At 75.3% G+C, this 56834-nt stretch carries 51 protein-coding genes (2 of these 51 running past the window's edge); 20 read left to right on the top strand and 31 right to left on the bottom strand.

The genetic code is table 11. The annotated features are described in order from the left end of the window. The 8 genes from ACFU9A_RS19250 to ACFU9A_RS19215 form a co-directional block, all read right to left on the bottom strand. On the bottom strand, window positions 1–570 hold the 5' portion of the coding sequence (locus tag ACFU9A_RS19250; RefSeq protein ID WP_430576897.1) for an FG-GAP-like repeat-containing protein. Its footprint begins 2361 nt before the window's first position; only the first 570 of its 2931 coding nucleotides appear in the window; it begins with the start codon at window positions 568–570; its stop codon lies off the left edge, out of view. Further along, window positions 570–3125, bottom strand: a complete 2556-nt coding sequence (locus ACFU9A_RS19245) for a S8 family serine peptidase (protein ID WP_430576896.1) — start codon at window positions 3123–3125, stop codon at window positions 570–572. Before ACFU9A_RS19245 ends, ACFU9A_RS19250 begins: the two co-directional genes overlap by 1 nt. 107 nt (window positions 3126–3232) lie before the next feature. Next, on the bottom strand, window positions 3233–4615 hold the full coding sequence (locus ACFU9A_RS19240; RefSeq protein ID WP_430576895.1) for a hypothetical protein: 1383 nt from the start codon (window positions 4613–4615) through the stop codon (window positions 3233–3235). Continuing rightward, on the bottom strand, window positions 4612–5202 hold the full coding sequence (locus ACFU9A_RS19235; protein ID WP_430576894.1) for an RNA polymerase sigma factor: 591 nt from the start codon (window positions 5200–5202) through the stop codon (window positions 4612–4614). Before ACFU9A_RS19235 ends, ACFU9A_RS19240 begins: the two co-directional genes overlap by 4 nt. A 100-nt stretch (window positions 5203–5302) precedes the next feature. Continuing rightward, the gene (locus tag ACFU9A_RS19230) at window positions 5303–5734 is read right to left on the bottom strand and encodes a universal stress protein (protein WP_430576893.1); all 432 of its coding nucleotides are present in this window, start codon (window positions 5732–5734) and stop codon (window positions 5303–5305) included. Then, window positions 5731–7275 (bottom strand): tripartite tricarboxylate transporter permease, encoded by a 1545-nt coding sequence (locus tag ACFU9A_RS19225; RefSeq protein WP_430576892.1) that lies wholly within the window; start codon window positions 7273–7275, stop codon window positions 5731–5733. Before ACFU9A_RS19225 ends, ACFU9A_RS19230 begins: the two co-directional genes overlap by 4 nt. A gap of 12 nt (window positions 7276–7287) precedes the next feature. Further along, window positions 7288–7836: a tripartite tricarboxylate transporter TctB family protein gene (locus ACFU9A_RS19220; RefSeq protein WP_430576891.1), complete on the bottom strand. Its 549-nt coding sequence runs from the start codon at window positions 7834–7836 to the stop codon at window positions 7288–7290. Beyond that, the gene (locus ACFU9A_RS19215) at window positions 7833–8912 is read right to left on the bottom strand and encodes a Bug family tripartite tricarboxylate transporter substrate binding protein (protein WP_430576890.1); all 1080 of its coding nucleotides are present in this window, start codon (window positions 8910–8912) and stop codon (window positions 7833–7835) included. Before ACFU9A_RS19215 ends, ACFU9A_RS19220 begins: the two co-directional genes overlap by 4 nt. Before the next feature lie 109 nt (window positions 8913–9021). On the opposite strand from ACFU9A_RS19215, the gene ACFU9A_RS19210 reads away from it, so the two are divergent. Then, complete coding sequence (locus ACFU9A_RS19210) at window positions 9022–10731, top strand: ATP-binding protein (RefSeq protein WP_430576889.1); 1710 nt, start codon at window positions 9022–9024, stop codon at window positions 10729–10731. Then, on the top strand, window positions 10728–11417 hold the full coding sequence (locus ACFU9A_RS19205) for a response regulator (RefSeq protein WP_430576888.1): 690 nt from the start codon (window positions 10728–10730) through the stop codon (window positions 11415–11417). The genes ACFU9A_RS19210 and ACFU9A_RS19205 overlap by 4 nt, the downstream gene beginning before the upstream one ends. A gap of 7 nt (window positions 11418–11424) precedes the next feature. On the opposite strand, the gene ACFU9A_RS19200 is transcribed toward ACFU9A_RS19205, so the two are convergent. Next, window positions 11425–11985 (bottom strand): GrpB family protein, encoded by a 561-nt coding sequence (locus ACFU9A_RS19200; RefSeq protein ID WP_430576887.1) that lies wholly within the window; start codon window positions 11983–11985, stop codon window positions 11425–11427. A 36-nt stretch (window positions 11986–12021) separates the two neighbouring features. Here ACFU9A_RS19200 and ACFU9A_RS19195 point away from each other — a divergent pair, with 36 nt between their 5' ends. After that, window positions 12022–12681 (top strand): histidine phosphatase family protein, encoded by a 660-nt coding sequence (locus tag ACFU9A_RS19195; RefSeq protein ID WP_430576886.1) that lies wholly within the window; start codon window positions 12022–12024, stop codon window positions 12679–12681. On the opposite strand, the gene ACFU9A_RS19190 is transcribed toward ACFU9A_RS19195, so the two are convergent. Continuing rightward, window positions 12678–13058: a winged helix-turn-helix transcriptional regulator gene (locus ACFU9A_RS19190; RefSeq protein WP_430576885.1), complete on the bottom strand. Its 381-nt coding sequence runs from the start codon at window positions 13056–13058 to the stop codon at window positions 12678–12680. The two genes, ACFU9A_RS19195 and ACFU9A_RS19190, sit on opposite strands and share 4 nt — an antisense overlap. 124 nt (window positions 13059–13182) lie before the next feature. Between ACFU9A_RS19190 and ACFU9A_RS19185 the strand changes: the two genes are divergently transcribed. From ACFU9A_RS19185 to ACFU9A_RS19175, 3 genes are all read left to right on the top strand, one after another. Next, window positions 13183–14028, top strand: coding sequence for an SDR family oxidoreductase (locus ACFU9A_RS19185; RefSeq protein ID WP_430576884.1), 846 nt, complete (start codon window positions 13183–13185; stop codon window positions 14026–14028). Between the two features lie 215 nt (window positions 14029–14243). Then, the gene (locus ACFU9A_RS19180) at window positions 14244–15743 is read left to right on the top strand and encodes a DUF222 domain-containing protein (protein WP_430576883.1); all 1500 of its coding nucleotides are present in this window, start codon (window positions 14244–14246) and stop codon (window positions 15741–15743) included. Window positions 15744–15920: 177 nt separating this feature from the next. Next, entirely contained in the window at window positions 15921–16397 is a 477-nt protein-coding gene (locus ACFU9A_RS19175; RefSeq protein WP_430576882.1) for a GNAT family N-acetyltransferase, read from the top strand. Window positions 16398–16408: 11 nt separating this feature from the next. Here ACFU9A_RS19175 and ACFU9A_RS19170 read toward each other — a convergent pair whose 3' ends face one another. The 4 genes from ACFU9A_RS19170 to ACFU9A_RS19155 are packed head-to-tail and all read right to left on the bottom strand — an operon-like array spanning window position 16409 to window position 20532. Then, a complete protein-coding gene (locus ACFU9A_RS19170; protein ID WP_430576881.1) occupies window positions 16409–17083 on the bottom strand; it encodes a TetR/AcrR family transcriptional regulator in 675 nt (224 codons plus the stop codon). Next, on the bottom strand, window positions 17080–18882 hold the full coding sequence (locus tag ACFU9A_RS19165; protein ID WP_430576880.1) for a CotH kinase family protein: 1803 nt from the start codon (window positions 18880–18882) through the stop codon (window positions 17080–17082). The genes ACFU9A_RS19170 and ACFU9A_RS19165 overlap by 4 nt, the downstream gene beginning before the upstream one ends. Before the next feature lie 4 nt (window positions 18883–18886). Further along, window positions 18887–19558, bottom strand: coding sequence for a DUF4956 domain-containing protein (locus ACFU9A_RS19160; protein ID WP_430576879.1), 672 nt, complete (start codon window positions 19556–19558; stop codon window positions 18887–18889). Next, window positions 19555–20532 carry a polyphosphate polymerase domain-containing protein gene (locus tag ACFU9A_RS19155; RefSeq protein WP_430576878.1) on the bottom strand — a complete coding sequence of 326 codons (978 nt, stop codon included), beginning with the start codon at window positions 20530–20532 and terminating at the stop codon, window positions 19555–19557. The genes ACFU9A_RS19160 and ACFU9A_RS19155 overlap by 4 nt, the downstream gene beginning before the upstream one ends. A 251-nt stretch (window positions 20533–20783) precedes the next feature. On the opposite strand from ACFU9A_RS19155, the gene ACFU9A_RS19150 reads away from it, so the two are divergent. Next, on the top strand, window positions 20784–21569 hold the full coding sequence (locus ACFU9A_RS19150; RefSeq protein WP_430576877.1) for a response regulator transcription factor: 786 nt from the start codon (window positions 20784–20786) through the stop codon (window positions 21567–21569). After that, entirely contained in the window at window positions 21562–23103 is a 1542-nt protein-coding gene (locus tag ACFU9A_RS19145) for a sensor histidine kinase (RefSeq protein WP_430576876.1), read from the top strand. Before ACFU9A_RS19150 ends, ACFU9A_RS19145 begins: the two co-directional genes overlap by 8 nt. Window positions 23104–23136: 33 nt before the next feature. Here the strand turns inward: ACFU9A_RS19145 and ACFU9A_RS19140 are convergent, their stop codons facing one another. From ACFU9A_RS19140 to ACFU9A_RS19115, 6 genes are all read right to left on the bottom strand, one after another. Further along, window positions 23137–25362, bottom strand: a complete 2226-nt coding sequence (locus ACFU9A_RS19140) for an HlyD family efflux transporter periplasmic adaptor subunit (RefSeq protein ID WP_430576875.1) — start codon at window positions 25360–25362, stop codon at window positions 23137–23139. After that, window positions 25355–26359 carry a hypothetical protein gene (locus ACFU9A_RS19135; protein WP_430576874.1) on the bottom strand — a complete coding sequence of 335 codons (1005 nt, stop codon included), beginning with the start codon at window positions 26357–26359 and terminating at the stop codon, window positions 25355–25357. The genes ACFU9A_RS19140 and ACFU9A_RS19135 overlap by 8 nt, the downstream gene beginning before the upstream one ends. An 83-nt stretch (window positions 26360–26442) precedes the next feature. Continuing rightward, window positions 26443–27660, bottom strand: coding sequence for an ABC transporter permease (locus tag ACFU9A_RS19130; protein WP_430576873.1), 1218 nt, complete (start codon window positions 27658–27660; stop codon window positions 26443–26445). Continuing rightward, window positions 27657–28406: an ABC transporter ATP-binding protein gene (locus tag ACFU9A_RS19125; RefSeq protein ID WP_430576872.1), complete on the bottom strand. Its 750-nt coding sequence runs from the start codon at window positions 28404–28406 to the stop codon at window positions 27657–27659. Before ACFU9A_RS19125 ends, ACFU9A_RS19130 begins: the two co-directional genes overlap by 4 nt. Further along, window positions 28406–29773: an efflux RND transporter periplasmic adaptor subunit gene (locus ACFU9A_RS19120; protein WP_430576871.1), complete on the bottom strand. Its 1368-nt coding sequence runs from the start codon at window positions 29771–29773 to the stop codon at window positions 28406–28408. Before ACFU9A_RS19120 ends, ACFU9A_RS19125 begins: the two co-directional genes overlap by 1 nt. Before the next feature lie 130 nt (window positions 29774–29903). Beyond that, window positions 29904–30419 (bottom strand): DinB family protein, encoded by a 516-nt coding sequence (locus ACFU9A_RS19115; RefSeq protein ID WP_430576870.1) that lies wholly within the window; start codon window positions 30417–30419, stop codon window positions 29904–29906. A 150-nt stretch (window positions 30420–30569) separates the two neighbouring features. On the opposite strand from ACFU9A_RS19115, the gene ACFU9A_RS19110 reads away from it, so the two are divergent. The 6 genes from ACFU9A_RS19110 (at window position 30570) to ACFU9A_RS19085 (ending at window position 36321) form a co-directional block, all read left to right on the top strand. Beyond that, window positions 30570–31505: a cold-shock protein gene (locus ACFU9A_RS19110; protein WP_430576869.1), complete on the top strand. Its 936-nt coding sequence runs from the start codon at window positions 30570–30572 to the stop codon at window positions 31503–31505. 197 nt (window positions 31506–31702) lie between these two features. Further along, the gene (dnaK, locus tag ACFU9A_RS19105; RefSeq protein ID WP_430576868.1) at window positions 31703–33586 is read left to right on the top strand and encodes a molecular chaperone DnaK; all 1884 of its coding nucleotides are present in this window, start codon (window positions 31703–31705) and stop codon (window positions 33584–33586) included. After that, window positions 33583–34221 carry a nucleotide exchange factor GrpE gene (gene grpE / locus ACFU9A_RS19100; RefSeq protein WP_430576867.1) on the top strand — a complete coding sequence of 213 codons (639 nt, stop codon included), beginning with the start codon at window positions 33583–33585 and terminating at the stop codon, window positions 34219–34221. Before dnaK ends, grpE begins: the two co-directional genes overlap by 4 nt. A gap of 117 nt (window positions 34222–34338) precedes the next feature. Further along, entirely contained in the window at window positions 34339–35343 is a 1005-nt protein-coding gene (locus ACFU9A_RS19095; RefSeq protein WP_430576866.1) for a DnaJ C-terminal domain-containing protein, read from the top strand. Between the two features lie 83 nt (window positions 35344–35426). Next, window positions 35427–35855, top strand: coding sequence for a heat shock protein transcriptional repressor HspR (locus ACFU9A_RS19090; RefSeq protein WP_430576865.1), 429 nt, complete (start codon window positions 35427–35429; stop codon window positions 35853–35855). 157 nt (window positions 35856–36012) lie between these two features. Continuing rightward, complete coding sequence (locus tag ACFU9A_RS19085; RefSeq protein ID WP_430576864.1) at window positions 36013–36321, top strand: DUF1540 domain-containing protein; 309 nt, start codon at window positions 36013–36015, stop codon at window positions 36319–36321. Window positions 36322–36399: 78 nt separating this feature from the next. Here the strand turns inward: ACFU9A_RS19085 and ACFU9A_RS19080 are convergent, their stop codons facing one another. Beyond that, complete coding sequence (locus ACFU9A_RS19080) at window positions 36400–37176, bottom strand: hypothetical protein (RefSeq protein ID WP_430576863.1); 777 nt, start codon at window positions 37174–37176, stop codon at window positions 36400–36402. 224 nt (window positions 37177–37400) lie between these two features. Between ACFU9A_RS19080 and ACFU9A_RS19075 the strand changes: the two genes are divergently transcribed. Continuing rightward, window positions 37401–41480, top strand: a complete 4080-nt coding sequence (locus ACFU9A_RS19075) for a sigma-70 family RNA polymerase sigma factor (protein ID WP_430576862.1) — start codon at window positions 37401–37403, stop codon at window positions 41478–41480. Window positions 41481–41484: 4 nt separating this feature from the next. On the opposite strand, the gene upp is transcribed toward ACFU9A_RS19075, so the two are convergent. Next, the gene (gene upp / locus ACFU9A_RS19070) at window positions 41485–42120 is read right to left on the bottom strand and encodes a uracil phosphoribosyltransferase (protein WP_430576861.1); all 636 of its coding nucleotides are present in this window, start codon (window positions 42118–42120) and stop codon (window positions 41485–41487) included. 184 nt (window positions 42121–42304) lie between these two features. Between upp and ACFU9A_RS19065 the strand changes: the two genes are divergently transcribed. Continuing rightward, window positions 42305–42736, top strand: coding sequence for a nucleoside deaminase (locus ACFU9A_RS19065; RefSeq protein ID WP_430576979.1), 432 nt, complete (start codon window positions 42305–42307; stop codon window positions 42734–42736). A 38-nt stretch (window positions 42737–42774) separates the two neighbouring features. After that, the gene (locus ACFU9A_RS19060) at window positions 42775–43803 is read left to right on the top strand and encodes a hypothetical protein (protein WP_430576860.1); all 1029 of its coding nucleotides are present in this window, start codon (window positions 42775–42777) and stop codon (window positions 43801–43803) included. Between the two features lie 52 nt (window positions 43804–43855). Here the strand turns inward: ACFU9A_RS19060 and ACFU9A_RS19055 are convergent, their stop codons facing one another. The 9 genes from ACFU9A_RS19055 to ACFU9A_RS19015 all read right to left on the bottom strand — a co-directional run bounded on the left by ACFU9A_RS19055 (window position 43856) and on the right by ACFU9A_RS19015 (window position 54106). Further along, window positions 43856–45382, bottom strand: coding sequence for a phytoene desaturase family protein (locus ACFU9A_RS19055; protein ID WP_430576859.1), 1527 nt, complete (start codon window positions 45380–45382; stop codon window positions 43856–43858). A gap of 82 nt (window positions 45383–45464) precedes the next feature. Further along, entirely contained in the window at window positions 45465–45923 is a 459-nt protein-coding gene (locus ACFU9A_RS19050) for a thioesterase family protein (protein WP_430576858.1), read from the bottom strand. Then, a complete protein-coding gene (locus tag ACFU9A_RS19045) occupies window positions 45920–46864 on the bottom strand; it encodes a 3-hydroxyacyl-CoA dehydrogenase NAD-binding domain-containing protein (protein WP_430576857.1) in 945 nt (314 codons plus the stop codon). Before ACFU9A_RS19045 ends, ACFU9A_RS19050 begins: the two co-directional genes overlap by 4 nt. Further along, a complete protein-coding gene (locus ACFU9A_RS19040; protein ID WP_430576856.1) occupies window positions 46861–47748 on the bottom strand; it encodes a 3-keto-5-aminohexanoate cleavage protein in 888 nt (295 codons plus the stop codon). Before ACFU9A_RS19040 ends, ACFU9A_RS19045 begins: the two co-directional genes overlap by 4 nt. Before the next feature lie 51 nt (window positions 47749–47799). Beyond that, a complete protein-coding gene (locus ACFU9A_RS19035; protein ID WP_430576855.1) occupies window positions 47800–48933 on the bottom strand; it encodes a serine hydrolase domain-containing protein in 1134 nt (377 codons plus the stop codon). A 23-nt stretch (window positions 48934–48956) separates the two neighbouring features. Further along, the gene (locus ACFU9A_RS19030; protein WP_430576854.1) at window positions 48957–50774 is read right to left on the bottom strand and encodes a dipeptide ABC transporter ATP-binding protein; all 1818 of its coding nucleotides are present in this window, start codon (window positions 50772–50774) and stop codon (window positions 48957–48959) included. Further along, complete coding sequence (locus ACFU9A_RS19025) at window positions 50771–51679, bottom strand: ABC transporter permease (RefSeq protein ID WP_430576853.1); 909 nt, start codon at window positions 51677–51679, stop codon at window positions 50771–50773. The genes ACFU9A_RS19030 and ACFU9A_RS19025 overlap by 4 nt, the downstream gene beginning before the upstream one ends. After that, on the bottom strand, window positions 51676–52743 hold the full coding sequence (locus ACFU9A_RS19020; RefSeq protein WP_430576852.1) for an ABC transporter permease: 1068 nt from the start codon (window positions 52741–52743) through the stop codon (window positions 51676–51678). Before ACFU9A_RS19020 ends, ACFU9A_RS19025 begins: the two co-directional genes overlap by 4 nt. Before the next feature lies 1 nt (window position 52744). Continuing rightward, a complete protein-coding gene (locus ACFU9A_RS19015) occupies window positions 52745–54106 on the bottom strand; it encodes an ABC transporter substrate-binding protein (RefSeq protein ID WP_430576851.1) in 1362 nt (453 codons plus the stop codon). Window positions 54107–54449: 343 nt separating this feature from the next. Between ACFU9A_RS19015 and ACFU9A_RS19010 the strand changes: the two genes are divergently transcribed. The 3 genes from ACFU9A_RS19010 to ACFU9A_RS19000 form a co-directional block, all read left to right on the top strand. Further along, entirely contained in the window at window positions 54450–55268 is an 819-nt protein-coding gene (locus tag ACFU9A_RS19010) for an IclR family transcriptional regulator (RefSeq protein ID WP_430576850.1), read from the top strand. An 83-nt stretch (window positions 55269–55351) separates the two neighbouring features. Further along, window positions 55352–56704: a sensor histidine kinase gene (locus ACFU9A_RS19005; RefSeq protein ID WP_430576849.1), complete on the top strand. Its 1353-nt coding sequence runs from the start codon at window positions 55352–55354 to the stop codon at window positions 56702–56704. After that, window positions 56692–56834 carry the 5' portion of a LuxR C-terminal-related transcriptional regulator gene (locus ACFU9A_RS19000; RefSeq protein ID WP_430576848.1) on the top strand. Its footprint extends 520 nt past the window's final position, so the window shows 143 of its 663 coding nt (coding positions 1–143); the start codon lies at window positions 56692–56694; its stop codon lies beyond the right edge, outside the window. Before ACFU9A_RS19005 ends, ACFU9A_RS19000 begins: the two co-directional genes overlap by 13 nt.

Raw genomic sequence — 56834 nt, 5'->3', positions numbered from 1 at the left:
GTCGTCCGACGCCATGGTGAACGGGGAGACGGCGTTGAAGCCCATCACGACCGCCGCCGGGTACGGCTCCTTCTGTCCCCGCAGAGGCGTGATCTGCCAGTCGGCGTCCAGGGACGTCGAGTCGCGCGACCAGAGCGGCGTGCCGTCGGCGCCGATGCGCTGGATCGGGGTGAGGCCGTTGACGGTGAAATAGTCGCCGTCCGCGCCCCCCACCGGGAACGTGGCCGCCATGCCCTGCGCGCCCTCGATCCCGGACTTCTTGGTCAGCTTCCACCGGCTGGTGGCAGTGAGCGACGCACCCGAGCTGGCGGTGCCGGCGTCCGTCGGGGCGTCGGCGTCGGCAGTCGCGGCGTCCACGGCGTCCTGCGCGGTCTCGCGCGGGTCGCCGAAGGACCGGCCGTCGCCGTAGACGTCCGGGGTGATCCGGTCGGCCAGCGTCTCGGCCTGGCCGTCCGTCAGGGTGAGGATGCCGCTGTCGTCCGCCTGGGCGGCGGGGGCCACGCTCACCGCCAGGCCGGCGACGACCAGTGCGGAGGCCAGGCGAACGCCCGGCCGTCGGATGTTTCTCATCAGGCGCCCTTCGGGGTGAAGCGGATGGCGGTCGCGTCGCTCAGGACGGACTCGTTGAAGGAGTAGCCCAGGCCGTCGCTGCCGGCCTGGTTCTCGATGCCCGTGGTGGCCGAGCCGCCGCGGGCGAGCGCGCCGGTCCCGAGACCCTGGTACTGCAGGGTCACCGCCCCGGAGGCCTCGTCGAGCACGGCCTCGAAGGACACCCGCACCGACGGGTCGGCGGCGAGCGCGGCTTGGGTCCAGACGATCGCGAAGCGCCGGGCGCCGGACTTGCCGGTGACCGCGGTCTTCACGTTGGACTTCTTGTCCAGGACGAGGTCGTCCCAGTACGCGGCGACGACACCGTGGGGCTTCGCGGCGTCGGGCAGAGCCGTGTTCGTGAAGTCGCCCAGGCGCGGCTGAAGGAAGTTGACCAGGCCGTTGGTGGTGACCGACGCGCTGGTGTACGTCACGCCGTAGTAGGTCACCGGGAACGGCAGGCTGATCGTGGTGGCGTCCTCGTCACCCGTGAGGCCGGTGCTCGTCGAGCCCTTGATCCAGCTGGACGTCACCGGGGCGCAGGAGTACGTGCCGCCCGCGTCGGTGCGGTGCGGCACCTGCACGTCGGCGGTCTCGTCCCCGTCGACCGTGAGCGCGCCGACGGAGACGCCGTTGCACACGAGCGGCGCCGCGGGGGCGACGCGGAGGCTGTAGGAGCCCTCGGCGACCTGCGGCAGCGTGTACGTCCCGTCCGCGGCGGTGGTGACCGAGGCGACGGGGGTGCCGGTCACCTCGACCGTGGCCCCCGCGAGGGGGGCACCGGTGACGTCCAGGACGGTGCCCGTCACTGCGTGCGAGGGGACCCGGGCGAGCGTGACGGCCTGCCTGACCGGCGAGCCGGTGACCAGCTCGACGCCGGCCAGCGTGCGCGGCGCGAAGCCGTACGTGGCGAAGGCGAAGTCGTAGGAGCCGGGGGCCAGCGTCAGCCGGTAGGAACCGTCGGCACCCGTGGCGACCGAGCGGGCCGTGCTGCCGGCGGTCGCCTTCACGACCACGCCGGGGACCGGGGTGCCGGACGCCCCGTCGGTGACCGTGCCGGTGACCGTCACCGCGGTGTGCGGGGCCAGCTCGACGGATGCGAGGGCGTCGAGCTTGCCGTCGCCCCACACGTTGTTCGCGTCGGCGGTGCCGCCGCAGTGCGTGTCGTCGACGTCACGCGCGCCCTCGTTCAGCAGCGCGCGGGTGCCCTCGATGTCGCCGATGAGCGACGGGGCGGCCGACCACAGCAGGGCCACCGCGCCCGCGACGTGGGGCGTAGCCATCGACGTCCCGTCGAGGGAGAGGTACGCCGAGCCCGGCCAGGTGGAGCGCACGTTCACGCCCGGGGCGGAGATGTTCGGCTTCGCCGAGCCGTCCACCAGCGAGGGGCCGAAGCCGGAGAAGCGCGCGATCTTGCCGGCGGCGTCGTAGGCGCCCACGCCGTACGCCGGGGCCTGCGCCCCCGGGGCCTCGGTGGTCGAGCAGGTCACGCCGTTGCCCTTGTTGCCGGCGGCGAACGCCTCGAAGATCCCGGCGGCGTTCCAGGCCTCGATGATGTCCTGGTAGAAGGCGGTCTTCCCACCGCCCCAGGAGTTGTTCACGATGTTCGGCGCCAGGTCTGGGCGCGGGTTCTGCCCGTTGCGGTCGGTGGGGGCGAGGATCCACTGGCCGGCATTCAGGAGCGACGAGTCGGAGCACTCGTCCGTCTCGCAGCCCTTCGCGGCGATCCACGTGGCGTTCGGGGCGACGCCGATGCCGCCCTTGGCGACCATCGTGCCCATCGTGTGGGTGCCGTGGCCGTTGTTGTCGCACGGGATGCCGCTGGTGCCGCACTCACCGGTCGCGTCGTAGAAGTTGTAGTCGTGCGTGAACGTGCCGTCGCCGTTGTTGCCGCGATAGTTCGCCACGAGGTCGGGGTGGTCGTACTGCACGCCCGAGTCGACGTTCGCGATGACGATGCCCTCGCCGCGGTCGTCGTACTGCGACCACACGTCGTCGGCGTTGATGTCGGCGACGCCCCACTCGGGGGTGCCGTCCGCGGCGGCGGTCGTGACCACGCCGGCGGGCGTCGCCTCGGTCTCGTCGAGCCGGTACGTCTTCTCCTTGACGATCGTCGCGACGTCGGAGCGCTTCGCCAGCGCCGCGACGAGGTCGGCGTCGCCCGTGACCTGGACGGTGTTCGCGATCCAGTAGTCCTGGTGCCCGACCTTCTCCTTGTCGAGGTAGGCGGTCAGCGACCGCTGGCTGGTCTTCGCGTGGTCGCGCAGCTCGGTGTAGGCGGCCTTCGCCCGGGCGGCGTGCGACCGCTTCGCGCGCGGGGCGGACAGCGTGGCCTGGTCCTTCAGGACGACGAAGAAGGTGGCGTCCTTGCCGCCCTTGACGGCGCTCGTGAGCGCCGCGTCGATCTTGGGGCCCGCCGCGACCGACGGGTCGGTGTCGGCCGAGGCGGTCAGGGGGCCGGCCAGCAGTGCGGCCGCCGTGAGCGAGGCTGCGGCCCATACGGCGTGTCGGCGCCGGGACCGTCGGGGCAGTGGCATCGGAGCGCTCCTCCAGGGACAGGTGCAGGGTCCCTGAACGCTAGGAACGCGCCATTACTGAGGCGTTACCGGCCGGCCGGTGCGTGGGCACACCGGCCGGCCGGGGATCACGGGAAGGTGGGTGACTCGTGCCGTGAGCCGTCCTCGAGGTACCAGACGAGCCGGGCGTCGGTCCACTGGTCCTCGCTGAACCCGGTGCCCCAGACCAGCCAGTAGTCGCCCGCCAGCAGGGCGTCGAGCAGGGTGCCGTCGGGGATACGCAGCTGGACACGGGCGACGTCGTCGCCCGCCTGACCGACCAACGTGCGGGCGTCGTCCGAGCCGCCCCCGCCCAGGGCGGTCGCCTCGTCCCGCGCGGGAAGGTCGGAGATCGTGCCGCTCAGCGTGTGCCACGCCCTGTACGGGGGCTCGGCGTCCTGTCGGCACACGACGAACCGCTTCCCGTCGCGGGCGAGCACGGTGATGCCGTCGTCGCCGACTCGCTGCTCGAGCACCGGCCGCACCCCGGTGGCGTCGCGCCCGGGGGCGCAGGCGTCCCGGCGCGCCTCGGCGGGCGACGTCACGGTCGCGGGGTCCGCGGGCCACGCGCCCTCCAGCGGCGTGGACCGTTCGGACCCGTCCGTGGCGGTCCAGAGGAGGGTGAGCCGGGCGTCCGGCGGCACCTCGTCCCCGGGGAGCATGACCGCCCACTCGCCGTTCCCGATCGTCCGCACGTCGGTGGCGGGCCCGTCGTCCACGGACAGCCGGATCGAGCGGACGTCCTGCCCGGCTGCGCCCCAGGCGACGTACCAGTCGTCGTCGCGGACGCCGGCGGGCACCACCTCGTCGGGGCCGGGTTCGGCGGGGTGGTCGTCGGGCCACAGCGTGGTCGACGCGGAGGAGCTGCCCGCGTCACCGGCCTCCCCGCAGAACCCGGTGAGGCCGGCGTCGTCGGACCGCATCAGGACCAGCCGCGTCCCGTCGTCGCGGGACTCGGCGGCGAGCGAGCGCCACGCCTGCGGCTGCTCGACGTCGTCGGCCTGGTGCGCGGCGGTGGTGAGCCGCGACGCGCACGCGGACGGGGGCGGTCCGGCGGGCACCGGGGCCGGGGGCCGGCCCGTCAGCGCCAGCCCGACGGCGACCACGCCGACGACGCCCGCGGCCGCGGCGCCGAGCTGCACGCGCCGCCGGCGGCGCTCGCGGGCGGTGCGGCCCCGGCCCAGCGGGACGACGACGTCGTCGTCGTACGCGCCGACGGGGGTCACGACGGCCAGGCCGGTCGCGTCGGGGACGTCGTCCCCGCCGTCCTCGCGACGGTGGTCCCGGAGCTCCAGCACGTGGGCGTCGCCGACGCGGCGGCTGCGGGGGTCGCCGGGCCCGTCGAGCGTGGCGTCGAGCGCGGCGCGTGCCGCGGCGAGCCGCTCAGGGTCGGGGGACGTGGTGGGGGCGAGCCGGGCGAGGCGCTCGTCGACGCCTGCGGTGCTGCCCGAGGTGCTGCCTGCGGGGTTCATGCGGACCTCCTCGAGGGCGCGGGGGAGCGGGTGTCGTCGGTGCCCTGGCCGGCGGGGCCGTCCGCGGGGCCGTCGGCGAGCGAGGCCAGCCGGCGTCGGGCGCGGTGCAGGCGCACGTGGAAGGTCGCGGTGCTGCAGCCGGCGACGGCGGCGGCCTCGGGTGGCGCGAGCCCGTCCCACGCGACCAGGAGGATCGCCTCGCGCTCCCGCTCGGTGAGGTGGGCGAGAGCCCGGAGGAGGCCGTCGCGCTCGACGGCGAGCGCCTCGGGGGCGGCCTCCGGCAGCGGCGCGGACGCCGCGAGGGAGGCGAGCTCCTCGTCGAGGGTGCGCCGCCGGCGGGCCGCGCGGTGGGCGTTGCGCACGAGGTTGCGCGCCACGACCAGCAGCCACGGCAGCGCCGGGTCGGGGACGTCGTCGAGGCGGCGCCAGGCCACGAGGAACGTCTCGGAGAGCACGTCCTGGGCGGTGTCCGGGTCGGTGTGCCGCCACAGGTACGCCTGGACGCGGACGGCGTGCGCGCTCCACAGCGCGGACAGCCGTTCGCGCGGCTCGGCGGTGCCGTCGGGAGTGCCGTCGGGGATGCTCACACGACGTAGTGTCCCGGGCGGACCGGCCCTTACACGCGAGATCGGTCGTCCGTGGCGAGGCCGGTCCGGCAGGGGACCGACCTCGCCACGTCGCAGCGCGTCAGGCGGGCCGTTCCCCGGGCTTGACGGCCAGCACGGGGCACTCGGCGGTCAGCAGGATGCGCTGCGCGACGCTGCCCATGAGCAGCTTGCCCACCGGGCTGCGGTGCCGCAGGCCGACGACGACGAGCCGCGCGGACAGCTCGGACGCGACGTCGAGCACCTGCTCCGCGACGTCGCGGCCCATCTCCTGCCGCACCACGTGCGGCAGCCCGGTGCCGCGCAGCCGCTCGGCCAGGTCGGCGAGCCCGGCGGGCGCGGCGTAGCGCTCGTCGACGAGGGCGTCGCCACGGGTGCCGTTGACGACGGCGACGCCGCGCCCGCCCTCGCGGGCCCACGCGATCGCGTGCTCCAGCGCGGCGTCGCCGAACTCGTCGGGCGTCCACGCCACGACCACCCACCCGGCGGCCGGGGACGTCTCGTTCTCGATCACCGGAGTGCTCCTTCCGTCTCGGTGTCGTTCGCGGCCTCCGCCTCGGCCTCCAGCCGCGACTCCGTGCGCGACCGCCACCGCGACAGCAGCGGGCGGCCGGCGAGGGCGAGGGCCAGCACCACGTAGATGGCGATGGCCAGCGGCTCGCTCCACAGGATCGACGGGTCGCCGCCGGAGATGGTCAGCGCCTCGCGGAGCTTGGTCTCCATGAGCGGGCCGAGGATGACGCCCAGGATGAGCGGCAGCACCGGCAGCCCGAACCGCCGCATCGCCAGGCCCAGCAGGCCGAACACGAGCAGCAGGCCGATGTCGAACGGGTCGAGGTTCGTCGCGTACGCGCCGAGGCAGGCGAAGAACAGGATGCCCGCGTACAGCTGCGGCCGGGGGATGCGGAGCAGCCGCGCCCACAGGGGCGCCAGCGGCAGGTTGAGCACCAGCAGCAGCAGGTTGCCGATCAGCAGGCTGGCCAGCAGCGTCCACACCATGTCCGCGTGCTCGGTCATGAGCTGCGGGCCGGGCTGGATGCCGTACCCCTGCAGCGCCGACAGCATCACCGACGCCGTGGCGGTCACGGGCAGGCCGAGCGCCAGCATCGGCACCAGCATGCCCGCGGCGGACGCGTTGTTCGCCGCCTCGGGGCCGGCGACGCCCTCGATGGCGCCCTTGCCGAAGTCGCCGCGCTTGGACAGCCGGCGCTCGGTGACGTAGGAGAGGAACGTCGGCAGCTCGGCGCCGCCGGCCGGCAGCGCGCCGAACGGGAAGCCGAACGCCGTGCCGCGCAGCCACGGCTTCCAGGAGCGCTTCAGGTCCTCACGACCCATCCACGGCTGCCCGACGGGGACCACCTGGGCGGGCTTGCGACGCAGGTGGGCGGCCACCCACAGCGCCTCGCCGAGGGCGAAGATGCCGACCGCCACCACCACGATGTCGAGGCGGTCCACGAGCTGGGTGACGCCGAACGTCAGGCGCGGCTGGCCGGTGTTGAGGTCCAGCCCCACGAGGCCGATCGTCAGGCCCACGAACAGGGACATGAGACCGCGCAGCGGGCTCGACCCGAGCACCGTGGCCGTCAGGACCAGCGCCAGCACCATGAGGGCGAAGTACGACGGCGCGCCGATCTCGACCGCGACGTCGGCCAGCGACGGCGCGAAGAACGCGACCAGCAGGGTGCCGATCGTGCCGGCCACGAACGACCCGACGGCCGCCGTCGCCAGCGCCTGCGCGCCGCGGCCGGCGCGGGCCATCCGGCTGCCCTCCAGCGCCGTCATCACGGACGCCGACTCGCCGGGGGTGTTGAGCAGGATCGACGTCGTCGACCCGCCGTACATGCCGCCGTAGTAGAGCCCGGCGAACATGATGAACGCCTGCGTGGGCTCCAGCCCGAACGTCACGGGCAGCAGCAGCGCGATCGCCATCGCCGGCCCGATGCCGGGCAGCACGCCGACGAACGTGCCGAGCAGCACGCCCACCGCGGCGTACAGGAGGTTCATGGGGGTGAGGGCGGCGCCGAGGCCGTCCCACAGCAGTCCGAGGTTCTCCATCAGGTCACCGCCTCACAGGATTCCGTCGAGGACGCCGGGGGTGAGCGGGATGCCCAGCCCGACGACGAAGCCGTACCAGCTGCCCACCGCGAGCACGAGGCCCACGAGGACGTCGCGCAGGTGCGTGCGGCTGCCCAGCGCCCAGGCGGCGCCGGCGAAGAGGATGGCGCCCGCGAGCGCCCACCCGAGCCACGTCACCGTGGCGATCGTCAGCAGGATGACGCCCACCAGCTTGAGCACGGTGGGCCAGTCGGCCGCGGTCGTGACGTCGACGTCCTCGCCGGCCTCCGGCTCCGGGCGCGAGCCGCGCGCCGTCGCGACGGCGAGCAGCACGCTGGTCACGACCAGGCCGCCGCCGATGAGGATCGGGAAGATGCGCGGGCCCACGGGGTCGGCGAACCCGACCTCCAGGGTGCTCGCGTCGTACACGGTGTAGGCGCCGACGACCAGCAGCACGGCGGCGAGGCCGTACTGCGCGCGGTCGACGCGCGGCGTCCCGGGCGGGCCCTGCGGACCCGGGTCCGCGGCCCCCGGTGCGGGGGTCTCCACGTCGGTGCTCACAGCAGGTTCAGCTCCCTCAGGGTGGTCGACACCCGCTGGTCCTGCTCGCGCAGGAACTGCTCGAAGTCGTCGCCGGTGGTGAAGGCGTCCGTCCAGCCGTTGTCGGCCAGGGCCTGCTCCCACTCGGGCGAGTCGTGCATGCGGGTGAGGTAGTCGACGAGCCGGTCGCGGGCCTCGTCGCTGATGCCGGGCGGGGCGACGACGCCGCGCCAGTTGGTGAACACGAGGTCGATGCCGCTCTCGGTGAGCGTCGGGACGTCGGCGAGGACGTCCTCGGCCACGCGCTCCTCGCCGGACACGGCGAGCACGCGCAGCTCGCCTGCGGCGATCTGCCCCTCGAACTCGGCGAGGCCGGAGAACCCGACCTGGATCTTGTGCCCCAGCAGCGCGCTGGTCAGGGGCCCGCCGCCGTCGTAGGAGACGTAGCGCAGCTCCTTCGGGTCGACGCCCGTGGCCTGGGCGAGCTGCATGGGGAACAGGTGGTCGGGTCCGCCGGGGGACGAGCCGCCGCCCAGCACGACCGACGACGGGTCCTGCGACCACGCGTCGACGAGGTCGTCGATGGTGCGGAAGGGGGAGTCGGCGGGGACGAGGACGCCCTCCTGCTCCTCGATGAGCTGGGCGAGCGGGGTGGCGTCCTGCGGGCGGGCGTCCACGCCGAACGAGTACGTGGACCCCACGACGCCGAGGCCGAGCGTCATCATGAGCCGCTCGTTGCCGGCCTCGCCCATGAGCCGCGACATGGCGACCGAGCCGCCCGCGCCGAGGATGTTGGTGACCTGGATGTCGCCGCCGGTGATGCCGTCGCGGTCCAGGACGCCGACGGCCGCGCGGCCGGTCTGGTCGTAGCCGCCGCCGGGGCTGTTCGGGATCCACATGTCGAGGTCGGTCGAGTCGTCGCCCCGGGTCACGCCGCAGGCGGCGGACACGGCGACGAGGGTGGCGGCGAGCGCGGCCGCCAGGGCGACGCGGGTGCCGCGCCGTCGGCCGTGGCTGCGCGACGGCACGAGCCCGGCCGCGCGGGGCGGCGGGGGTGCGGGCACGGCGCTCGGGGGGCCGGATGTCGTCGTCGACATCGGTTCCTCCAGACTTGTCGGTGCTGCGGGGCGGCTGTGCCCCGGGTGCGATCGTCACAGGTGCCCGCCGGGCGCGTCATCATTGGACAACCAAAGGAGGTTGTGGAACTTGCGGTCACGCCCCTCACGCCGCTCCCGCGGCCACCTCACCCTCGCCGGCCAGGTGCTGCTGCTGCAGCTCGCCGTGCTCCTCGTGGTGGTCGCGGCGGCCGCCGTCGTGTTCCTCGGGCAGGCCGACGCCCAGTTCCGCGACGACCGCGCGGACCGGCTCGAGGTGGCCGCCGAGGGGCTGGCCGGCATCCCCGCCGTCCAGGAGACGCTCGCCACCGACACCCCCGACGCGGCGGCGCTCGGCTTCTACCTGCAGACGCGGGCCGACTTCGTCGACGCGACCCACGCCTACGTCGCCGACCTCGACGGCCGGGTGCTGGTCGCGACCGACCCGACGCGCGTCGGGGAGGGGCTGGCCCTGCCCGCCGGCGCCGCCGAGCGGGCGGGCAGCGGCGACGTGACCGACCTCGACGGGCGCTCCATCGCCGCCTGGGTGCCGGTGTACGGGGGCAGCGCGCCGCACCCCGTCGCCGTCGTCGTGCTCGCCGACCCGTACCCGCCGCTCGCCGAGCGCGTGTCCCGCGCCGGCGGGGACGTGCTCGTCGTGCTCGGCATCGGCACGGCGCTCGCGGCCGCCGGGTCGTGGCTGCTGGCCCGGCTGGTGAAGCGCCGCACCCGCGGGCTGGAGCCGGCGCAGATCGCGGCGCTCGCGGACCACCGCGAGGGCGTGCTGCGGTCCATCCGCGAGGGCGTGGTCGTGGTGGGCGACGACGGCCGGGTGAGCCTCGTGAGCGACAGCGCCCGCGCGCTGCTCGGCCTCGCGGACGACGCCCCCGACCTGACGGGGCGGCGTCTGGACGACCCGGGCCTGGCCGACGTGGGCCTGGAGCCCGCCGTCGCCGACCTGCTGCGCGGCACGGACGAGGTGCACGACGCGGTGCTGGTCTCGGGGGACACGGTGCTGGTGCTCAACCGCCGGCGCGTGCTGCACGACGGCCGCCCGGCCGGCACGGTGACCACGCTGCGCGACCGCACCGAGCTGCTCGCGCTGCAGAGCGAGCTGCACGCGCGCGAGAGCGTCACCGAGACGCTGCGCGCGCAGACCCACGAGTTCAGCAACCAGCTGCACACCGTCTCCGGCCTCATCGAGCTGGGGGAGTACGAGGAGGTGGGCCGGTTCGTCGACCGCCTCACCCGGCGGCGCGCGGCCCTCAGCGACGTGGTGACGTCCCGGGTCGCGGACCCGGCGGTGGCGGCCCTGCTCATCGCGAAGGCGAGCCTCGCGGACGAGCGGCACGTGGAGCTCGTCGTCGACCCGGGCAGCGCCCTGCCGCGCCTGGACCCCGACCTGTCCGCCGACGTCAACACCGTGCTCGGCAACCTGGTGGACAACGCGGTGGACGCCGCCGCGTGGGCCGCGGGCCCGAGCGCGCAGGGCGTCGCGAGCGCCGCCATGGTCCGGGTGCGCCTGGCCCTGGACGGGCCCGCGCACGACGTCCTCGTCGAGGTCGCGGACACCGGGCGCGGCGTGCCGCCCGAGCAGGCCGACGCGATCTTCCGCCGCGGCTGGAGCACGAAGCCGCAGGGCGCGACCGGGCGCGGCGTCGGCCTCGCGCTGGTGCACGTGCTGGCGCAGCGCCGCGGCGGCGTCGTGACGGTGCACAATGGCGACGCCCGCGACGGGGAGGGCGGCGCCGTGTTCATCGTGCGGCTGCCGCAGGCCGTCGCGGGGGCGGGACGAGCCGATCAGGGGGTGCAGCAGGCGTGAGCCTCGACGTGCTGGTGGTGGAGGACGACTTCATGGTCGCGTCCATCCACCGCCGCTTCGTGGAGCGGGTGGACGGCTTCCGCGTCGTCGGGGAGGCGCACACGGGTGCCGACGCGCTCGCGGCGGTCGAGGCCCTGCGCCCGGACCTCGTGCTGCTCGACGTGCACCTGCCCGACATCGGCGGCATCGAGGTGCTGCGCCGGCTGCGCGCGGCGGGCCACGACCTGGGGGTCGTCGTGATCACGGCGGCCCGCGAGGCGGACACGGTCCGCGCGGCCGCGGCCGGCGGGGCCGCGCACTACCTGGTCAAGCCGTTCGCGTCGGAGGACCTCACGGCCCGGCTGGAGGCGTTCCGCCGCGCCCACGAGGCGCTCGACGGCCTCGACCGCCCGGGCGGGCCGGGGCAGGCGGAGATCGACGCCCTCCTCGCGCCGCAGCCGTCGCGCGCCGGCGCCGCGGCGCGCCCCGCGCTGCCCAAGGGGCTGAGCCAGGAGACCGCGGACGCCGTGCTGGCGGCCCTGGCCGACGGCGCGGAGCTGAGCGCCGCCGAGTGCGCCGACGAGATCGGCGTCAGCCGCGTCAGCGCGCGCCGGTACCTGGAGCACTTCGCGGCGACGGGCCGCGCCGCCGTGCGCCTCAACTACGGCACCGCGGGCCGGCCCGAGCGGCGCTACCGGCTGCGCTGAGCCGCCGTCAGGCCGACGGGTCGTCGGCGCCGGGATCGTTGACGCCCAGGATCTCGCGGAGCTCGCCCGGCGTGAGGTCCGACTCGGCGAGGATCTTCTGCAGCACGGCCGACTTGCCGGCGAGGTACCGGTCGATGTCCATCGTGGGGTCGGCGGCGAGCGCGCTCTTCACCGCGCCGTACTCGTCCCGCAGGTCGTCGCGGCGCCGCAGCACGTCCCGCACGGCCAGGTGGTTGCGCACGTGCAGCGTCCCCGCCGCGCAGACGTAGACGTGGCGGGCGGGGGCGTCGTCGGGCGCGTCCATCGCCTCGCGGCCGGGCAGGCCCAGGTCGCCGGCGTGGGCGTACCCGACGGCCTCGAGCGCCCGCACCGCCGCGGCGACGTCCGCGGCGGGGACGATCACGTCGACGTCGAGGACCGGCTTCGCCGCCAGCCCGGGCACCGAGGTCGACCCGACGTGCTCGACGACGGCCGTCGGCACCCCGGCGAGCGCCGCCCGCAGCGTGCGCGCGACCCCCTCGAACGCGGCGGGCCAGTCGGGGGAGGACGGGACGACGGAGATCGGCATCCGGTCATCCTCGCAGCGATGGCGCAGGCTAGGACCATGCGTCTCCTTCTCCTCCGACACGGACAGACCCCCGCCAACGTGGCCGGACTGCTCGACACCGGTGCCCCCGGGCCGCGCCTCACCCCGCTCGGGGAGCAGCAGGCCGCCGCCGTCCCGCTCGCGCTGGAGGGGCGGCGCATCGACGCCCTCGCCGTCTCGACCCTCCTGCGGACCAGCCTCACGGCCCAGCCCCTCGCCGACGACCGCACCCTGCGCCCCACGGTCCTGGGCGGGCTGCGCGAGATCGAGGCGGGCTCCCTGGAGATGTCGGCGGACCTCGCCGACCACCACACCTACCTGGAGACGGTGTTCGCCTGGTCGCGCGGCGACCGCGCCCGCCGCATGCCCGGCGGCCCCGACGGCGACGCGTTCCTCGCCCGGTTCGACGACGCCGTCGCCGCGCTGGCCGCGCGGGACCACGGCGTCGTCCTCGCCGTCTCGCACGGCGCGGCGATCCGGTCGTGGTCCGGCGCGCGGGTCAAGGGGCTCGACGTCGACGAGCTGGCGCACACCCCGCTCGCGAACACCGGCCTCATCGAGGTCGAGGGCGACCCCGCGTCCGGCTGGCGCCTCGTCGCGTGGCACCGCGAGCCCGTCGGCGGCGAGCGCCTCGACGCCGTGGTGGCGAACGACCCCACCGGTGAGGCGGTCGACTAGCGGGGGAGCGGGCCGGCGTAGGCGTGGCGGGCGTCCTCGACGGCGGGCAGGTGCTCGTCGGTCCAGTCGGCGAGCGCCGCGAAGACGGGCGACAGGCTCCGGCCGAGGTCGGTGATCTCGTACTCGACCCGGGGCGGCACCTCGGCGTGGTAGTGCCGCAGCACGAGGCCGTCGCGCTCGAGCTGGCGGAGCCGCTGGGTGAGGACCTTCGGCGTGATGCCCGCCAGCCGCCGCTCCAGCTCGACGAAGCGCACCGGGCCCGACCGGTGGAGCGTCCACAGGATGGGCGTCGTCCAGCGGCTGAAGAGCAGGTCGACGGCGGGGCTGATCTTGCACGCCGCCAGGGGGTCGACGTCGGTCTGGTCGGTGAGGGACATGCCGCTCCAATACTTTCCCGGGGGAACGTGCTCGACGGGTGCTCCTAGTTTCCTCGGGTCGGCGTCGTTCGGACGCCACCCGGGGCCGCGGCGCCGGTACTTTTCGCATGCGAGGAGCACGTCCATGATCGTCGTCACCGGTGCCACAGGAAACGTCGGCCGCCCGCTCGTGGAGTCGTTGGCGGACGCCGGCCACGCCGTCACCGCCGTCTCCCGGGGGGTGACGTCGGGTCTGCCGTCCCGGCCCGGCGTCAGCCCCGTCGTCGCAGACCTCGCCGACCCGGCCGGCGTGGCCCCGGCGCTGGTGGGGGCGCAGGCCCTGTTCCTCCTGGTCCCGGGAGCGGGCGCCCACGTCGACGGCCCCGCCCTGCTCCGCGCGGCGGCCGACGCGGGGGTTCGCCGCGTCGTCCTGCTGTCGTCGCAGGCGGCCGGCACGCGGCCCACGTCGGTGTCGCACGCGCCGCTCGCCGCGCTGGAGACCGCGGTGCGGTCGTCCGGCCTCGACTGGACGATCCTGCGCCCGGGCGGGTTCACCACCAACGCCTTCGCCTGGGTGCCGTCGGTCCGCGCGGAACGCACCGTCCTCGCGCCCTACGCCGACGTGGCGCTGCCCGCGGTGGACCCCGGCGACATCGCGGACGTGGCCGCGGCGGCGCTCACCGGCGACGGCCACGCAGGACGGGTGTACGGCCTCACCGGACCGGAGGCGACCAGCCCCCGGCGACGCGCCGAGATCCTCGGTGCGGCGCTGGGCGAGGAGCTGCGGTTCGTCGAGCTGGGTCACGACCGGGCGAGGGAGCAGCTGCTCCGGGCGATGCCCGCCCCGGTGGCCGACGGCACGCTCGACATCCTCGGCAGGCCGACGCCCGAGGAACGTCGCATCAGCCCCGACGTGCCGGCCGTCCTCGGCAGGCCGGCGACGTCGTTCGAGGACTGGGTCGGCCGCAACCTCGACGCGTTCCGCGGATAGCCGCGGGGTGCGCCGCGGCGGCGTCCGGCCACGTCCTGCCACGTCCTGCCACGTCCCGACCGTCGAGGACGGTCGTCCACAGGCCTTGTCGGGCGGCGTCGCCAACCCCTAGGGTCGAACGTATGTTCGATGACGGCGAAGGCGCGGGAAGCGGCTCGGTCGAGCCCGTCGCCGCCGCCGTGCTCCGGAGCGTCGACCCAGGGCCGCGTCCGTCGGTGCACGACGTCTCGGCGGCGATCGACGACGCCGTCGCGATCCAGGCACGCATCGACGCGCTGGAGGGAGCCAAGCTGCTCGCGGTCGAGCGGGCACGGCGTGCGGCGGCGGGGTGCGAGCGGGTGCTGCTCGACGACCGGGACCCGGAGCTGCGCCGGGCGTCGTCGGTGCGGCGGCACGAGCTCGCGACGCGGGCGTTCACCGCGGACCTGGCGGTGGCCCTCCGCCTGTCCGGGCAGGAGGCGGGGCACCTCGTCGACACCGCCCGCGTGCTGACGGAGGCGGCCGTGGACGTCGGGGGCAGCGGGGGCTTCGGGGCGGTCACCGAGCCGGCACTCGTCGGGCTGTGCCGCGGCCGCTTCTCGGCGGCCCACGCCCGCGCCGTCGCCGACACGCTGGCCGACCTCCCCGACTCCGCCGCCCGCCACCAGGTCGAGGCGTGCGTGGTGCCCGCGGCGGGTCGGGACACGCTGCCGCAGCTCCGCCGGCGCCTGCGCCGTGCGCGCGACCGGGCGCACCCCGTGTCCCTGACCGTCCGGCACCGGGCGGCCGCCGAGAAGCGGGCGGTCCATCTCGACCCCGGCGCCGACGGCATGGCCTGGCTCACCGCCTACCTGCCCGCCGCGCCGGCGCACGCGATCCACGACCGGCTCACCCGCGCCGCACGCACCGCCCGGGACGGCGGCGACCCCCGCGGGGTCGGGCAGCTGTGCGCGGACGCGCTCGCCGCACTCCTCCTCGCCCCGCACCTCGGCGGGTCGAGGGACGCCCCGTCACCCGGCGGTGGCGCAGCCGCAGGCCCCCCGACGCACGTCGGGGGTGTCGAAGGCTTCGTGGGGACCGGCGGGGGTCGCGACGCGGTGCCGGACCTCGTGGAGCTGACACGTCGGATCGCCCCGTCGGTGCGGCTCACGGTGCCGGTGCTCACGCTGCTCGCCGGTGACGCCGGCGACGTCGCCGAGCTGGACGGTCAGGTGCCCGTCGACGCGGAGACCGCGGCCCGTCTGACGGCGAACGCGCCGTCGCTGCGCAGGTTCCTCGTCGACCCGGTCGACGCGACGGTCCTGACCGCCGACGCCGGCACCTACACCGTGCCCGCCGCCCTCCGGGCGCTGCTGCAGGCTCGCGACCTCACCTGCACGTTCCCCGGCTGCACCCGCGCCGCGACGGGCAGCGACGTCGACCACGTGCGGGCCTGGGCGGATCGGGGCGCCACCACCGCCGACAACCTCACCCATCTGTGCCGGCACCATCACGTGCTCAAGCACCAGACGGGCTGGCGCGTCGTCCGCGCGTCCGACGGCGTCCTCACGTGGACGTCGCCCACCGGGCGCACCCGCGGCGAGGCGCGCGGACCGTGCGCGGGTCGTCGGGGGCCGTCGGGTCCGTCGGAGCCTTCGAGGCCGCCGGCCGAGGCGGGTTCACGCGGGGACGACCGGCGCCCGCTCGCTCCACGTCGCCTGCTCCGCCAGAGCGACCCGGGGGCACCGCCGTTCTGACGGCCGGCCTGGCGGTGCGGCGGCCCTTGCGCGGACGGGTGCTCGGACGGGTGCTCGGGTGCTCGGGTGCGCGGACGGGTGCTCGGGCGGGTGCGCGGACGGGTGCTCGGACGGGTTGCGACCGCTCCGCGGGGCGCGTCCGCGACGCTGTGGCTCGCCGCGTGCCAACATGCCCGCATGACGACGGTGACGCTGCGCGAGATGACCCCGACGGAGTTCGACGAGTGGCAGGACGAGCTGGCCGAGGGCTACGCGGCCGAGCAGGTCGCCGCGGGCCGCTGGCCGTGGGAGGGGTCGGTGCGCCGCGCCCGCGAGGAGAGCGCCCAGCTGCTCCCGCAGGGGCTCGCCACCGAGCGGATGCTCGTCCGGCTCGCCGTGGACGCCGACGGGGAGCCGGTGGGTCGTGCCTGGGTGGCGCTGGACCCGCCGCACTGCCTGCCGGGCGTCGCGTTCCTCTACGACATCGAGGTGCTCGAGCAGCGGCGGGGGCAGGGCTTCGGGCGCGCGGTCCTGGCGGCGACGGAGGACGCGGCGCGGGAGGCGGGCGCGACCGCGCTGGAGCTGAACGTCCACGGGCGCAACGCGACCGCCGTCGCGCTGTACGACACCTCCGGGTACGCCGTCGTCACGCAGCAGATGCGCAAGCCGCTCTGAGCCCTTCTCGGCTACGGACGGCGTCGACCGCGGGCCCCGGGCGACGCCGTCGGCGGGCCCCGCCGGACGGCCGGGCGTCCCCCGGCGAGCAGCGAGCCCGCCAGCGCGAGGCTCCGGCGCAGCGCCTCGTCCCACGGCGCGCCCGGGGCCACCGGCAGCGACCAGAGGGTGTGCCGCAGGAGCCCCGAGGCGAGGACGACGGCCAGGTGCGCCCGCGCGTCGAGGTCGGGCGCGGGCAGCCGGCTGGTGCGCTCCAGCCGCCTCCGCGCCGCGGTCACGGCCCACGACCGCGGCCCCGCGAGGTGCCCGATCTCCCGTGACCTCAGCCGCGCGTCTCCCTCCAGGAGCTGGAACCGCCGCCGGAACAGGTCGAGGTCGCCGACCGCCTCCCGGGCCCCGGTGACGAGGAGGGCGACCAGGTCGTCGAGCAGCGGGCCGTCCGCGCCGACGAACGCCTCGACCGCGTCCTCGCTCGGGTGCGGCGGCCGGCCGAGGATCGCGGCGTCCTTGCTGCCGAAGTACTTGAAGAAGGTGCTCTGCGCGACCCCGGAGGCGGCACAGATCCGTGCCACGGTGACCGCGGCGTAGCCGTGCTCGAGACAGAGGTCGACGGCGGCCGCCTCGACCCGCGCCCGGGCCGCGGCGCGCTTGCGCTCCCGCAGCCCGGGCGGTCTGGCGTCGGTCATCCGTTCTCCGGGGAGCTTCCCGTGGACCCGCCCGTGGACCCGCCTGTGGACCCGCCTGTGGACCCGTTCGACGACCTGTCCGTGGGCCCCGTGGCGGACGCGTCGTCCGCCCCGCCCGCGGTGAGCTTCGACCGGACGGTCGTGGCGTCGGCGTCGATGGTGGCCTGGTCGACGCCGTCCGTGGCGGGTACCCGCGCGGCGACCTCGTCGACCAGCGCCGCGGCCTTCCCGCTATCGATCCACTCGGCGGTCAACGCGCTCACGGCGTCGTCGACCATCGCGGAGAAGTCGGCGTTCGCCTCGAACCGGGTGACCAGGGCGTTGTTGTTCATCATGCCGCCGCCCGTCCCGCCGCCCGGGCCGCCCTGCTCGCCCCCGGGCGGGCCGTCCGTCCCTCCGTCGTCGGGCATCCCACCGTCGGGCATCCCGCCGTCGGGCATCCCGCCGTCGGGCATCCCGCCGTCGGGCATCTGGCCGCCCATGCCGCCGGGCCCGGCCATCCCGCCGAGCGCGAGGTTGAGGTCCCAGCTGACGACGCTGAGGAGGCCGGTGTCGAGGTCGTAGTACAGGTACGCGTTCTTGCCGGGTCCGGAGATGGTGTCGAAGTTGTCGAGCACCTCCTGCGTGCCCAGGTAGGTGGCGAACGAGCCCACGTCGACCCACTGGTCCAGGTCGGCGGCGAACTCCTCGTCGGAGGCGCCGTCCAGCCACTTCAGGAACGACACGACCGGCTGCAGGTCCTGGCTGCCGTTGAGGTTGATCTGCTTGAAGTCGTCGGTGTACTCCGTCTGGTCGTCGCCCTGGTACGTGAACGAGCTCGTGGACAGCAGCTTGTAGAGCACCCCGTCGCCGTCGAGCTCGGTGGCGTACTGCGGGTCCGGGTTCTCCACGACGAGGCGGGTCGTGGTCGGCCGGTCGTTCACCGTGTAGGTCGTGAACGCGTAGTCCTGGGTGGGCTGGCCGGTCCGCTCCGTGAGCTCGAGCGAGACCGCCTCGTTGAGCGACGACGCGCTCGACGCGCTCGCCGGGCGGATCGACAGCTGGGTCCTGCCCTGGTAGGCGCGGCCCGGCTCGTTCTCGTCGAAGCTCACCAGCAGCGGCAGGTTCTCCGGCTCGGCGGTCGTCAGGGACACGCCGGTCCCCGCGAACCCGCCGCCGCCGGCACCGCCGCCGGCACCGCCGCCTCCGCCGCCGGGCACGCCGCCCTCGGGCAGCTGGCCGCCGTCGGGCGGCTCCATGCCCTCGGGGAGCTCCATGCCCTCGGGCAGCTGCGGCACGCCGCCGTCCTGCCCGCCGGGCCCACCCTTGCCGCCACCCATGCCACCACCCATGCCACCCATGCCGCCGATGCCGCCCGGGGCGCGCTCGCCCTGCGTGGACGACCCGTCCCGCTCGTCGACCAGCGACGACAGCGTGGAGTTGCCCTTGAGGCGGACGGCGACGTCCTCGATCGTCGTGCCGTCGATGGTGATGTCGGCGGACATCCACTCCTTCTCGCCGTCGGCGAAGTAGGCGTCGAGCATCTCGTCGTAGCGGCGCTGCGAGTAGGACAGCGAGATCTCGTGGCTCACGGAGTCGTCGAAGAGGTCGACCGTGCCCGCGACGTCCTGGGTGATGCGCTCCTCGTCGGTGACGGCGGCCGAGCTCGTGGAGTAGGGCCGGATCGTCACGTCCCCGAAGACGGTCAGGGCGACGACGACCCCGACGACGCCCGCCGTCATCGGCTTCCAGTGCTGCCGTAGCCGGATCGGGAGGCGCTTGCGGAGGCTTGCGATGCGCGTGTTCACGTGGTCGGTCACCCGCTCACATGTCGGACTGGTCGTACCCGGTCAGGACGGTGACCTTCTGCCCGGAGTTGATCGCGCCGAGCTCCTCGATGACCTCGGCGGTCGTCACGCCGCCCTTGAGGCGCACCGAGTAGAACAGCTCGGTCAGGGCGCCGCCCCGGACCGTCTCGACGCTCACCAGCTCGAACTCCTGGGTCATGCGGACCAGCACGTCGGCGACGTCCTGCTGGTACCGCGGCTCGGGCGGCACCTGGACCTTGACCACCTGCCGCTGGATGTCGAGCTTGAACCAGTCGAAGCGCTGCATGAGGAAGATGACGAGCAGGATGATCGCGGTCGCCGCGGCGGCCAGCAGGTAGAAGCGCGTGCCGACGGCCATGCCGATCGCCATCACGAGGAAGATGAACCCGACGTCGCGGGTCTCCTTGATGGCGTTGCGGAACCGGATCACGGACAGGGCGCCCACGAGGGCGAACGCGCGGGCGATGTTCGAGCCCACGACCAGCATGATCACCGCGACGACCATGCCGATGATGACGAGGGTCTGCACGTAGGACTGGCTGTAGGAGATGTTCCGGTGCGTCCGCTTGTAGACCCAGCCGATGGCCGAGGACAGGACGAAGGACAGCACGAGCGTCATCGCGACGTCGAAGACGGAGAAGGTTCCGCTCAGATCTTGCAGGTTCATCGGACCAGGACACTCTTTCGGTCGGGGGCGTCGGCGACGCCGTGCGGGGTGGTGCGGTCGGTGGGGCTGTCGGTGGGGCCGTCGTCGGGGCGGACGACGCCCAGGACGTCGTCCAGCTCGTCGGGGGCGTGCATCGTCGAGCGCGGCGCGAGGCCGAAGGCCTGCACGCTCTGGCAGTACTTCGAGATCCGCACGACGTCGAGGCTCATCCGGGCGGTGAGGTCCGTGACCCACGCCGGCACGCGCTCGTCGGCCTTGACCTCGAGCACGGACAGGCGGGCGGGCAGCACGAGCCGGTTCGGGCTCTCGGACGCGAGGTGGAAGTCGCGGTCCCGGCCGCGCAGGCGGTGGTCGAGCGTGACGCGCAGTCCGAGGTCGGCCTCCCGTCCCACCCATGCCTCGCGGTGGTACCCGGTCGTCACGGTGGGGCGCAGGTCGAGCTCGCCGACGAGCGTGGCCACCTCGGCGAGGAACGCGCGCTCGCGCGCGCCGACCTCGCCCTCGGGCTCGTAGCCCTCCGGTGAGCACAGCCGCAGCGCGTCGCGGTACGGCAGGAGGACGCGGCGCTTCTGCGTCACCCGGTTCACGCGCTGCTTGATCTCGACGAACACCGTCGAGTCGGGCGTCAGGTCGTCCGCTGTGCCGTAGTGCCGCACGCGCAGCTTGCGCCGGAACCGCAGGCCCTCGACCTTCTCCCAGTAGAACTTCAGCTGGGCGGTGTCGTAGTAGACGCTCGTGATCGGGTAGCCGCGCTCGCCGGAGTAGGCGTCGTCGTCCATGTGCCGACGGAGCTCCGCGCGGAGCTCCTCGGCCTGGTCCTGCGGCACGAGGTACTTGATCTCGAACCGGTTGAACGCGTGCAGGCGGCTCGCGGTGGCCGTGCGCGCCGAGGTCGAGGCGCCCGCGGGGTGGTCCGTGCCGGGGGTGCTCGATGTCGCCCGGGGCTCGGCGGTGCGTCGGGACGGACGTCGCACGGTGCGCTCCTCTCGCAGTCGCCGGGTCGGCCGCGGGGTGAACGGCGGCTGTCCGGCGGGTGAACTTTCGGGAGCCTGCAGGCTGGCGGGCGAACCTATGCGCCTCCTGGAACGGCGGAGGTCGGAGGGGTCCGACTCCACGGTGCGGCCGCGCCGGACCGCCGATCGGCACGCCTCCGCGCGACCGAACTCATGGCGAACGCACAGGTTCGGCTCAGGGACGGCACCGGTACGCGGGCCACCCTGGCGCCATGACCTCTGCCCCGTGGCCTGCCGGCCGCACCGGCCAGCGCCGCGCCGAACAGCCACGCCTCAGCCGCCCGGACGGGTCGCCCGTGAGCGTGCTCGTCGTCGACGACGAGCCCAACCTGGCCGAGCTGCTCACGTCGGCGCTGCGCCTCGAGGGGATGGAGGTCGCCGCCGCCCCCGACGGCAACGCGGCGATCCGGATGGTGCGGGAGTCCCGCCCCGACGTCGTCGTGCTCGACGTCATGCTCCCGGACATGGACGGCTTCACCGTGCTGCGGCGGCTGCGGGGGCAGGGCGCGCACATGCCGGTGCTGTTCCTCACCGCGCGCGACGCGGTCGAGGACCGCGTCGCGGGCCTCACCGTGGGCGGCGACGACTACGTCACCAAGCCGTTCAGCCTCGAGGAGGTCGTCGCCCGGCTGCGCGGCCTCCTGCGGCGCGGGGGTGCCGTCACCGAGTCCGAGGACGGGGTCCTCGTCGTCGGCGACCTGGAGCTGGACGAGGACGCGCACGAGGTGCGGCGCGGCGGCGACGAGGTCCGCCTCACCGTGACCGAGTTCGAGCTGCTGCGCTACCTCATGCGCAACCCGCGCCGGGTGCTGTCGAAGGCGCAGATCCTCGACCGCGTGTGGAACTACGACTTCGGCGGGCAGGCGAACATCGTCGAGCTCTACGTCTCCTACCTGCGCCGCAAGATCGACCGGGGGCGCGAGCCGATGATCCACACGCTGCGCGGCGTCGGGTACGTCCTCAAACCCGCGAGGGGCGACGGCGGGTCCCGTGCCTGAGACGGCGCCGGCGCGCCGCGCCCGCACCCGGCGCCCGACGGCGCTGCGGAGCCGGCTGGTGCTGGTCCTCGCGGCGGTCGTCGTCGTGGTGACCGTCGGCCTCGCGACGGTCTCGACGGCGGTGCTGCGGTCGCAGCTCGTCGCGCAGGCCGACCTCGAGCTCGAGCAGGCGAGCCAGCGGCTCTCCCAGGGGCCGGGCAGGCGGCCCCCGGGCTCGGGCACCCCGTCCCCGTCGCCGTCGGCGTTCCCCGCGGGCTTCGGCCCGGGCAGCGCCGTCGTGCGGACCGTGGACGGCGAGCTCGTGCTCGCCGACCACGTCACGTCGTCGCTCGAGCGCGAGGCGCTCGACGACGCGCAGGTCGCGGCCCTCCAGGCCGTGCCGGCCGACGGGCAGGCGCACGACGTCGAGCTGCCCGACCTCGGCGGGTTCCGCGCGGTGCACGTGACCACCGACGACGGGCAGACGTCGATCGTGGCGCGGACCACCGCGACCGTCACCGCGACGTTGCACCGCTTCGTGCTGGTCGAGGCGGCGCTCGGGGTCGCCGGGCTGGCCGCCGCGATGCTGGTCGGGGCGTGGCTCGTGCGCCGCTCGTTGCGGCCCCTCGACGACGTCGCGGCGGCGGCGGGCCGGGTGTCCGAGCTCGAGCTCGCGCAGGGCGCGGTCGCCGGCATCCCGCGGGTCCCGGACCAGCTCACCGACGAGCGCATCGAGGTGGGGCAGGTGGGCGCGGCGCTCAACCGGATGCTCGAGAACGTCGAGACGTCCCTGCAGGCCCGGCACGACTCCGAGATGCAGGTGCGCCACTTCGTCGCCGACGCGAGCCACGAGCTGCGCACGCCGCTGGCGTCCATCCGCGGCTACGCGGAGCTGGTGCGCCGGGCGCCCGACGACCTCCCGCCGACCACGGCCCGGTCGCTGGACCGGATCGAGTCCGAGGCGGTGCGCATGACGGCCCTCGTGGAGGACCTGCTGCTCCTCGCGCGGCTCGACGCCGGCCGCCCGCTCGACCGGGCCCCCGTCGACCTCGCGACGCTCGCCGTCGACGCGGTGATGGACGCGCACGCGGCCGGCCCGGAGCACGCCTGGGCGCTCGACCTCCCCGGCGACGAGGACGCGGCAGGCGCCGAGGCCGGTGACGGCGAGCTCGTCGTGACCGGGGACGAGGCGAGCCTCCGCCAGGTGCTCGCGAACCTGCTCGCCAACGCGCGCACGCACACCCCGTCGGGCACGCACGTGCAGGTGCGGCTCGCGCGCCGGGGCGACGCCGTCGTCCTCGACGTGTCCGACGACGGGCCCGGCATCCCCGCCGCCCTGCGACCCGCGCTCTTCCGCCGCTTCACGCGCGGCGACGCGGCGCGCAACCGCACCGGCGGGTCGACCGGCCTGGGGCTGGCGATCGCCGACGCGATCGTCGCCGCGCACGGCGGCACGATCGCCGTCCGCTCGGCCACGGCGGGGGAGCGGCCCCCAGGGCGCGGCCCGGCGGCCGGGACGACGTTCACCGTGCGGCTGCCCGTCGGCGCCGCGTGATCCGACCGGGGTCGGGTGAACGCCGTCCCGCCCTCAGCGGGACGCGCCCGACGGCGGCTGGAACCCCTCGGGGAACCCGCCGGCGGGGAAGCCGCCGCCCTGCCGGCCGGACCGCTCGTCGGACCCGCCGAGCCCGTCGAGCCCGCTCGACCCCTCGTCGTCGTCCTGCACGATCTGCTGGTCCAGGTCGGCGAGGACCACCTCGTCGCCGGCGGCGAGGCCGTCGGTGATCTCGGTGCGCTCCGGCCCCACGGCGCCGGTGGTGACGGTGACCGTCCGGACCGTGTCGCCGTCGAGCACGCGCACCGTGCGGGCGGCGCCGTCGGCGGTCACCGCGGACGTCGGGACGACGAGCACGTCGTCCACCGTCGCGACCTCGATGGTCGCCGAGGCGGACGCCCCCTCGGGCAGGTCCTCGGCGGCCGTGCTGTCGGCGGTGTCGGCGGTGCTGTCCGCGTCGCCGTCTGCAGAGGTGTCGGCCGTGCCGGGGGCGTCGAGCGCGACGGTCGCCGCGTACGACGGCGTCGACGTCTCGGACCCGTCGACGACGCCGACGCTGCTCACCGTGCCCGTGTACTCCTCGCCCGTCGCCGGCACCGTCGCGGTGACCGGCTGCCCGACGGCGACCGAGCGCACCTGCGCGAGGTCCAGCGTCGTGGTCAGCACGTAGCCGCCGTCGCCGAGGACGGTCACGGCCGCGTCCCCCGTCCCGACGCTCGCGCCCTTCGTCACGTCGACCTGGGCGACCGTCCCGGCGATCGGCGCCGTGAGGGTGCCCGCCGCGGCCGCGGCCTCCGCGATGTCGAGCCGGCTCTGCGCGACCGTCACCGCCGCACGGTCCGCGAGGACGCGCTCCGCCGTCACCGTGCCCGACCCGGAGCCCGCCAGTCCGGAGCCCGACCCGGAGCCCGCCAGCCCGGAGCCGGACGGGGCGCCGGAACCGTCCGAGGTCCCCGAGCCGCTCGGCGTGCCGGATCCCGACGGCACGCCGGAACCGGCGGGGGCGCCCGAGCCGCCGGCCGAGCCCGAGGGCGTCGACCCGTCGCCCTTCGTGCCGCCCTGTGCGCCGCCCTGGGTTCCGCCGCCCTGGGTTCCGCCGCCCTGCGTGCCGCTCCCGCCGGACGTGCCGGCGCCCTGGAGGGCCCGGGCGGCGTCGTCCAGCGCGTCGGCCTTCGTGCCGAGCGTCGTCACCGCGTCGTCCAGGTCGGCCACGAGGTCGCCGAGGGCCCCCTCGGCCCGCCCGGTCGCCTGCTGGGCGGTGTCGGTGGCCACCAGCGCGTCCTGCGCCGCCACGATCGCGTCGACGCAGGCGGCCAGGTCCGCGTCGGACGTCGCGGCGGCCGCGTCCGTGCCCGCACCGCCGCTCGCCGGTCCGTCCGTGTTGTCCGCGCCGTCGTCCGCGCCGTCGTCCGCGGCGAGGACGGCCGCGCAGGCGCTGTCGTCGCTGGTCGCCGCCGTCACCGCGTCGGCCGAGGCGCCGAGCGAGGTCGTCCCGGCCAGCAGCGCGTCCTCGACGGACTCGTACCCGTCGAGCAGCGCGTCCTGCGCCGCCTCGACGTCCTTCTGGGCGGCGGCGAGCGCCGCCCGCGCGGCCGTGACCGCCTGGTCGGCGTCGCCGGCCGCGCTCCCGCCGCCGGCCGCTGCCGTCGGAGCGGTCGCGGCGGTCGCGGCGGTCGTGGCGACCGCGGTCGACGACGCGCTGACCAGCTGCACCGTCGACGCGCCCGACGACGCGCCCGACGACGCGCTCGACGACGCGCCCGACGACGCGCCCGACGACGCGCCCGACGACGCGCCCGACGACGTGGCCGAGCTCGCCTGCACGCCGCCCGTCCCGGAGGAGCCGGAGGTGCTGGTCGACGCGGTCCCGGAGGCCTGGGCGTCGAGGTCGTCGGAGAGCGTCTGCTTCGCCTCCGCGAGGGCCTGGGTGGCGTCGTCGACGGTGTCCTGCAGCTCGTCGGCGTCGAGCGTGGCGAGGGTGCCCCCGGCCGCGACGCGGTCGCCGGCGGCGACGTCGACCGACGCCACCGTCCCGGACGTGCCGAACGTCGTGTCCGCGCGGCGGGCGGAGGCGACCGTCGCGCTCACCGACACGTGCTGCGCGACGTCGCCCGTGGCCGCGGCCACGGTGCGGTACCGCGCCTCGCCCGGACGGAGGGCGAACGCCGTGCCCCCGGCCCCGAGGACGACCACGGCCACCCCCGCCGCGACGAGCCGGTGCCGGGTGGCGCGGCGCCGTCGTGCGGCCGTGTCACGCATCGCCGTCACCGCCCTGGCCGCCGTCGCCGGCGCCCGGGAACCCGCCCCGGCCGCCCGGGAAGCCGTTGGAGCAGCCGTCGTCGCCGGGCGTGGAGAGGCGGAGGCTGGTCGCGCCGAGCGTGCCGCTGTCGTCCTCCTCGCCCTGCGCGGTGACGCAGGTGCCGACGGTGACGTCCGAGGCGGCGCCGTCCTGCTGCACGGTGTACGCGGTCGCGTCGTCCACCGTGACGGTCTGCTCGGACGCGTCGCCGTCGGACGTCGTGGCGCTCACGGTGATGGTCGACCCGTCGACCGCGGTGACCGTCCCGGCGGTCATGCCGCCGAAGCCGCCACGCCCCGCGCCGCCCGGGCCGCCGGACGGCATGTCGGTCGGCATGCCCGACGGCGCGTCGGTGGGCATGTCGGTGGGCATGCCGGACGGCGCGCCCTCCGGTCGGTCGCCGCCACCGGGGAACCCGCCGCCGCCGAACCCGCCGGTGCACTCGCCGTCCACCGGCTCGCTCACGGAGACGGACGACGCCGGGGAGCCCTCCGTGCCGGTGGCGTCCGAGCCGGCGGCGTCGTCGCCGGGCGTCCCACCCGTGGTCGCGACGACGCACGCGCCCACGGCCACGTCGTCGAGCGAGCCGTCGACGGCGAGCGTGATGGTGGTGTCCGTGGTCCAGGTGACCGCGGTCTGCGAGTCGTCGCCCTGCACCTGGGCGGTCGTGCCGTCGACGGCGGCGACCTCGCCGGAGACACCCGGCGTGCGGCCCTGGGGGCCGCCGCCGCGGGCGTCCTGCCCGCCCGGCCCGTCCGAGGAGCCGGCCGAGGAGCCGGCCGAGGAGCCGGTCGAGGACCCGCCGGAGGAGCTGGCGGTGGAGCCGTCCGTGGTGGCCGCGTCGGAGGCGGAGCACGCGGCGAGGGCCAGCGCGAGGCCGACGACGCCGGCGGCGGCGAGCGCGGCGCGGGGGCGGCGTGGGGAGGTGCGGGGGGTCGTAGGTGTCAGGGGAGTCATGGGGTCTCCTGGGTGTGCGGGGAGGTCAGGTGGTCGGTCGTGCGCCGGGTCGTTCGCCGCGCCGTGTCATTCGCTGCGCCGGGTCATTCGCTGCGGAGCGCGTCGATGGGCGCGAGGCGGGCCGCGCGCACGGCGGGGTAGACGCCGAACACCAGGCCGATGGCGAGCGCGACCGCGAGCGACCCGGCCACCGCCACGGGCGACACGACGATCGACGAGTCGAGCACCGCGGGCAGCGTGAGCGCGGCGACGACGCCGAGGCCGGCGCCGACGAGCCCGCCGGTGATGCCGAGGATCGACGCCTCCGTGAGGAACTGCCGCCGGATCGCGCCGGGCGGGGCACCGAGCGCCTTGCGGAGCCCGATCTCGCGGGTCCGCTCCGTGACGGACACGAGCATGATGTTCATGACGCCGATCCCGCCGACCAGCAGGGACAGCCCCGCCACCCCGGCGAGCAGCACGGTGAGGGTGCGGTAGACCGACGTCGCGGTGGACACGAGCGAGTCCTGGGAGTCGATCGTGAAGTCGGCGGCGTCGGCGCTCGTCGCGCCGTGCAGCGCGAGCAGCAGCGACTGCGCCTCCTGGTACGCGGCGGAGATCGCGTCGGTGTCGGTGGCCTTGAGGTAGATCGTGCTGACGGAGGTGTCCGTGCCGCCGGTGATCCCCGACGTCATCGCCGTCATCGACACGACGGCCGTGTCGTCGAGGTTGGTCGACGCGCTCGACCCGGCCGCCTGGAGCACGCCGACGACGTCGTACGTCGTCCCGGCGATGCTCACGGTGCGGCCGACGACGTTCGTCGAGCCGAACAGCTCGGTGGCCGTCTCGGGGCCGAGCACGACCTCGTCGGTGGAGTCGGCGCCGACGAACTCGCCCGACGCGAGCTCGCGGGAGCGCACGCCCAGCCAGTCCCCGGTGACGCCGGTGACGGTCGTGGTCCAGTTGGCGTCGCCCGCCTCGAGGGACTGCGACGACTCCTTCTCGGCGGTGACCGCGGCGACGTCCGGGACGGCGACGTCGGAGCCGAGGGCCTCCGCGTCCGCCGCGGTGAGCGTCGACGCGGAGCCGAAGCCGCCGCGGATCCCGGAGGAGTCGGTGGACGACCCGGGCGTGACGATGAGCAGGTTCGACCCGAGCGAGCTGATGTCCTCGGACACGTCCTTCTGCGTGCCCAGGCCCAGCCCGACCGTGAGGATGACCGCGGCGATGCCGATGAGGATGCCGAGCACCGTGAGGAGCGAGCGCATCGTGTGCGCGCGGATCGCGTGCCACGCGGTGCCGAGGGTCTCCGCCCAGCTCATGGCGCCACCGCCCGGCTGCTCGGCTCGTCGGACGTGATCCGGCCGTCGAGCACCCGCACGACGCGGCGGGACCGCTGCGCGACCTCGTGCTCGTGCGTGATGAGCAGGATGGTGCGGCCCTGCGCGTGCAGTGCGTCGAAGAGGTCGAGCACGTCCGCGGTGGAGCGGGAGTCCAGGTTGCCGGTCGGCTCGTCCGCCAGGACCAGCGCGGGCTCGCCGACGAGCGCCCGCGCGACGGCGACGCGCTGCTGCTGGCCGCCCGAGAGCTGGCCGGGCCGGTTCGCCGTGCGGTCGCCGAGGCCCACCCGCGTGAGCGCCTCCGTGGCCCGCTCGCGGCGCTCGGCCGGAGCCACGCCCCGGTACACCAGCGGCAGCTCGACGTTGCGCAGCGCGGACAGCGACGGCAGCAGGTTGAACTGCTGGAACACGAACCCGATCTGCTCGTTGCGCACGCTCGCGAGGTCGGTCTCGTCCATGTCGGCCACGTCGTCGCCGGCGATGCGGTAGCTGCCCGCCGTGAGCGTGTCGAGGCAGCCCAGCACGTTCATGAGCGTGGACTTGCCGGAGCCGGACGGCCCGACGATCGCGACGTACTCGCCGCGCTCGATCCGCAGGTCGACGCCGCGCAGGGCCTCGAACTCCAGGTCGCCGGTGCGGTAGGTCTTCCGGGCGTCGCACAGGTCGATGACGGGCGCCGGGGTGGGGGCCTGGACCGCGAGGTCGACGGCGCTCGTGGGCGCGGTCATCAGTTCCCTCCCTGGCCGGGGCGCGCCCCGCCGGCGGGCAGCTGGGACGGGTCGAAGCCCTCCGGGAAGCCGCCCTGACCGCCGCGCACCTGCGACGGGTCGAAGCCGTCGGGCAGGTCGCCCTGCCCGCCGCCCTGCCCGCGCCCGGCGCCCGGCGTGAACAGCGTGTACTGCACGGTGTCGCCCTCGGAGAGGCCGGACGTGATCTCGACCGACTGGCCGGAGGTGTCGCCCGTCTCGACGGCCTGCTCGGACGTCGAGCCGTCGGCCTCGACGAGCGTGACCGTCGACGTGCCGTCGTCGGCCGTGGTGACGGCGGCGGCCGGCACGGAGAGCACGTCGGTGCGGCGCTCCGTGACGATGGAGACGTCCACGCTCACCCCGTCGTGCAGGCCGTCGGGGTGCCCGGTGACGCCGACGGTCACCGGGTAGGCCACGGCGCCCTGCGACGTCGAGGGCAGCCGCCCGATCTCGCTCACCGTGCCGAACACGGTGTCGGTCAGGTCGTCGGAGGTCATCTCGACCTGGTCACCCTTCGCGATCGACGCCACGTCGGCCTCGCCCACGCTCACGTCCACCGTCCAGGCGTCGGTGCCGACGATCGTGACCGCGGCGCCGTCCGACGACGAGCCGGACGTGGTGGACGTGGAGCCGGAGGCGCTCGGCGCCGTGCCGCCGCCCGTGGAGCCGGACCCGGACCCGGAACCGGTCGACCCGGTGCCCGACGACGAGCCGACCGCGTCGCCGACCGCGACCCCGACCGACGTCACGAGGCCCGCGGCCGGAGCCTTGAGCGTCGCGTCGGACATCGCCGCCTCCGCGTCGTCGTACGACTGCTGGGCGACCGCGACGGAGCTCTCGCGCGCCTCGACGGCGGCGTCGGCGGCGTCCGAGCCGTCGTCCGCCTCCTGCGCGTCGGCGAGGTCCGCCTTCGCCTGCGCGAGGTCGGAGTTGGCCTCCGCGAGCGCGGCGTCGAGCTGGAGGGTGTCGATCGTCGCGAGGGTCTGGCCCTTCTTCACGGTGTCGCCCTCGGCGACCTCGACCGTCTGCACCGTGCCGGCGGCCGCGAACGACGCGTCCTCCTGGACCTTCGGCGCGAGGGTGCCGGTGGTCGTGACGGTCTGCTCGAAGGTCGAGGTGGCGGCCTGGGCCGTGGTGGTCCGCGACGCGGCCGCGGCCGGGTCGGAGGTGCGCGGCCGCAGCACGGTGAACCACACGACCAGGGCGGCGACGACCACGACCGCCACGGCCCCGACGAGGATCGCGCGCCGGCGCCTGCGGGGCCGGCGGGGGCGGTCGGGCGGGTCGGCGGGGCTCGGCCCCGGCGGCGGTGCGGGCACGGACGACCGCGAGCGTTGCAGCAACACCCTCGACTCCCTGGATCGTTGCCGCCCGGCAGGCGGCGAGTGATCGGGACGCTAGGGAGCGTGGCTGGGACGGGATTATCGCGAGGCTATGGGGTTCCTGTGAGTGCGGCCGTTCCGTCGACGCGGACGTCTAGACCCCGGTCTTCCCGTCGACGAGCTCCCGCACGACGTCGAGGTGGCCGTTGTGGCGGGACGTCTCCTCGATGAGGTGGAGCAGCACCCAGCGGAGGTCGGCGTGGCGGCCGTCGCCGAGGGGGCGCGCGGCCGGAGCGTCGAGGTCGGTCTCGGCGACCAGCCGGCGGTAGCGGGCGCTCTGCTCCTCGTACTCGGCGAGCAGCTCGGGCAGCGGGACGTCGACGGCGAGCCGCATCTCGGGGTCGGGGTCGTCGTCCGTGGCCAGGGTGAGCGGACCCTCGGGCTCGTCGCCCAGGAACATCACCTGGAACCAGTGGTGCTCCACCCACCGCAGGTGACTGATCAGCCCGCTCAGCGTCATCAGGGGCGAGCCCGGGAGCGGGGCCCTGCGGGCGTCGTCGGGGGACGCTCCCTCGCACTTGGCGCGCGCGGTGTCGCGGGCGTAGTCGAGGTACGTGGCCAGCTGGGTGCGTTCGTCCCACGTGGGCGGCGTGTCGGTGCGCTGAGTCATGGGGCGAGTGTTCCCCAGCGCGAGGCCGGTCGTCGCCCCGATTCCGCGGGTCCGGGACGGGGACGGGGCCCGGCAGGACTCGTCGGACCCGTCTGCTGATCTGTCAGGGACACTGGAGACAGCAATATCTGCGAAGACGAGGAGTCTGAAGTGCCCCAGGGAACTGTCCGATGGTTCGACGCCGACCGAGGGTTCGGCTTCATCGACCTCGGGAACGAGGCGGAGGACCTGTTCGTGCACGCGTCCGAGATCGTCGGCGAGGACGGGCCGAAGCTGCTCCGCGAGGGTCAGGCCGTCGAGTTCGAGGTGGGCGAGGGCGACCGTGGCCCGCAGGCGCGCCGCGTCCGTGTCACGGGCGACCGGCCCGCCGACGCGCCCCTGGGCGTGCTCGGCACCGTGGCCTGGTACGAGCCGGCCAAGGGGTACGGCTTCGTCACGCCCGACGACGGTCGCCACGAGATCTTCCTGCACAGCTCGGCCATCGTCGGGGGCGGCGTGGTCTCGGAGGGGCAGCGGGTGGCGTTCCTCGTCGTCGAGGGGGAGAAGGGGCCGCAGGCGGACCACCTGCTGCCGCTCGCGGCGGAGGCCGCACGGCCGGCGTCCGACGGCGCGGACGGCACCGTGTCCTGGTACGACGACACCAAGGGCTTCGGGTTCGTCGTCCCCGACGCGGGCGGCGGCGACGTCTTCGTCCACGTCAGCGCGCTCGGACATGGCGTGGAGCTCGCCGAGGGGGCGCGCGTGACGTTCGAGGTCGTCGAGGGTGACAAGGGGCCGACCGCCCGCCACGTGCAGCTCGTGCGCGGCGCCGGGGGCGCGCGCGGGGCGGGCGACCGGGGCCGCTCGGACCGCGGTCGCTCGGGTCGCCCGGCGTCCGGGCCGGTGCGCGGGGGCGAGGGCACCGTCGCGCGCTACGACGCGGACCGCGGCTTCGGCTTCATCACCCCCGACGCCGGGGGCGAGGACCTGTTCGTGCACGTGTCGGTCGTGCGGGGCGCCGAGTTCCTGGAGGAGGGCGACCGGGTCCGCTTCAAGGTGCGCCAGAGCGACCGGGGGCCGCAGGCCGACGGCGTCGAGCTGATCTGAGCATCCCCCGCTGTTCGCTCACGGCGAACAGCGGGGGCCACCTGCGGGAATATCGGCGCCCCGGGCAAGGTTGAGCCATACAGACTCAACTTTGGCGCTCGCGGTTTGCGAGACCGGGACGCCGAGATTTACGTTGAGTGCAGTTGACTCAACCTCGGGTGCACGGGCACCCGGACGTACGCATGGAGGCAGCACACATGGCTCGAGCAGTCGGTATCGACCTCGGTACCACCAACTCGGTGGTCGCCGTCCTGGAGGGCGGCGAGCCCACCGTCATCGCGAACGCGGAGGGGTCGCGCACGACGCCGTCCGTCGTCGCGTTCTCCAAGACCGGCGAGGTCCTCGTCGGTGAGGTGGCCAAGCGTCAGGCGGTCACCAACGTCGACCGCACCATCTCGTCGGTCAAGCGCCACATGGGCACCGACTGGTCGGTCGAGATCGACGACAAGAAGTACACCGCGCAGGAGATCTCCGCGCGCGTGCTCGGCAAGCTCAAGCGCGACGCCGAGGAGTACCTGGGCGAGCCCGTCACCGACGCGGTCATCACCGTCCCGGCGTACTTCAACGACGCCGAGCGCCAGGCGACCAAGGACGCCGGCCAGATCGCGGGCCTCAACGTGACGCGCATCGTCAACGAGCCCACCGCGGCGGCCCTCGCCTACGGCCTGGAGAAGGGCAAGGAGGACGAGCTCATCCTGGTCTTCGACCTGGGCGGCGGCACGTTCGACGTCTCGCTCCTCGAGGTCGGCAAGGACGAGGACGACTTCTCCACCATCCAGGTGCGCGCCACGTCCGGCGACAACCGCCTCGGCGGCGACGACTGGGACCAGCGCGTCGTGGACCACCTCATCAAGCAGGTGAAGAACAGCGCGGGCGTCGACCTGTCCAAGGACAAGATCGCCCTGCAGCGTCTGCGCGAGGCGGCCGAGCAGGCCAAGAAGGAGCTCTCCTCCGCGACGAGCACCACCATCTCGATGCAGTACCTGTCGATGAGCGAGAACGGCCCCGTCCACCTGGACGAGAAGCTCACGCGCGCGCAGTTCCAGCAGATGACGCAGGACCTCATCGACCGCACCAAGGCGCCGTTCCACGCGGTGATCCGCGACGCCGGCATCTCGGTGTCCGACATCGACCACGTCGTGCTCGTGGGTGGTTCCACCCGCATGCCGGCCGTGACCGAGGTCGTCAAGGAGCTCACCGGCGGGCGCGAGCCCAACAAGGGCGTCAACCCGGACGAGGTCGTCGCCGTGGGCGCGGCCCTGCAGGCCGGCGTCATCGGCGGCGAGCGCAAGGACGTGCTGCTCATCGACGTCACCCCGCTGTCCCTCGGCATCGAGACCAAGGGTGGCGTGATGACCAAGCTCATCGAGCGCAACACGGCCATCCCGACCAAGCGCAGCGAGATCTTCTCGACGGCGGAGGACAACCAGCCGTCCGTCGCGATCCAGGTCTTCCAGGGCGAGCGCGAGTTCACCCGCGACAACAAGCCGCTGGGCACGTTCGAGCTCACCGGCATCGCCCCGGCGCCCCGCGGCGTCCCGCAGATCGAGGTCACCTTCGACATCGACGCGAACGGCATCGTGCACGTGTCCGCCAAGGACCGTGGCACGGGCACCGAGCAGTCGATGAAGATCACCGGCGGGTCGGCCCTCCCCAAGGAGGACATCGACCGCATGGTGAAGGACGCCGAGGAGCACGCGGCCGAGGACAAGAAGCGCCGCGAGGAGGCCGAGACCCGCAACCAGGCCGAGGCGTTCGCGTACTCGATGGAGAAGCAGATCGCGGACAACCGCGACAAGCTCCCCGCCGAGGTCGTGACCGAGGTCGAGGCGGACGTCGCCGGCGTCAAGACCGCCCTGGAGGGCGAGGACGCCGACGCCGTGAAGGCCGCGTACGAGAAGCTCGGCGCGTCCTCGCAGAAGATCGGCCAGGCGCTCTACGCCACGGCCGAGCAGGAGCAGGCGGCGGGCAGCACCCAGGCCGCCGAGGACGACGCGGCCGCGGCCGCGGGCGCGACCTCCGCTCCCGACGAGGACGTGGTCGACGCCGAGATCGTCGACGACGAGGACGACAAGAAGTGACGGGCGAGAACCAGCGGTCGGTCCCCGAGCCCCCGGAGAACTCCGAGGGCTCGGGGGAGACCCCGTTCAGCTTCACCGACAAGCGGAAGGTCGACCCGACGTCGGGCGAGGCCCGTCCGGCCGAGCCGGCCGACCAGGCCGGCGCGTCGGACGACCCGCTCGCGGCGCTCGACTTCGAGCCCGAGGGCGAGGCCGCCGAGAGCGCCGAGGTCCTCCAGGCCAAGGCCGAGGCGGCCCAGCACCTGGACGCGCTGCAGCGCGAGCGGGCGTCGTTCACGAACTACCGCAACCGGTCGCTGCGCGACCAGGAGGCGGCGCGCACCCAGGGCACGCAGGACGTGCTCAGCGCGCTGCTGCCGGTGCTCGACGACATCGAGCGCGCCAAGCAGCACGCCGAGCTCACCGGGCCCATGGCGGCCATCGCGGAGAAGCTCGACGCGTCGCTGGCGAAGTTCGGCATCGAGCGGTTCGGCGCGGTCGGGGAGGAGTTCGACCCGACGGTGCACGAGGCGCTCATGCACAACGTCGACCCGGACGTCGCCGCAGCCACCGTCAGCCTGGTGGTGGAGCCCGGCTACCGGATCGGCGACAAGGTGGTCCGCGCCGCCCGCGTGGGCGTCGTCGGGCCCGAGTGACACCGAGGTTCTGAGAGATGCCGAGGTCCGGGTGGGGCGTGCCGAGACCGGCGTGCCCCGCCCGGGCCCGTTCGACGAGGATGATGAGATCACGAGCATGACCAGGAAGGGGGCGTCGTGACAGGTCAGGACTGGATCGAGAAGGACTTCTACTCCGCTCTCGGCGTCCCCAAGGACGCGGACGACGCGGCCATCAAGAAGGCGTACCGCAAGCTGGCCCGCCAGTACCACCCGGACCAGAACCCGGGGGACGCGTCGGCGGAGGCCAAGTTCAAGGAGATCGGCGAGGCGTACGCGGTGCTCTCGGACACCGAGCAGCGCCAGCAGTACGACGCCGTCCGGGCGATGGCCGGCGGCGGCGCGCGGTTCGCCGCGGGCCCCGGTGGCGGCGGCAACGGCTTCGAGGACGTCTTCGGCTCGATGTTCGGCGGCCAGGGCGCCCCGAACGCCCGCTACACGCAGTACTCGCAGGGCGGGGGCGGCGGCTTCGAGGACATCCTCAGCTCGATGCTCGGCGGCCAGGGCGGCTTCCGCGGCGGCGGCGGCCGGCAGCGTGCCGGGTTCACCGCGCCGCAGAAGGGCGCCGACGTCGCGGCCGAGACCACGCTGCCGTTCCGCACGGCCGTGGAGGGCGCCACCGTGGAGTTCACGGTGGACGGCCGCAAGGTCAAGACCAAGATCCCGGCGGGCGTGAACGACGGGCGCAAGCTGCGCATCCGCGGCAAGGGCCGGCCGGGCGCGGGCGGCGGCGACGCGGGCGACCTCGTGGTCACCGTGCACGTCTCCCCGCACCCCGTCTTCACGCTCGACGGCGCCAACCTGCGCATGTCCGTCCCCGTGACGTTCGCGGAGGCCGCGCTGGGCACGACCCTCGAGGTGCCGACGCTCGACGGCGGCACCGTGCGGCTCAAGGTCCCGGCGGGCACGCCGTCGGGCCGCGTGCTGCGGGTCAAGGGCCGCGGCGTGCGGACCACGAAGACGCAGGGCGACCTGCTGGTCACCGTCCAGGTGGCGGTGCCGCAGAAGCTCAGCCGCAAGGCGAAGGAGGCGCTCGAGGCGTTCGCCGCCGAGAGCGACCACGAGGACGTCCGGGCCGGGCTCGCGCAACGCGCGGCGGAGTGACGAGTGCAGCGCGCGGTGGAGTGACGCCCGCCGCGCGTCGCGGGCCGGTACGTGGCGACGTGCACCGAGCGAGGGAGGTAGCGATGGTCACCGAGGACGCCCCGGTGCTGACCGTGTCGCAGGCGGCCCGGCTCGCGGGGATGCACCCCCAGACCTTGCGCCAGTACGACCGGCTCGGCCTGGTGACGCCCCGGCGCACCGCGGGCCGCGGCCGTCGCTACTCGCAGCGCGACGTGTCCCGCCTGCTGGAGGTCCAGCGTCTCGCGCAGGTCGAGGGGATCAACCTCGCCGGCATCCGGCGCATCCTCGACCTGCAGGAGCACGTGGCCCAGCTCGAGGCGCGGCTGGCCGCGCTGGCGATGCAGCCCGGGGGCCGGGTGTTCACCGCCGGGTCCTCGGGCGACGTCGTCGTGGTGCGGCGTGGCCAGCGGGTCCGCCGCGCCGAGCGGTCGGAGCTGGAGGCCGAGGAGGGGGCGCTGGTGCTCTGGCGCCCCATGCCCCGTCGCAGCTGAGCGTATTTCCGCAACGCAATTCTTCGCTAATTCGCGAGGCAATGGGTAAGGCATTCCTTAGTGAATTCGGTGCGGCATTCACTGTGCAATTCCGTGCGATAGTCATATCCTGGCCGAAGGCGGCGAGAGCCGACGACGATCGGCAAGGGAGCGCACGATGAGCACTCTGATGGAGATGCCCGAGGTGACCGAGTGCACCGTCGACGGCTGCGGCTACAACCACGACCACGGCTGTCACGCCGGCGCGGTCACGATCGCCGGCCACACCGGTGACGCGTCGTGCGCCACGTTCATCCCGCTGAGCGCCAAGGGCGGGCTGGAGAAGGTCGTCGCCCACGTGGGGGCGTGCCAGCGCGGAGACTGCGTGCACAACCACGAGCTCGAGTGCGCGGCCGCGGCCATCCGTGTCGGGCCCGGCCAGGACGACGTGAACCACGCCGACTGCCTCACCTACGCGCAGACCTGACCGCTCTCGCGTCGAGCCCGCCGGACCCGGTCCTGGCGGGCTCGCCCCGTGTCCGGGGCCGGCCGGCCGGCGGGCCGGTCAGCGGGCGAGCTGGGCCAGCAGCTGCGCGGCCGCCGCGTGCGTGCTGGGCAGCTGCTCCACCCACACGCGGGTGGGGCGCCGCAGCGCGTCCCCGAGCCCCATGAGCGCGGCGTTGCGCTCCACGACGCTGCGGGTGGACTTCGCCAGGTCGGGCACACCCGTGTCACGGCGGGCCAGCACGGCGAAGACGCCGTCGGTCAGCGCCGCCATCGGGTGCCCCTCCCCGTAGATCTGCTCCAGCGCGCGGCCCACGGTCGCGGAGCGCGCGGCCCGGTCCCACGGGGCGAGGCCGTCGACGGCGACGTCGACGACGACGAGGCAGTGCGTGACGGACACGCCGTCCTCCGCGCCCACGGCGGCGCCGTACGTCTCCCGCAGCCGCTCCGCGAGGTACTCGCGCGTGGGCAGCCCGGTGCCGGGGTCGCGGACGCCGCTCAGCGCCGGCTCGGTGTCCCGGCCGCGCACCCAGCCGACGGCGACCGCGCGGATCGCGTCCGGGTCGGGGTCGGCGTGGGCGGAGCGGTACAGGCACTCGACGTCGTCCAGCGTCTCGCCCAGCCCGACGCCCGCGCGGCCCCGCGCGGAGCCCAGGCGGTGGGCGGCGGCGTGCGGGGAGCGGCGCTCGTCGAACGCCTCGACGAGCGCGTCGACCGCGGGGTGGTACCAGTCGTCGGGGCGCAGCCACACCTCGGCGAGGCTCGTCGCTCGCCAGCGGTCGAGGACGTCCGAAGGATGCTCGGGCGCGTCCGTGGGCCCGCTCGTGGACCGGTTCATGATGAAGGGACCCCCATGACCAGCCATCATGACGCAGTTGTGCGGCAATTTCACCGGGTTGGCATACCGGGTAGGCTCTCGCCGCTGCCCGAGGCACGGAAACATGCGGCTTTCCTGCGGCTTTCTTGAGGAAGTTCACCCGCCCAGCCCTGCCTGAACGCACGTAAAGTACGGGAGTCTGCGCGAGGCATCCATCGCGCGACGAGGCCAGAGCGAGGTCGGCGATGACGGACGTCTACGTGGGGTCTGACGACTCGGCGCGGAGCGATGCCGAGCTGATCCTCGACGTGCGCGGAGGCGACCTCGAGGCGTTCGGAGCCCTGTACGTGCGGCACGTGCCCGCGGCCCGCGCGGTCGCCCGGCAGTACGTCCGCTCCGCCGCCGACGCGGACGACCTGGTCTCCGAGGCGTTCCACCGCGTGCTCGACGTGCTGCAGCACGGGGGCGGCCCCGACGCCACGTTCCGGGCCTACCTGCTGACGGTCGTGCGGCGCCTCGCCGGCGACCTGGCGCGGGGCGTGCGTCGCACCCGCCCCACCGCCGACGACGGCACGTTCGAGGCCGCGCTCGGCCTGGCCGACTCCACCGACGTCCCCACGCTCGAGGGCTTCGAGCGCTCCGTCGTGAAGAACGCCTATCAGGCGTTGCCGGAGCGCTGGCAGGCCGTGCTCTGGTACACGGAGATCGAGGGGCGCACGCCGGCCGAGGTGGCGCCGATCCTCGGCCTGACCCCCAACGGCGTCTCCGCGCTCGCCTACCGCGCGCGCGAGGGGCTGCGGGTCGGCTACCTGCAGGAGCACCTCACGCACGCGCCGACGGACGGGTGCCGCACGGTGAACCCGCTGCTCGGCGCGTACGTGCGCGGCGGGCTCGCGCGGCGCGAGGTCGCGAAGGTCGACGCCCACCTGGAGTCGTGCGGCGAGTGCCGCGCGCTCGTGCTCGAGCTCGGCGACATCGCGCACGGCATGCGCTCCGTCATCGCCCCCCTGATCGTGGGTCTCGCCGGTCTGGCCGTCGTGGGAGCGCTGCCGATCGGCGGCGCGATCGGCGGCGCCGTCGGGGCGATGGGCGGCGCGGTCGGCAGCGGCGCGGCGGCCGGCGGCGCGACGTCGGTCGCGACGTCGGTCGGGACGGTCGTGGGCAGCGCCACGGGGACGACGGTCGGGGCGGCGGGGGTCGGCGGGGCCGGGATCTCCTCGGGGGCCGCGGCGGGCACGACCGCGGCCGCCACGACGGGCGCCGCGACGAGCGCGGCCGGCGGCGCGTCCCTGGCGGGGGCCGCGACGGCGGGGGTCGCGACGGGCTCGGCGGCCACCGCCGCGACGGCGGGAACGGCGGCCGCCGCCGGCGCCGTCATGGGCACGGCGAGCGTGGCCGCCGCGGCGAGCGCCGTCGCGGTCGCGACCGTCGGCGTCGTCACCGTGCTCAACGCCCTCGGCACCGGCCACGAGCCGCCGACCACCGGCCAGCCCGCCCCCATGACCATCCAGGGCCAGCCGTGGGCGCCGCCCGGGGACACCACGGACGTCGCGGTGGTGCCCGGCGGCGACGACGCGACCGGCGGCGACCCCACCGCCGACCCGACGAGCCCCGTCAACCTGCTCGGCCCCTCCCTGCTCCTCACGCCGGTCGCGGACCTCACGGTCTCCGCGGCGGGCACCCCGCTGCAGCCGCGCACGTCGCAGCCCCTGGTGCTCACCGTCACCAACACCGGGGCGGCGACCGCCGACGAGACCGTCATCGAGGTCGCGCTGCCCGCCGGGGTCGACCTGGCCCTGCCGACGGCGTCGGTCGGGGCGTCGGCGGTCGGCACGATCGCCTCGGACGCGCTCGCCTGCACGCCCACCGGGGCCGACGCGCGCGTCGCGCGCTGCACGATCGGCTCGCTGGCGGCGGGCGAGTCCCGCACCGGGTCGGTGCCCGTACGGGCGAACGCCGGCGGCAGCTACGCGATCGGCGCGTCGGTCTGGGCCACGGGCGTCGCGCCCGAGTCGCTCACGCTGCCCCCGACCACGGTGCTGCCGTACGGCGCCGAGCTCACGGCGTCCGCGGGCGACGTCGTCGCCGTCTCGAACCCGGGCGCCGCGTGGGTGCCCGTCGCGGTGCGGAACACCGGCGACCAGCCGGCCGCCGCCTGGTCCGTGGCGCTCACCGTGCCGCCGGGCCTGCGGCCCGTCGCCTCCGACGGCGACCTGGGCTGCGTGCCCGCCGCGGGCGGCGCGACGGGGGCCGGCACGGTCTGGTCGTGCGTCGCCGCCCCGGACGCCGCGCCGCTGGCGCCCGGCGAGCAGCGGTCGGTGCGGGTGCGCGTCGTCGCGGACGGCACCACCACGCCGGGGTCCCTCTCGGTGGCCGCCGCGCCGCAGCTCCCCGGCTCCACGCACTCGCTGCCCAGCGCCGCCGCCGTGACCGTCTCCGACCCGTGGGTCGGTGCCGCCGCCGGCGCGCGGACCGTCGCGGCGCGCTGCCTCGTGACCGGCGGCATCGGCACCGCGTCCGTCGCGGTCGAGGGCACGTACACGAACCTCACCGACCAGACCCTGACCGTGCGGCTCGACGCGGCGGGATCCTCCGGAGCCGCGCCGCAGCAGGTCGCGCCGGGGGAGTCGGTCACCGTGCAGGTGCCCGACGGGATCCGCGTGCCGTCGGGCGCGGCGTCGTGGGTCGTGTCCACCTCGCTGGGCGGCGAGACGTACCGGACCACCGTGGCCGGCGGGCAGCACGGGGCGGCCGACTGCTACGACCCGCGCTGGGACGTCACCAGCACCGCCGCCGTGACGAACGACGACGGCCGCCTGCAGGTGCGCGGCACGCTGACCAACACCAGCGACGAGCCGATGCGGGTGGGCATGACCGCCGCCGGCGGCGCCGCGGCGGACCAGAAGCGCGTGGCCCCGGGCGAGAGCGCGACCTTCGTCGTGCCGACCGGCCGGTCGTCGCTCGACGCGGGCACCGCCGAGTTCCAGCTGTACCGCTGGGTGGCGGACCGGGACGGCGACCAGCCGGCGCAGGGCGTCGTGCCCGCCGTGGCGCCCACCGCACGCTACGACGCCGCGGCCGTGGCCCCGGCCGTGGGCGGGCCGGCGACGCTCGCCGGCGAGTGCCGGTTCGACGCGTCGGCCGACACGTCGTGGCGCACGGTGACGATCCCCGTCGACAACTCCGCCAGCACCTTCCCGGTGAAGTTCGCCGTGGCCGCCGGCACCGGCGACGGCCGCACCGCGCTGGTCGCCGCCGGGGCGAAGGGCGAGCTCCAGGTGACCGTCCCGTGGGGCACCCGCACGGTGGCGGTGACCGCGGACGGCCGCGACCTGGCCACCGTGGACGTGCCCGCCTTCGAGGGCTGCGCCACCGCGACCTGGCCCGACGCGACCGTCGACGTGAGCGTCGCGACGCAGTGCGTCGACGACCGGGCGCAGGTGGCCGTGACGGTGCGCAACCGCGGGTCGGTCGCGTGGGCGGCCCAGCTCGGCGACGGCGACGGCACGCGGGTCGCGGCGGGTTCGGACGCGACGCTCACGACGCGCGTCGGCGGGCTCCAGGCGGACGCCGGCTCGTTGACCCTGCGGCTCGCGCGGACCATCGAGGACCGCCGGCCCACCGTCGAGCGGACGGTCTCCTACGACGCCGTGTCGTGCGTCGTCGTCGACCCCGGGGCGCGGGTGGAGCAGGGCGACGTGCAGGTCACGAAGGACCGGTGGCGCTCGACGTCGACCCGGTCCGCGACCGTGGTGCTCGACAACTCCGGGTCGTCCGTGCCGCTCGACTTCACGGTCACGGGCACGAACGGTGCCGACGCGAAGGTGACCGTGCCCGCGCGGCAGAGCGTCCGCGCCGACGGCGGCACGGTGACGGGGCGCAAGGGCGCCACGTTCACCGTCCGCACGGACGACTGGACCACCGACCTCGTCGTCGACCCGTTCACCGGCACCGCGGGCTGGTGCTCGCCGCAGTACCGCTGGGGTGCGAGCTACGAGGTGGGGGACGTCGCCTCGTGGCGCGGCGCCGACTACCGGTTCGTGGGCTCGCAGGGCAACCAGGGGAACGGCACCCAGGGCAACGGGCAGGGCAACGGGAACGGGAACGGCCAGGGCAACGGGAACGGCAACGGGAACGGCAACGGGAACGGCAACGGGAACGGCAACGGGAACGGCAACGGGAACGGCAACGGGAACGGCAACGGCAACGGCAACGGGAACGGCAACGCCGCCGCGCAGGGCAACCCGGGCAACGGGCGCTGGTGGAGCGGCCACCACTGGCGCGGCGGCGGCTGGGAGCGGATCGCGGACTGCGAGTACCGCTGACGTCTCAGACGATGCCGTACAGCCGGTCCCCGGCGTCGCCGAGGCCGGGCACGATGTACTTCTGCTCGTTGAGGCGCTCGTCGACGGCGGCCACCACGATCTGCACGTCGACGCGGGAGCCGATGGCGTCCTCGAGCACCTTGAGGCCCTCGGGCGTGGCGAGCAGGCAGACGGCGGTGACGTCGCGCGCGCCGCGCTCCAGCACGTAGTCGATCGCCGCGACCAGCGTGCCTCCGGTGGCGAGCATCGGGTCGAGGAGGAAGACCTGCCGGTCGGTGAGGTCGTCGGGCAGGCGGTTCGCGTAGGTGACGGCCTCGTAGGTGGACTCGTCGCGCTGCAGGCCGAGGAAGCCGACCTCCGCCGTCGGGATCATGCGCGTCATGCCCTCGAGCATCCCCAGCCCGGCGCGCAGGATCGGCACCACGATCGGGCTCGGGTCGCTCAGGCGCACGCCCGTGGTCGTGGTGACCGGGGTGCGGATCTCCTTGGGCTCCGTGCGTACGTGCCGCGTCGCCTCGTAGGCGAGCAGGGTCACGAGCTCGTCGACGAGGAGACGGAACGTCGCCGACGGGGTGTTCTCGTCACGGAGGACGGTGAGCTTGTGGTCCACCAGCGGGTGGTCGGCGACGTGCAGGCGCATGGCCCCACGGTACCGGCGGGAAGGGCCGCAGCACCTCCCCGCGGCTAGCCTGGGTCGTGTGACGTCCGCCGCCGACCCCGCCGCCACCACCGGCAGCCCCCGGCCGGGCCTCGCGCTGCCCTGGGCCGACGGCGAGTTCCCGCCGCACACGGTCAGCCGGCGGCGCGCGGTGTGGGACGCGCTCATGGGGCTGGCGCTGCACGAGGCGTCGCACGCGCTCGCCAGCGACGACGTCCCCGTGGGGGCGCTCGTCGTCGACGCGGACGGGCGTCTGGTCGGCCTCGGCCGCAACCGCCGCGAGGAGACGGGCGACCCGACCGCGCACGCCGAGGTGCTCGCCCTGCGGCAGGCCGCCGCCACCCGCGGCGAGTGGCGGCTCGAGGGCTGCACCCTCGTCGTCACGCTGGAGCCGTGCGTGATGTGCGCGGGCGCGCTCGTCGCCGCGCGGGTGCGCCGCCTGGTGCTCGGCGCCTGGGACCCGAAGGCGGGCGCCACCGGCTCCGTCTGGGACCTGGTGCGCGACCAGCGCGCCAACCACGCCGTCGAGGTGGTCGGCGGGATCCGCGAGGACGAATGCGGAGGAATCCTGCGAGACTTCTTCGAGTCCCGCCGCTGACGGCGACGACTCCCGCCGCCGACGGAGGTCCTACCCGCATGGACGCCACCGCCTCGCACGACGCCCCGGCCGCCGACGGCCGCGCGGCCCCCACGCTCGCCGACTACGCGCGGCAGAGCGCCTACTCCGACCCCGGCCCGCACGCGGACCTGCTCCGCGCCGTGGCGCCGGACCCCGCCGCCACGGGGGCCGCCGCCTGCGCGACGATCGTGCACTACCGCGCCGGGGACCCCGACCTCGCCGACGAGCAGCGCGACGACATCGACCAGCGGTGGCTGTCCGCCGTGCTCGGCACCGCCGTGGCGCGGCAGCCCGGCCCGCTCGGCGCGCCCCGCGAGCTGCACCGCCAGGTCGCCGGGTGCTGCCGCGACCACACGCTGTTCTCGCTCGGCGTGCTGCGCGAGCACGGGGTGCCCGCACGGTCGCGGATCGGGTTCGCGGGGTACTTCGAGCCGCCGTTCTTCCACGACCACGTCGTCGTCGAGCACTGGGACGCGGGGGCCGACGGGGGCGCCGGGCGCTGGGTGCGCTGGGACCCGGAGCTGACGCCCGACGGGCCGTGGGACTTCGACGTGCGCGACATGCCCACCGGGCCGGCGTCGCCGTTCCCCACCGCCGCCGAGGTGTGGCGGGCGATCCGTGCCGGCGAGGTGGACCCGGCGTCCTACGGCGTGGCTCCCGAGCTGCCCGACCTGGGCGGCAAGGACTTCGTGCGGGGCTACGTGCTGCTGGAGCTCGCGCACCGCATGCGCGACGAGCTGCTGCTCTGGGACCTCTGGGGTGCGCTGCCCGACGAGCCCGCCGTCGCGGCGCTCGTCGCCGCCTCCCCGCCGGGGCACGTGCCGCTGGTGCCGCTGACGGACGACGCGTGGGACACCCTCACCGACGCCCTGGCCGCCCTGCTGGTGGCGGCCGACGCGGGCGACGCCGACGCCGAGGCGGCCCTCGCCGAGCGGTACGCCGCCGGGCTGGGGCCGCGCGGGCGCGTCGTGACGACGTCGCCGACGGGCCGCGTCGGGGTCACCGACCTGCGCGAGCGCACCACGCGCTGGGCCGCCGCGGGCTGACGGGGCCGACGGGACCGACGGGCCGACGACCGGGGCCCGACGGGCGCGGTCGCTACAGCGCCGCGACGCGGATGCCGAACACGTCCCGCAGCGCGCGGCACGCCGCGTGCCAGCCGCTCATCCCGTGCACCCCCGGCCCCGGGGGCGCGGACGCGGAGCACAGGTAGACGCCGCCGGCGACGCGGAACGGGTCCGCCCGCAGGGTGGGGCGGGCGAGCATCTGCCACATCGTGGCCGCGCCCGCGGAGATGTCCCCGCCCACGTAGTTGCGGTTGTGCTCCGCCATGCGGGCGGCGGGGACGGCCCGCGCGCCGACGACGACGTCGCGGAACCCCGGCGCGAAGCGCTCGATCTGCGCGGTGACGGTCGCGGTGACGTCGACGTCCGAGCCCGCGGGCACGTGCGTGTACGCCCACAGGGGGCGCAGCTCGCCGTCGGACGTCGGCACGCGCCGCGAGGGGTCGACGACGGTCGGGTCGCTGACCAGGCACACGGGGCGGGCGGCGTGGATGCCGGCGGCCACCTCGTTCTCGGCCCGGGCCACCTCGGCGCGGGTGCCGCCCACGTGCACCGTGCCGGCGCGCCCCACCTCCGGGTCGGCCCACGGCACCGGCCCGGAGAGCACGTAGTCCACCTTGGCGGCGGCGTTGCCGTACCGGAACGCCTCGAGCGCGTGGCGCACACCGGGCGGCACGGCCGCTCCGAGCACCTCGAGCAGCGTGCGGGGCGTGGTGTCGAACAGGACCGCGCGGGCGGCGGGCAGGTCCGCCGGGGTGCGCACGCGGTGCCTGGTGACGACCGTCCCGCCGTGGGCCTCCAGGTCGGCGACCAGCGCCGCGGTGAGGGCGCCCGACCCGCCGCGGGGGATCGCCCACCCGCCGTCGAGCCCCGCGGTCCCGGGCCCGGCGTGCGCCAGCGCGCCCAGCAGCAGGGACGTGCCCGCGCCGGACAGCGAGGGCAGCCGCACGATCGCGTGCGAGGCGATGCCGGTGAGCATCGCGGGCGCGGCCTCCTCGGCGAACCGGGCGTCCCACGCGGCCGTGCCCTGCTCGGCCAGGCCGAGGCCGAACCGGGCGGCCGTGAGCACGCGGCCCACCGGGTCGGCCCGGCCGAGCAGCCCGGGCGGGAGGGAGCGGCGGTCGCCCATCGCGACGGCGACCACGGCCTCCCACCGCGCGGCGAGCGGGCCGAGCAGCGCGCGCCACGCGGCGCCGTCGGCGCCCAGCCGGTCGACGGTGCGGTCCAGGTCGCGGTACGCGACGCCCGCGGGGCCGTCCGGCAGCGGCTGCGCGTACGACGCCTCCGGCGTGAGCAGCTCGACGCCGTGCGCGGGCAGGTCGAAGGCGCGGAAGAACGGCGAGGCCCACGCCATCGGGTGCCCGGCGGAGCACAGGTCGTGCACGACGCCGTCCGGCAGCCCGGCGAACAGGTCGCCGTCGTCGCCGGGCGCCAGCGTGCGGGCCCCGCCGCCCACGGTGGCGTTCGCCTCCAGGACGGTCACCGACAGGCCCGCGCGGGCGAGCGTCACGGCCGCGGCGAGCCCGTTGGGGCCCGACCCGACGACGACGGCGTCCAGCACGGCGGCTCCTCGGCTCGGTGGGAGGGTGTCTCCTGCGATTCAACCACCGGCGCGGGCCGCTCGGCGGCCGCCGCCGAGCGGCTCAGCGCCGCAGGCCGACCGACCGCCCGGTGTCCGGACCGGGCTCGGTGAGCACGGCCGCCACCCGGTCGGCGACGTCCGGCGGGAACGGCGCGGACCGCCCGCCGGCGACGTGCAGGCCGAGCACCTCCTCGGTGGCGCGCAGCCGGTCGCCGGACCACATCTCGTGCCACAGGTGCAGCGCCTTGGCCGTGGCGCCCACGACGCTCGACCGGACCTCGAGGCCGGCCCCGGCGGGGACCTCGTCGAGGTAGCGCACGTGCGCCTCGACCGTGTACAGCGAGGCGTCGTGCGCCGCGCGGTACCCGGGGCCCAGGCCCAGCTGCTCCATCACGGCGTCGGTGGCGTGCCCGAACACGAGCACGTAGTACGCCTCGCTGAGGTGGCCGTTGTAGTCGATCCACTCGTCGCGGACCGGCTCGCGCCACGGCGGCAGCGCGACGGGGCCCGGCGCGCTCACGCGGCGCCCTTCGCGCGCAGCAGCGCGACCACCCGGCGGTCGCGCTCGGCGACCAGCTCGTCGACCGTGCGCCCGTCGGCCTCGTCGTCGCAGCCGGCGACGACGGCGTCCCGCAGCGCACCCGTGAGCTCCGGCGCGTCCAGGCGCGTCCACGGCGACAGCAGGGACGGGCCGAAGTGGTCGAGCATGTGCGCCATGCCGCCCTGGCCGCCCGCCAGGTGGAACGTGAGCATCGGGCCCTGGAAGGGCCAGCGCAGGCCGGGCCCGTCGGTGATCGACCGGTCGATCTGCTCCACCGTGGCCTCGCCGGCCTCGACCATGTGCAGGGCCTCCCGCCAGAGCGCCTCCTGCAGACGGTTGGCGATGAAGCCCGGCACCTCGCGGTCCATGGTGATCACGGACTTGCCGGCGGCGGCGAAGAACTCGGACGCCCACGCGACGGCGTCGGGGTCGGTCCGCTCGCCGCCGACCACCTCGACCAGGGGGATGAGGTACGGCGGGTTGAACGGGTGCCCGACCACCATGCGCTCCGGGTGGGCGCACGCCGTGGCCATGTCCGTCATCGGGTAGCCGGACGTCGAGGAGGACACGACGACGTGCGGGGCCGTGACCTCGTCGATGTCGGCGAGGAGCCGGCGCTTGAGCTCGAGGTCCTCGGGCGCGCTCTCCTGCACGAGGTCCGTGCCGTCGACGGCCTCGGCCAGGGTGGCGCAGACCGTGAGGTGGGCGCGGTCGGCGCCGTCGGCGAGGCCGAGCTCGGTGAGCGCGGGCCACGCGGCGTCCACGAGGTGGCGCAACCGGGGCTCGGCGTCGGGCGCGGGGTCCCAGGCGCGGACCCGGTAGCCGTGGGCGAGGAAGTAGGCGACCCATCCGCCGCCGATGACGCCGGCGCCGACGCACGTGACGGTGCGCACCTGGTCCGGGGCGACGCGCGCGGTCACCGGCGGCCCCCCAGCGCGAGGATCTCGCGGGCGTCGTCGGGCGTGGCCACCCGCGCCCCCATCGCCTCGATGATGGTGCGGGCCTGCGTGACGAGCTGCGCGTTGGTGGCCTTGACCCCCTTGCGCAGGTACAGGTTGTCCTCGAGGCCCACGCGGACGTGGCCGCCCAGCAGCACGGACTGCGCCACCCACGGCAGCTGCATGCGGCCCAGCGCGAACGACGACCACACGGCGCCCTCGGGGAGCTGGTCGACCAGCGTCGCGAGCAGCCGCGGGTCGGCGGGCATGCCGTAGGGGACGTCCATGCACAGCTGGAACATCGCGGGGGAGTCGATCAGCCCCTCGGCCACGAGCTTCTTGGCGAAGACCAGCTGGCCGGTGTCGAAGATCTCCATCTCCACGCGGGTGCCGAGCTCCTGGATGCGGCGGGCGCCGTCGCGCAGGATGTCGGGCGTGCTGACGTAGACGAGGCTGCCCTCGCCGAAGTTGAGGCTGCCGCAGTCCAGCGTGCAGATGTCCGGCCGCACCTCGCCCACGTGCTTGAGCCGCTCCACGCCGTTCACCAGGTCGGTGCCCGGCAGGATCGTGGTGGGCTCCTTCGGGTCGAGGTAGAGGTCCCCGCCCATGCCCGCCGTGGTGTTGACGACGACGTCGACGTCGCTGGCCCGGAGGAGCTCGACGGCCTCGCGGTAGAGCGCGGTCTCCCGCGAGGGGGCGCCGGTGCGCGGGTCGCGCACGTGCACGTGCACGATGGCGGCGCCGGCACGGGCCGCGTCGATGCCCGCCTGGGCGATCTGCTCCGGGGTGACGGGCACGTGCTCCGACCGGCCGACGGTGTCGCCGGCGCCGGTGAGCGCGCAGGTGATGATGACGTTGCGGTTCATGGTGTCCTCTCGGGGGTCTTCGGGGACGGGTGGGTCTGTCGGCCGGGCAGGTCAGGGGCGCGACCGCACGACGGCGTCGGCGATCGCCTGCAGGCCCAGGTAGCTGAGGTCGCGGTAGTGGCGGTCCTCCCACGCGTCGGCGTAGGGCCACAGGGAGGTCTTGACGACCACGACGCCGGCGGCGCGGTCCACCAGCGTGAACTGGCCGTGGCTGCCGTCGGCGACGAGCGTGCGGCCCTCGGCGTCCGTCGGCCACCAGTGCCAGGCGTACCCGGCGTGCGTGGTGTACGCGCTCGGCAGCCGGCCGGGGGCGAGGAACGGGTAGGGCGGGACGCCGGCGCCGTCGACCCACGCGGGCGACAGCAGGCGGTCTCCGTCGGGGGTGCCCCCGACCCGGCCGTCGAGCGCCAGCAGGCCGACGCGGGCCCAGTCGCGGGCGGTGGCGGCGACGCCGCCGCCGGCCATGGCGACGCCGTCGCCGTCCACGCCGACGACGGCGCCGTCGGTCGCGCCGAGGTCGGCCCAGAGCGCGGCCACCGCGTCGGCGAAGGGGGCGCCCGTGGCGCGCTCGCGCACCCAGTCGAGCACCTGGGAGTCGGCGGTGCAGTACTCCCACTGCGTGCCCGGCAGGAACTTGGGGCGGGTCTCGCGCAGCAGCGCGCGGCTGCTCCCTCCGGTGCGGAACGAGCGGACGAGGCGGCTGGCCGGCCCCGCGGGGTCGCGGTGGTCCTCCACCCAGTCCAGGCCCGTGGTCATCGTGACGACGTCCGTGACGGTGCACGGCTCGTAGCCGGACCCGGCCAGCTCGGGGACGTGGTCGACCACGCGGTCCGACAGGCGCAGGTCCCCGCGGGTCACCGCGACGCCGACGAGCGTGGCGAGCAGGGACTTGGTCATGGACGCGCCCAGGAACAGGGTGCCCGGGCCGAGGCCGTCGGCGTACCACTCGTGCACCACGTGGCCGCGGTCCAGCACGAGCAGGCTGGTGGCGTAGGTCTCCGCCTTCCAGCGGTCCAGGTCGGCGAGGTGGCCGGCGCCCGCCACCTCGACGGGCAGGTCGCGGGGCGCGGCGGGCAGCGGCGCGGGACGGGGGGCGGGCACGCGCACGTGCGGCATCGCCGGCTGCCCCTCGGGCGTCAGGTGCGGGTCGATGAATCGCGTCGTGGCGAGGGTCTGCTCGGGCACGGCGGCTCCTTCCGGTCTCGTGGTCAGTCGATGCGCGGCGTGTGGGCCAGCAGGGTGCGCGTGTACTCCTGCTGCGGGTGCTCCATGACCCGCACGACCGGGCCCGACTCCACGAGCCGGCCGGCCGACAGGATGTCCACCCGCGCCGCGATGGACCGCACCAGCGCGAGGTTGTGGGTGACGAAGAGCATCGCGATGCCGCGCCGGGTGCGCAGGTGCTCCAGCAGCTCGACGATGGAGCCCTGCACGGACACGTCGAGCGCCGAGGTGATCTCGTCGCAGACCAGCACGTCCGGCTGGGCGGCCAGCGCCCGGGCGATCGCGACGCGCTGGCGCTCCCCGCCCGAGAGCCGGTCGGTGCGCAGGCGCAGCGCCGAGGGGCCGAGCGCGACGGCGTCCAGCAGCTCCACGACCCGGTCGGTGGCCGCGCGGCCGCGGGCGATCCCGAACAGCTCCATGGGCCGGCGCACGATCTGCTCCACGGTCTGGCGCGGGTTGAGCGACAGGTACGGGTTCTGGAACACGTACTGGATCCGCTTGCGGTCCTCCGCCGTGCGGCGGCGCGCCGAGGGCGCCAGCTCGTGGCCGTCGAAGACGACCGATCCGGTCCACTGCGCGTGCAGCCCGCCCACGGCGCGGGAGATGGTCGTCTTGCCGCTGCCCGACTCGCCCACGAGCGCCACGCACTCGCCGCGGGCCAGGTCGAAGGAGACGTCGTGCACCACCTGCGTGCGGCCGTAGGAGACGCTCAGCCCGGACACCGACAGCACGACGTCGCGCTCGGCGTCGGGGTCCGCGTCGGGCACGCGGCCGAGGTCGATGTCCCACGGGCCCAGGTCGGCGGTGCGCAGGCAGCGCGCCCAGTGGTCGGTGCCGAGGGTGACGGGCACCGGCTCGGTCGTCGCGCACGCGTCGGTCGCGAAGCGGCAGCGGTCGTGGAACCGGCAGCCCCCGGGCCGGCTGCCGGGCGGCGGCGTGCGGCCCGGGATGCCGGCCAGGGCGCGCGCCTGCCCGACGTGCGGGATGGCGTCCAGCAGCGCCCGCGTGTACGGGTGGGTCGGGTTGGTGAACACCTGCTCGCGCCCGCCCAGCTCGACCACGCGCCCCGCGTACATCACCGCGACCCGGTCGGCGACGTTCCCGATCACCGCCAGGTCGTGCGTGACGTACAGGGCGGCGACGCCGTGCGAGGCGCACAGCCGCTGCATGGTCTCGAGCACCATCGCCTGGGTGGTGACGTCGAGCCCGGTGGTGGGCTCGTCGAGCACCAGCACCTTCGGCCGGGGCAGGAACGCCATCGCGAGCGCGGCGCGCTGCACCTGGCCGCCCGACAGCTGGTGCGGGTAGCGGGCCAGGAAGGCGTCGTCGTCGGGCAGCCCGACCTCGGCCAGGCCGGCGCGGGCGCGGGCCAGCCGCCCGGCCGGGGTGTCGATGCCGCGCAGCTCGAGCAGCTCGACGATCTGCCGGCCGATGCGGATGCTCGGGTTGAGCGCCGACGCCGGGTCCTGCGGCATGTAGGCGACGTGCTCGCCGCGCAGCGACCGCACCTCGTCCTCGGGCAGGCCGAGCAGCTCGTGGCCGTCGACGACGACCTCGCCGGCGTCGATGGCGGCGCCGGCCCGGGCGTGGCCCAGGATGGCGGTGCCCACCGTGGTCTTGCCGGAGCCGGACTCGCCCACGAGGCCCAGGACCTCGCCCGGGCGCAGGGTGAGGTCGATCCCGTCGACGACGTCGACGCCGGCGCTCGCGCCGCCCGTGAGGGCGACCCGCAGGCCGCGGACCGTGCAGACGGCGCCGTCGTCGGCGGTCGTGCGGGGCTCCAGGGGGATGGTGGCGGTCATCGGTCGCCTCCCTTCGAGGTGAGCTGGGAGATCCCGTCCGCCATGACGTTGGTGCCGACGGCGAAGAGGCCGATCATCAGCACGGGCGCGAGCACCCCCCAGGGCTGGACCAGCAGGGCCAGCCGGTTCTCGTTGATCATCTGGCCCCAGTCGGCGGCGCCCGGGTCGGTCGCGAACCCGAGGAACGCGATCCCGGCGACCATGCCGATGGAGTAGGTGAGCCGCAGGCCGGCCTCGGCGAGCAGCGGGCCGCTCATGTTGGGCAGCACCTCGCGCACCACGACGCGCAGCCGCGGCTCGCCGAGCGCCTCCGCCGCGGTGACGAAGTCGCGGCGGGTGAGGCCGAGCGCCACCCCGCGCGACACCCGGGCGACGCGCGGCGCGTGGGAGACCCCGACGAGGAGCACGATCAGCCACGACGTCGGCTGGGCCACGGTGGACAGCACCAGCAGGGTGAGCAGGATCTGCGGGAACGCGAGGACGGCGTCGTTGAGCCGCATCACGACCTCGTCGAACCAGCCGCCCACGTAGGCGGCGAGGATCCCGACGAGCACGCCGAGCACGAGGCCGACGACGGTCGCGAGCAGCGCCACGACGAGCACCGACCTGCCCCCGTACAGCACGCGGGACAGCACGTCCTGGCCGAGGTAGTCGGTGCCGAGCACGCCCGTGCCGCTGTACGGGTCGCCGGTGATCTCGTTCTCGCCGTGCGGCGCGAGCCACGGCCCGGCGACGGCGACGAGCACGACGAGGGCGGTGATCACGGCCCCGACGACGAGCCGCGGCTGCCGCAGGGCCGGCCACCGCCGGGCGGGGGCGTGCGCGGCCCCTGGAGAGGTGTCGGGGGAGGTGTCGGGGGAGGTGCCGGCGGACGGGCCGGTGGAGCGGGCGTCGGTGACGCTCATGAGCTGATCGCCGTCCTCTCGCGGGGCGTGCACAGGATGGACAGCACGTCGGCGACCAGGTTCACCACGACGTAGACGGCGGCGACGATCATCGCCAGGGCCTGCACCACGGGGACGTCGCTGTTGCGGACGCTGTCGACGAGGCTGGCGCCGATGCCGGGGTAGGAGAACAGGTACTCGACGAGCACGATGCCGCTGGCCAGCCAGGCGAGCTGGAGGCCGATCACCTGGATGCCCGGCACGACGGCGTTGCGCAGCGCGTGGCGGCGCAGCACGACGCGCTCGGGGACGCCCTTGAGGCGCGCCAGCTCGACGTAGTCGCTGTCGAGGACGTCGAGCAGCGTGGAGCGCATGATCCGCACGACGTACGGCGCCACCACGAGCACGAGCGTGGCCACGGGCAGCACCATCGACGCGGGCTGCGTCCAGGGCGCCGAGCCGCCCGCGCTGATGGTCACGGCGGGCAGGGCGTGGAAGACGACGGTGGAGAAGACCGACACCAGCACGATCCCGACGACGAACTCGGGCAGCCCGGCGAGCGTGAGCACGACGAGCTGGATGCCGTGGTCGAGCCGGCGGCCCCGGTGCCGGGCGCTGAGGAGCGCGACGCCGAACGAGACGGGGATGATCACGACGGCGGCGACGAGCACCAGCACGCCGCTGTTGACCACGCGGTCGCCGATGAGCTCGCCCACGGGCAGGCCGTTGGCCACCGACGTGCCGGGGTCGCCGGTGAGGAGCCCGCCGAGCCACTGCCAGTAGCGGTCCCAGAGCGACTCGTCGAGGTGCAGCTGCTCGCGGATCTGCTCGGCGCGGCCCAGGTTGGTGGCGGCCTCCTTGCCGAGGATGGCCTTGACGGGGTCGCCCAGGGCGGCCGTGGCCAGGAAGACCAGCACGGAGACCAGCCAGAGCGTGAGCGCCGCGAGGCCGAGGCGGCGGGCGGTCCAGAGCGTCCACGCCAGCGCGGCCGGGCGGGGGCGCGGGGCGTCGGCCGGCGGCGTCGCGACGGGACCGGGGTCGACGGGGGCGGCGGCAGGGTCGTCCTGCGGCGGTGCGGTGGTCATCTCATGCCCCCTCGACGAACGACACGCGGTGGAACTTGTAGCCGCCGCTGGGCAGGTAGCGGTCGGGCTCGAAGCCCTGCACGAGGTTCGAGTAGCCGTCGACCTGCTTCTTGAAGCCCCACACGACGAGCCCGCCTCGCTCGTGCTCGATCTCCTGGCAGCGGTGCAGCAGCTCGCCCCGCCGCTCCTCGTCGACGGTCCGGGTGGCCTGGTCGAACAGGTCCTGGAACTCGGCGTCGTCGAAGTGGGTCTCGTTGTACGGCGCGCTGGGCAGCGCGCACGACGCGGCCTGCGGGATGTAGTTGCGCGTCACCCAGAAGTCCTGCGCGAACGGCCACTGCAGGTACTGCTCGCCGTAGAAGGTGTTCGGGTCGGCCTTGTTCAGCCGGACGTCGATCCCGGCCTTGCGGGCCTGGTCGACGAAGAGGTTCGCGGCCTCGACGCCGCCGGCGCCCACGGCGGTCGACGTCACGAGCTCGACCTGCAGGTCCTCCTGGCCCGCCTGCTTGAGCAGGGAGCGCACCTTGTCGAGGTCCTGCTCGCGCTGCGGCAGGTCGTCGGCGTACGCGGGGTCGAAGGGGGAGTAGAGGTCGTTGCCGACGAAGCCGTACCCGCCGAGCGCCTGGTCGATCATCTGCTGGCGGTCGACGACGAGCCGCAGGGCCTCGCGCACCCGCACGTCGGAGAACGGCTCGGTGTCCACGCGCATGGTGAACGGCATCCACGCCCCGGTCTCGGACACGAGCGCGGAGGCGCCCTGCTCGGCGACCGCGTCGACGAGGTAGGTCGGCAGGTTGTCGATGCTCTGCACCTGGCCGGCGAGCAGCGCGTTGACCTTCGCGGCGTCGTCGGCGAAGTCGTAGATGACGAGGTCGTCGACCCAGGCCGGGTCGCCCCAGTAGTCGTCGTGGCGGGTGAAGCGGCTCATCTGCCCGGGGGTGAAGGTGTCGGCGGCGAAGGCGCCGGTGCCCACCGGGTGCGCCAGGTCGAAGTCGGTCGGGACGATGCCGGCGGTGTACTCCGCGAGCAGCTGGTCGAACACGGAGTACGGCTGCTTCAGCGCGAACCGGATCGTGTGGTCGTCCAGGACGCGCGAGCCCTTGACGTCCAGGACGTCGGTGAGGGGACCGGCGGCGCCGGTCTTCGGGTCGGTGATGCGCGCCATCGTGAACATGACGTCCTCGGCGGTCATCGTCTTGCCGTGGTGGAAGACGACGTCGCGGCGCAGCTCGACCGTCCATGAGGTGGCGTCCTTGCTCGGCGTCACCGCCGTCGCGAGGGCGGGGGCCAGCTCGTAGGCCGAGTCCCAGAAGAGCAGCGGCTCGTAGAGGTTGTTCACCCGGGCGATGTCCGGTGTGGTCACGGGAAAGTGCGGGTCGAGAGTGTCCGACAGACCGCCCCCGGTGGCGCCGTGGCTGAGGGTGCCCCCGCGCCGTCGTGCCGCACCTGGGTCGGGTGGCGCGGGTACGGCGCCGCACCCGGCGAGCGCGCCGCCGCCGACCGCTCCAGCGGCCGCGATCGCGGCCAGACGGAGCACGTTTCGCCGCGAGATCCCGCGGCCGCCCGGACCGAGTCCGTTGTAGATTGTTCTCTCCTTGTTCGCATGATGAGCACATCGTTGAGCGATGCGAACATATGGTCGGGGGGTCGGCGAGTCAAGCCCGCCCGGAGCCGAAGGCAAGCGCGAGTCAAAGGATGGTGAACGGGTGAACGCGGAGATCAGCGCGGCGGCCGACGCCGGCGAGAGCGACGTCGAGACCGGTCGCCGGAGCGGTCGGGTGCAGTCCGTCGACCGCGCCGTCGCCCTGCTGCGGGCGGTCGCCCGCGCGGCCCGGCCGGGCGACGCCACCGTGGCCGCGCTGGCCGCGACCTGCGGCCTCAACCGGGCGACCGCCTGGCGGATCCTCACCACCCTCGAGGCGGAGAGCATCGTCGCGTGCGACCGGCGCACCGGGCAGTGGCAGATCGGCGTCGGGCTCGTCGAGCTCGCCGGCGTGGCCAGCGTCGACAGCCTCGTCGGGTCGGCGCGGCCCGTCCTGGAGCGCCTCTCCCTCCAGACCGGCGAGACGGCGGCGCTCGCGGTGTTCCGGGCCGACCGGCTGACCTACGTCGACGAGGTGGCGCCCACGTCCGTCGTCGCCGCGACCTGGAAGGGCCGCGTGGTGCCGCTGCACGCCACGTCCACCGGCAAGGCGCTGCTCGCCTTCCTGCCCGCGGAGTCCGCGCGGGCCCTGCTCGGGGGCCGGCTCAAGCGGTACACCGACAGCACGATCACCGACCGGCACGCGCTCGACGAGGAGCTGGAGCTGACGCGCCGCCGCGGCTTCGGCGTGTGCCGCGGCGAGTTCGAGGCGTCCGCGTTCGGGGTGTCGGCACCGGTGCTCGACTCCCGGGGCCACCCCCTGGCGCTGGTGAGCGTCTGGGGCCCGGGCGGCCGGCTCACCGAGGAGCGCTTCGAGGCGCTCGGCGAGGTGGTGCGCGACGCCGCCGAGACGATCGCGCGGCCGCGCAGCGTCGTGCGGTAGCCGCCGCGGGTCGGGGGATCCCTACCCCGGCCCGTGGGCCGGCCGCCTGCCGGGACGGGGGAGCGGCGCCTAGGGTCGATGGCATGACCAGCACGGACGCCGCCGGGCGCGCCCCGGACCCGGCCCCGGGGCTCGCCTCCCGGGCCGGGCTGCTGCGTGCCCCCGTCGACCCGGCCACGGTCCGCGCCGTCGCGCTGCTGGCCGTCGGGACGGTGTGGCTGGCGAGCGCGGGCACGGTCGTCTGGGTGCTGGTCCTGGTGTCGTCCGCCCTCGTCCCCGCGCTCGGGCTGGGGCTCGTCGCGCTCGGGGTCACGCTGCCCGCGGCCCGCGCGTTCGCGGCCGTCGAGCGGGCGCGGCTGGCCGCGCAGACCGGCGTCGTCGTGCCCGCCCCGACGCCCGCTCTCCCGGGCCTCCCCCGGTCGTGGGCGGGGCTTCGCGCGACGCTCCGCGACGGGCGGGCGTGGGCCGCCGCCGCGTACGCGCTGGTCGGGCTGCTGGTGTCCCTGGCGTTCCTCGTCGTCGTCGTGGCGTGCGCCGCGGGCGCGGTCGCGCTGGTCGTCGTGGCGGCGCGGGGAGGCGTGGGGAGCGCGGCGGGCGATGCGGGGCTCGCGTGGCCGGTCGCGCTGGTCCTCGGCGCCGTCGGTGCCGCGCTCCTGGTGTGGCTCGGGGCCGCCGTGGCGCAGGCGGGCGGCGGGCTCGTGCTGTGGCTGGCGCAGGCCTGCCTCGGTCCGTCCGCGGCCGACCTGGCGCGGGCCCGGGCGCGGGACGCCGAGGACGACGCCGAGGCGGCGCGCGAGCGGGCCGTCGTGCTCTCCGAGACCCGCTCCCAGGCGGTCGCCGCCGCGGACGCGGAACGCCGCCGCATCGAGCGGGACCTGCACGACGGCGCGCAGCAGCGGCTCGTCGCCCTCGGCGTCGAGCTCGGCGTGGCCCGCCGGCTCGCCGAGCGCGACCCCGCCGCCACGGCCGCCGCCCTCGAGCACGCGCACGACGAGGTCAAGGCGACGCTCGCCGAGCTGCGCGACCTCGTGCGCGGCATCCACCCCGCGATCCTCGACGACCGCGGCCTCGACGCCGCGCTGTCGGCGCTCGCCGCCCGCAGCCCGGTCCCCGTGCGCGTCGAGGCGGGCGCCGGCCTGGAGCGCGCGGGGTCGGCCGCGCAGGCCGCGGCCTACTTCGTCGTCGCCGAGGCGCTGACCAACGTGGCGAAGCACGCCGACGCCCGCTCGGCGCGGGTGCGCGCGGACGTCACCGACGACGGCGCCCGGCTGCGCGTCGTCGTCGAGGACGACGGCCGGGGCGGCGCCGAGCCCGCCCCGGGCAGCGGCCTCGCCGGCCTGCGCGGCCGCGTCGCCGCGCTCGACGGCCGCTTCGACCTGACCAGCCCGCCCGGTGCGGGCACCCGGCTCACCGTGGAGGTGCCGTGCGCGTCGTGATCGCGGAGGACTCCGTGCTCCTCCTGGACGGCCTGTCCCGCCTGCTGGTGGCCGAGGGGCACACGGTGACCGGCCACCGCACCGCGGACGAGCTGGTCGCCACCCTGTCGCGGCCCGGAGCCGCCCTGCC

The organism is Isoptericola sp. NPDC057653 (genome assembly GCF_042799955.1).
Lineage (GTDB): Bacteria > Actinomycetota > Actinomycetes > Actinomycetales > Cellulomonadaceae > Isoptericola.
This window is presented reverse-complemented; position numbering and strand designations above follow the sequence as displayed.

Excerpts from the sequence above, each read along its gene's own strand:
- ACFU9A_RS19005 (WP_430576849.1), top strand. The coding sequence starts at position 55,352 with ATGACCAGCACGGACGCCGCCGGGCGCGCCCCGGACCCGGCCCCGGGG.
- ACFU9A_RS19040 (WP_430576856.1), bottom strand. The coding sequence starts at position 47,748 with ATGAACCGCAACGTCATCATCACCTGCGCGCTCACCGGCGCCGGCGAC.
- ACFU9A_RS19150 (WP_430576877.1), top strand. The coding sequence starts at position 20,784 with ATGACCTCTGCCCCGTGGCCTGCCGGCCGCACCGGCCAGCGCCGCGCC.
- ACFU9A_RS19190 (WP_430576885.1), bottom strand. The coding sequence starts at position 13,058 with ATGTCCCTCACCGACCAGACCGACGTCGACCCCCTGGCGGCGTGCAAG.
- ACFU9A_RS19245 (WP_430576896.1), bottom strand. The coding sequence starts at position 3,125 with ATGCCACTGCCCCGACGGTCCCGGCGCCGACACGCCGTATGGGCCGCA.
- ACFU9A_RS19170 (WP_430576881.1), bottom strand. The coding sequence starts at position 17,083 with ATGACCGACGCCAGACCGCCCGGGCTGCGGGAGCGCAAGCGCGCCGCG.
- ACFU9A_RS19020 (WP_430576852.1), bottom strand. The coding sequence starts at position 52,743 with ATGACCACCGCACCGCCGCAGGACGACCCTGCCGCCGCCCCCGTCGAC.
- upp (WP_430576861.1), bottom strand. The coding sequence starts at position 42,120 with ATGCGCCTGCACGTCGCCGACCACCCGCTGGTGGACCACAAGCTCACC.
- ACFU9A_RS19160 (WP_430576879.1), bottom strand. The coding sequence starts at position 19,558 with ATGAACCTGCAAGATCTGAGCGGAACCTTCTCCGTCTTCGACGTCGCG.
- ACFU9A_RS19115 (WP_430576870.1), bottom strand. The coding sequence starts at position 30,419 with ATGACTCAGCGCACCGACACGCCGCCCACGTGGGACGAACGCACCCAG.
- ACFU9A_RS19125 (WP_430576872.1), bottom strand. The coding sequence starts at position 28,406 with ATGACCGCGCCCACGAGCGCCGTCGACCTCGCGGTCCAGGCCCCCACC.
- ACFU9A_RS19075 (WP_430576862.1), top strand. The coding sequence starts at position 37,401 with ATGACGGACGTCTACGTGGGGTCTGACGACTCGGCGCGGAGCGATGCC.
- ACFU9A_RS19240 (WP_430576895.1), bottom strand. The coding sequence starts at position 4,615 with ATGAACCCCGCAGGCAGCACCTCGGGCAGCACCGCAGGCGTCGACGAG.
- ACFU9A_RS19200 (WP_430576887.1), bottom strand. The coding sequence starts at position 11,985 with ATGCCGATCTCCGTCGTCCCGTCCTCCCCCGACTGGCCCGCCGCGTTC.
- ACFU9A_RS19080 (WP_430576863.1), bottom strand. The coding sequence starts at position 37,176 with ATGAACCGGTCCACGAGCGGGCCCACGGACGCGCCCGAGCATCCTTCG.
- ACFU9A_RS19025 (WP_430576853.1), bottom strand. The coding sequence starts at position 51,679 with ATGAGCGTCACCGACGCCCGCTCCACCGGCCCGTCCGCCGGCACCTCC.
- ACFU9A_RS19090 (WP_430576865.1), top strand. The coding sequence starts at position 35,427 with ATGGTCACCGAGGACGCCCCGGTGCTGACCGTGTCGCAGGCGGCCCGG.
- ACFU9A_RS19130 (WP_430576873.1), bottom strand. The coding sequence starts at position 27,660 with ATGAGCTGGGCGGAGACCCTCGGCACCGCGTGGCACGCGATCCGCGCG.
- ACFU9A_RS19185 (WP_430576884.1), top strand. The coding sequence starts at position 13,183 with ATGATCGTCGTCACCGGTGCCACAGGAAACGTCGGCCGCCCGCTCGTG.
- ACFU9A_RS19225 (WP_430576892.1), bottom strand. The coding sequence starts at position 7,275 with ATGGAGAACCTCGGACTGCTGTGGGACGGCCTCGGCGCCGCCCTCACC.
- dnaK (WP_430576868.1), top strand. The coding sequence starts at position 31,703 with ATGGCTCGAGCAGTCGGTATCGACCTCGGTACCACCAACTCGGTGGTC.
- ACFU9A_RS19135 (WP_430576874.1), bottom strand. The coding sequence starts at position 26,359 with ATGACTCCCCTGACACCTACGACCCCCCGCACCTCCCCACGCCGCCCC.
- ACFU9A_RS19195 (WP_430576886.1), top strand. The coding sequence starts at position 12,022 with ATGCGTCTCCTTCTCCTCCGACACGGACAGACCCCCGCCAACGTGGCC.
- ACFU9A_RS19030 (WP_430576854.1), bottom strand. The coding sequence starts at position 50,774 with ATGACCGCCACCATCCCCCTGGAGCCCCGCACGACCGCCGACGACGGC.
- ACFU9A_RS19175 (WP_430576882.1), top strand. The coding sequence starts at position 15,921 with ATGACGACGGTGACGCTGCGCGAGATGACCCCGACGGAGTTCGACGAG.
- ACFU9A_RS19060 (WP_430576860.1), top strand. The coding sequence starts at position 42,775 with ATGGACGCCACCGCCTCGCACGACGCCCCGGCCGCCGACGGCCGCGCG.
- ACFU9A_RS19215 (WP_430576890.1), bottom strand. The coding sequence starts at position 8,912 with ATGTCGACGACGACATCCGGCCCCCCGAGCGCCGTGCCCGCACCCCCG.
- ACFU9A_RS19140 (WP_430576875.1), bottom strand. The coding sequence starts at position 25,362 with ATGCGTGACACGGCCGCACGACGGCGCCGCGCCACCCGGCACCGGCTC.
- ACFU9A_RS19085 (WP_430576864.1), top strand. The coding sequence starts at position 36,013 with ATGAGCACTCTGATGGAGATGCCCGAGGTGACCGAGTGCACCGTCGAC.
- ACFU9A_RS19065 (WP_430576979.1), top strand. The coding sequence starts at position 42,305 with ATGGGGCTGGCGCTGCACGAGGCGTCGCACGCGCTCGCCAGCGACGAC.